The 54,588-nt window shown below is 71.1% G+C and carries 49 protein-coding genes and 1 tRNA gene (1 of these 50 cut by a window edge); 23 read left to right on the top strand and 27 right to left on the bottom strand.

Translation table 11 applies throughout. From position 1 onward, the window contains the following. Nucleotides 1-76, top strand: a tRNA-Phe gene (locus tag Q0599_RS26065). Between the two features lie 346 nt (nt 77-422). After that, complete coding sequence (locus Q0599_RS26060) at nt 423-1,853, top strand: MATE family efflux transporter (RefSeq protein ID WP_298835725.1); 1,431 nt, start codon at nt 423-425, stop codon at nt 1,851-1,853. Nucleotides 1,854-1,901: 48 nt separating this feature from the next. Here Q0599_RS26060 and Q0599_RS26055 read toward each other — a convergent pair whose 3' ends face one another. The 5 genes from Q0599_RS26055 to Q0599_RS26035 all read right to left on the bottom strand — a co-directional run bounded on the left by Q0599_RS26055 (nt 1,902) and on the right by Q0599_RS26035 (nt 9,743). Next, nucleotides 1,902-5,141 (bottom strand): hypothetical protein, encoded by a 3,240-nt coding sequence (locus tag Q0599_RS26055; protein WP_298835723.1) that lies wholly within the window; start codon nt 5,139-5,141, stop codon nt 1,902-1,904. 16 nt (nt 5,142-5,157) lie between these two features. Next, the gene (locus tag Q0599_RS26050) at nt 5,158-6,720 is read right to left on the bottom strand and encodes a DUF1501 domain-containing protein (RefSeq protein WP_298835721.1); all 1,563 of its coding nucleotides are present in this window, start codon (nt 6,718-6,720) and stop codon (nt 5,158-5,160) included. Between the two features lie 292 nt (nt 6,721-7,012). Continuing rightward, a complete protein-coding gene (locus Q0599_RS26045) occupies nt 7,013-7,993 on the bottom strand; it encodes a tripartite tricarboxylate transporter substrate binding protein (RefSeq protein ID WP_298835719.1) in 981 nt (326 codons plus the stop codon). Between the two features lie 44 nt (nt 7,994-8,037). Continuing rightward, nucleotides 8,038-8,397 (bottom strand): hypothetical protein, encoded by a 360-nt coding sequence (locus tag Q0599_RS26040; protein ID WP_298835717.1) that lies wholly within the window; start codon nt 8,395-8,397, stop codon nt 8,038-8,040. Beyond that, complete coding sequence (locus tag Q0599_RS26035) at nt 8,397-9,743, bottom strand: acyclic terpene utilization AtuA family protein (protein WP_298835715.1); 1,347 nt, start codon at nt 9,741-9,743, stop codon at nt 8,397-8,399. Before Q0599_RS26035 ends, Q0599_RS26040 begins: the two co-directional genes overlap by 1 nt. A gap of 117 nt (nt 9,744-9,860) precedes the next feature. Between Q0599_RS26035 and Q0599_RS26030 the strand changes: the two genes are divergently transcribed. Beyond that, complete coding sequence (locus tag Q0599_RS26030) at nt 9,861-10,802, top strand: LysR family transcriptional regulator (RefSeq protein WP_298835713.1); 942 nt, start codon at nt 9,861-9,863, stop codon at nt 10,800-10,802. Between the two features lie 85 nt (nt 10,803-10,887). Further along, on the top strand, nt 10,888-12,810 hold the full coding sequence (locus Q0599_RS26025) for an FAD-binding monooxygenase (protein ID WP_298835712.1): 1,923 nt from the start codon (nt 10,888-10,890) through the stop codon (nt 12,808-12,810). A gap of 12 nt (nt 12,811-12,822) precedes the next feature. Here the strand turns inward: Q0599_RS26025 and Q0599_RS26020 are convergent, their stop codons facing one another. The 6 genes from Q0599_RS26020 to Q0599_RS25995 all read right to left on the bottom strand — a co-directional run bounded on the left by Q0599_RS26020 (nt 12,823) and on the right by Q0599_RS25995 (nt 17,570). Then, nucleotides 12,823-13,143 carry a hypothetical protein gene (locus Q0599_RS26020; RefSeq protein WP_298835710.1) on the bottom strand — a complete coding sequence of 107 codons (321 nt, stop codon included), beginning with the start codon at nt 13,141-13,143 and terminating at the stop codon, nt 12,823-12,825. An 84-nt stretch (nt 13,144-13,227) separates the two neighbouring features. Next, entirely contained in the window at nt 13,228-13,485 is a 258-nt protein-coding gene (locus tag Q0599_RS26015) for a MoaD/ThiS family protein (protein ID WP_298835708.1), read from the bottom strand. Nucleotides 13,486-13,495: 10 nt separating this feature from the next. After that, nucleotides 13,496-14,635: a sialidase family protein gene (locus Q0599_RS26010; protein WP_298835706.1), complete on the bottom strand. Its 1,140-nt coding sequence runs from the start codon at nt 14,633-14,635 to the stop codon at nt 13,496-13,498. Between the two features lie 57 nt (nt 14,636-14,692). After that, entirely contained in the window at nt 14,693-15,538 is an 846-nt protein-coding gene (locus Q0599_RS26005; protein ID WP_298835704.1) for an ADP-ribosylglycohydrolase family protein, read from the bottom strand. Nucleotides 15,539-15,598: 60 nt separating this feature from the next. Beyond that, complete coding sequence (locus Q0599_RS26000; RefSeq protein WP_298835702.1) at nt 15,599-15,973, bottom strand: hypothetical protein; 375 nt, start codon at nt 15,971-15,973, stop codon at nt 15,599-15,601. Between the two features lie 103 nt (nt 15,974-16,076). After that, nucleotides 16,077-17,570 carry a Do family serine endopeptidase gene (locus tag Q0599_RS25995; protein ID WP_298835699.1) on the bottom strand — a complete coding sequence of 498 codons (1,494 nt, stop codon included), beginning with the start codon at nt 17,568-17,570 and terminating at the stop codon, nt 16,077-16,079. 732 nt (nt 17,571-18,302) lie between these two features. Here Q0599_RS25995 and Q0599_RS25990 point away from each other — a divergent pair. Both Q0599_RS25990 and Q0599_RS25985 read left to right on the top strand, forming a co-directional pair. Beyond that, the gene (locus tag Q0599_RS25990; protein ID WP_298835697.1) at nt 18,303-20,846 is read left to right on the top strand and encodes a M1 family aminopeptidase; all 2,544 of its coding nucleotides are present in this window, start codon (nt 18,303-18,305) and stop codon (nt 20,844-20,846) included. Between the two features lie 64 nt (nt 20,847-20,910). Next, nucleotides 20,911-22,617, top strand: a complete 1,707-nt coding sequence (locus tag Q0599_RS25985; protein ID WP_298835695.1) for a hypothetical protein — start codon at nt 20,911-20,913, stop codon at nt 22,615-22,617. 78 nt (nt 22,618-22,695) lie between these two features. On the opposite strand, the gene Q0599_RS25980 is transcribed toward Q0599_RS25985, so the two are convergent. From Q0599_RS25980 to Q0599_RS25965, 4 genes are all read right to left on the bottom strand, one after another. Next, nucleotides 22,696-23,001 (bottom strand): hypothetical protein, encoded by a 306-nt coding sequence (locus Q0599_RS25980; RefSeq protein WP_298835693.1) that lies wholly within the window; start codon nt 22,999-23,001, stop codon nt 22,696-22,698. A gap of 12 nt (nt 23,002-23,013) precedes the next feature. Continuing rightward, nucleotides 23,014-23,529 carry a hypothetical protein gene (locus Q0599_RS25975; protein ID WP_298835690.1) on the bottom strand — a complete coding sequence of 172 codons (516 nt, stop codon included), beginning with the start codon at nt 23,527-23,529 and terminating at the stop codon, nt 23,014-23,016. Nucleotides 23,530-23,660: 131 nt separating this feature from the next. Beyond that, nucleotides 23,661-24,986 carry an ATP-binding protein gene (locus tag Q0599_RS25970; protein ID WP_298835688.1) on the bottom strand — a complete coding sequence of 442 codons (1,326 nt, stop codon included), beginning with the start codon at nt 24,984-24,986 and terminating at the stop codon, nt 23,661-23,663. Continuing rightward, nucleotides 24,983-25,657: a response regulator transcription factor gene (locus tag Q0599_RS25965; protein ID WP_298835686.1), complete on the bottom strand. Its 675-nt coding sequence runs from the start codon at nt 25,655-25,657 to the stop codon at nt 24,983-24,985. Before Q0599_RS25965 ends, Q0599_RS25970 begins: the two co-directional genes overlap by 4 nt. Nucleotides 25,658-25,805: 148 nt before the next feature. Here Q0599_RS25965 and Q0599_RS25960 point away from each other — a divergent pair, with 148 nt between their 5' ends. The 4 genes from Q0599_RS25960 to Q0599_RS25945 all read left to right on the top strand — a co-directional run bounded on the left by Q0599_RS25960 (nt 25,806) and on the right by Q0599_RS25945 (nt 30,110). Further along, on the top strand, nt 25,806-26,666 hold the full coding sequence (locus tag Q0599_RS25960) for a DUF364 domain-containing protein (protein ID WP_298835684.1): 861 nt from the start codon (nt 25,806-25,808) through the stop codon (nt 26,664-26,666). Nucleotides 26,667-26,870: 204 nt separating this feature from the next. Next, a complete protein-coding gene (locus tag Q0599_RS25955; protein ID WP_298835683.1) occupies nt 26,871-27,353 on the top strand; it encodes a (2Fe-2S)-binding protein in 483 nt (160 codons plus the stop codon). Further along, nucleotides 27,350-29,695 (top strand): xanthine dehydrogenase family protein molybdopterin-binding subunit, encoded by a 2,346-nt coding sequence (locus Q0599_RS25950; RefSeq protein ID WP_298835681.1) that lies wholly within the window; start codon nt 27,350-27,352, stop codon nt 29,693-29,695. The genes Q0599_RS25955 and Q0599_RS25950 overlap by 4 nt, the downstream gene beginning before the upstream one ends. Next, the gene (locus Q0599_RS25945) at nt 29,676-30,110 is read left to right on the top strand and encodes a DUF1810 domain-containing protein (RefSeq protein ID WP_298835678.1); all 435 of its coding nucleotides are present in this window, start codon (nt 29,676-29,678) and stop codon (nt 30,108-30,110) included. The genes Q0599_RS25950 and Q0599_RS25945 overlap by 20 nt, the downstream gene beginning before the upstream one ends. A gap of 7 nt (nt 30,111-30,117) precedes the next feature. Here the strand turns inward: Q0599_RS25945 and Q0599_RS25940 are convergent, their stop codons facing one another. From Q0599_RS25940 to Q0599_RS25915, 6 genes are all read right to left on the bottom strand, one after another. Then, a complete protein-coding gene (locus tag Q0599_RS25940; RefSeq protein ID WP_298835676.1) occupies nt 30,118-30,420 on the bottom strand; it encodes an antibiotic biosynthesis monooxygenase in 303 nt (100 codons plus the stop codon). A 23-nt stretch (nt 30,421-30,443) separates the two neighbouring features. Then, on the bottom strand, nt 30,444-31,145 hold the full coding sequence (locus tag Q0599_RS25935; protein WP_298835674.1) for an ABC transporter ATP-binding protein: 702 nt from the start codon (nt 31,143-31,145) through the stop codon (nt 30,444-30,446). 1 nt (nt 31,146) lies between these two features. Continuing rightward, complete coding sequence (locus Q0599_RS25930) at nt 31,147-31,917, bottom strand: ABC transporter ATP-binding protein (RefSeq protein ID WP_298835673.1); 771 nt, start codon at nt 31,915-31,917, stop codon at nt 31,147-31,149. Continuing rightward, the gene (locus Q0599_RS25925) at nt 31,910-32,872 is read right to left on the bottom strand and encodes a branched-chain amino acid ABC transporter permease (RefSeq protein ID WP_298835671.1); all 963 of its coding nucleotides are present in this window, start codon (nt 32,870-32,872) and stop codon (nt 31,910-31,912) included. Before Q0599_RS25925 ends, Q0599_RS25930 begins: the two co-directional genes overlap by 8 nt. Next, a complete protein-coding gene (locus Q0599_RS25920; protein ID WP_298835669.1) occupies nt 32,873-33,745 on the bottom strand; it encodes a branched-chain amino acid ABC transporter permease in 873 nt (290 codons plus the stop codon). Nucleotides 33,746-33,806: 61 nt separating this feature from the next. Next, nucleotides 33,807-34,973, bottom strand: a complete 1,167-nt coding sequence (locus Q0599_RS25915) for an ABC transporter substrate-binding protein (RefSeq protein ID WP_298835667.1) — start codon at nt 34,971-34,973, stop codon at nt 33,807-33,809. Between the two features lie 152 nt (nt 34,974-35,125). Between Q0599_RS25915 and Q0599_RS25910 the strand changes: the two genes are divergently transcribed. Beyond that, complete coding sequence (locus Q0599_RS25910) at nt 35,126-35,557, top strand: universal stress protein (protein WP_298835665.1); 432 nt, start codon at nt 35,126-35,128, stop codon at nt 35,555-35,557. Here the strand turns inward: Q0599_RS25910 and Q0599_RS25905 are convergent. Both Q0599_RS25905 and Q0599_RS25900 read right to left on the bottom strand, forming a co-directional pair. Beyond that, nucleotides 35,549-36,370: a universal stress protein gene (locus tag Q0599_RS25905; RefSeq protein ID WP_298835663.1), complete on the bottom strand. Its 822-nt coding sequence runs from the start codon at nt 36,368-36,370 to the stop codon at nt 35,549-35,551. The two genes, Q0599_RS25910 and Q0599_RS25905, sit on opposite strands and share 9 nt — an antisense overlap. Before the next feature lie 67 nt (nt 36,371-36,437). Beyond that, a complete protein-coding gene (locus tag Q0599_RS25900; protein ID WP_298835660.1) occupies nt 36,438-37,055 on the bottom strand; it encodes a TetR/AcrR family transcriptional regulator in 618 nt (205 codons plus the stop codon). Between the two features lie 108 nt (nt 37,056-37,163). On the opposite strand from Q0599_RS25900, the gene Q0599_RS25895 reads away from it, so the two are divergent. Together Q0599_RS25895 and Q0599_RS25890 are read left to right on the top strand one after the other, a co-directional pair. Beyond that, on the top strand, nt 37,164-38,963 hold the full coding sequence (locus tag Q0599_RS25895) for a feruloyl-CoA synthase (protein ID WP_298835658.1): 1,800 nt from the start codon (nt 37,164-37,166) through the stop codon (nt 38,961-38,963). A 17-nt stretch (nt 38,964-38,980) separates the two neighbouring features. Further along, complete coding sequence (locus Q0599_RS25890; protein ID WP_298835656.1) at nt 38,981-40,231, top strand: thiolase family protein; 1,251 nt, start codon at nt 38,981-38,983, stop codon at nt 40,229-40,231. On the opposite strand, the gene Q0599_RS25885 is transcribed toward Q0599_RS25890, so the two are convergent. After that, nucleotides 40,216-41,097: an amidohydrolase family protein gene (locus tag Q0599_RS25885; protein WP_298835654.1), complete on the bottom strand. Its 882-nt coding sequence runs from the start codon at nt 41,095-41,097 to the stop codon at nt 40,216-40,218. The two genes, Q0599_RS25890 and Q0599_RS25885, sit on opposite strands and share 16 nt — an antisense overlap. A gap of 139 nt (nt 41,098-41,236) precedes the next feature. Here Q0599_RS25885 and Q0599_RS25880 point away from each other — a divergent pair, with 139 nt between their 5' ends. Genes Q0599_RS25880 through Q0599_RS25835 form a run of 10 tightly spaced genes read left to right on the top strand, consistent with a single transcriptional unit; the run spans nt 41,237 to nt 52,078 of the window. Then, complete coding sequence (locus Q0599_RS25880) at nt 41,237-42,049, top strand: crotonase/enoyl-CoA hydratase family protein (RefSeq protein ID WP_298835652.1); 813 nt, start codon at nt 41,237-41,239, stop codon at nt 42,047-42,049. Beyond that, nucleotides 42,046-43,899 (top strand): feruloyl-CoA synthase, encoded by a 1,854-nt coding sequence (locus Q0599_RS25875; RefSeq protein ID WP_298835650.1) that lies wholly within the window; start codon nt 42,046-42,048, stop codon nt 43,897-43,899. Before Q0599_RS25880 ends, Q0599_RS25875 begins: the two co-directional genes overlap by 4 nt. A 12-nt stretch (nt 43,900-43,911) precedes the next feature. Further along, on the top strand, nt 43,912-44,676 hold the full coding sequence (locus Q0599_RS25870) for an SDR family NAD(P)-dependent oxidoreductase (RefSeq protein WP_298835648.1): 765 nt from the start codon (nt 43,912-43,914) through the stop codon (nt 44,674-44,676). A gap of 5 nt (nt 44,677-44,681) precedes the next feature. Then, nucleotides 44,682-45,101 (top strand): thioesterase family protein, encoded by a 420-nt coding sequence (locus Q0599_RS25865; RefSeq protein WP_298835646.1) that lies wholly within the window; start codon nt 44,682-44,684, stop codon nt 45,099-45,101. 34 nt (nt 45,102-45,135) lie between these two features. After that, nucleotides 45,136-46,269, top strand: coding sequence for an ABC transporter substrate-binding protein (locus tag Q0599_RS25860; RefSeq protein ID WP_298835644.1), 1,134 nt, complete (start codon nt 45,136-45,138; stop codon nt 46,267-46,269). Between the two features lie 3 nt (nt 46,270-46,272). Next, on the top strand, nt 46,273-47,313 hold the full coding sequence (locus Q0599_RS25855) for a branched-chain amino acid ABC transporter permease (RefSeq protein ID WP_298835642.1): 1,041 nt from the start codon (nt 46,273-46,275) through the stop codon (nt 47,311-47,313). Nucleotides 47,314-47,317: 4 nt separating this feature from the next. Beyond that, complete coding sequence (locus tag Q0599_RS25850; protein WP_298835640.1) at nt 47,318-49,078, top strand: branched-chain amino acid ABC transporter ATP-binding protein/permease; 1,761 nt, start codon at nt 47,318-47,320, stop codon at nt 49,076-49,078. Nucleotide 49,079: 1 nt separating this feature from the next. Next, nucleotides 49,080-49,820 carry an ABC transporter ATP-binding protein gene (locus tag Q0599_RS25845; protein WP_298835638.1) on the top strand — a complete coding sequence of 247 codons (741 nt, stop codon included), beginning with the start codon at nt 49,080-49,082 and terminating at the stop codon, nt 49,818-49,820. 12 nt (nt 49,821-49,832) lie between these two features. Continuing rightward, the gene (locus Q0599_RS25840) at nt 49,833-51,581 is read left to right on the top strand and encodes an acyl-CoA dehydrogenase family protein (protein WP_298835636.1); all 1,749 of its coding nucleotides are present in this window, start codon (nt 49,833-49,835) and stop codon (nt 51,579-51,581) included. Continuing rightward, nucleotides 51,578-52,078 carry a MarR family winged helix-turn-helix transcriptional regulator gene (locus tag Q0599_RS25835; protein WP_298835634.1) on the top strand — a complete coding sequence of 167 codons (501 nt, stop codon included), beginning with the start codon at nt 51,578-51,580 and terminating at the stop codon, nt 52,076-52,078. Before Q0599_RS25840 ends, Q0599_RS25835 begins: the two co-directional genes overlap by 4 nt. Here the strand turns inward: Q0599_RS25835 and Q0599_RS25830 are convergent. From Q0599_RS25830 to Q0599_RS25820, 3 genes are all read right to left on the bottom strand, one after another. Continuing rightward, nucleotides 52,070-52,966, bottom strand: coding sequence for an alpha/beta fold hydrolase (locus tag Q0599_RS25830; RefSeq protein WP_298835632.1), 897 nt, complete (start codon nt 52,964-52,966; stop codon nt 52,070-52,072). The two genes, Q0599_RS25835 and Q0599_RS25830, sit on opposite strands and share 9 nt — an antisense overlap. 209 nt (nt 52,967-53,175) lie before the next feature. Further along, nucleotides 53,176-53,820, bottom strand: a complete 645-nt coding sequence (locus tag Q0599_RS25825; RefSeq protein WP_298835630.1) for a TetR/AcrR family transcriptional regulator — start codon at nt 53,818-53,820, stop codon at nt 53,176-53,178. Nucleotides 53,821-53,860: 40 nt separating this feature from the next. After that, nucleotides 53,861-54,588 carry the 3' portion of a 5-methyltetrahydropteroyltriglutamate--homocysteine S-methyltransferase gene (locus Q0599_RS25820; protein ID WP_298835628.1) on the bottom strand. It continues 391 nt past the right edge of the window, so 728 of the gene's 1,119 nt are visible here — the last part of the coding sequence; its start codon lies off the right edge, out of view — the gene reads right to left on this strand; it ends in the stop codon at nt 53,861-53,863.

Here is a 54,588-nt window from a genome sequence, read left to right as displayed (position 1 = left end):
GGCCAAGTAGCTCAGTTGGTAGAGCAGCGGATTGAAAATCCGCGTGTCGGTGGTTCGATTCCGCCCTTGGCCACCAACACCCACTTCCTCGTTCGACAAGCATTGGGACGAAGAGTCTGAGCAAGGGGCCCGTCCGTGGGCCCCTTGTCCATTGCAGACCCCGACGCCGCGACCCTCAGTCGCAGGGGGTGCGCCAGGGCAGGCGATGCCAGGCCGCGAACAGCGCGCGCTGGTCACGACATCCGGCTGCGCTAGAAGGACGGTGACATCGCGGCAGCCCCACTCGCGCCGCCTTCGCACCACCCACGCCGGCGATCTGGTGGGACACTTGCCGCCGTCGATTCCCGCCTGTTCCGTTCGTCGTCTCGGCGTGGTGCGCAAGCCAAGTGCGTCGCAGCCGCGTTGCCGCCAACGGAGTCCCGATGAACCCGACCGATTCCATCACTGTCGATGCTCCTGCCGCGTCTCCCCGCTCGCTGTGGCGCGAGCTCGGCGACGCGATCCGCGGCACCGGCGCGGACTACACGAAGATCCCGCTGGGGCGCGCCGTGTTCCTGCTCGCGGTGCCCATGGTGCTGGAACTGGTGCTCGAGTCGACGTTCGCGGTGGTCGACATCTGGTTCGTTGCCAAGCTCGGCGCCTCCGCCGTCGCGACGGTCGGGCTGACGGAGACCTTCCTGTTCCTGCTCTACGCCATCGGCATCGGCCTGGCGATGGCGGTGACGGCGGTCGTCGCGCGGCGCACCGGCGAGGGCGATCGCGAGGCCGCCGCCCTGAGCGCCGCGCAGGCGATCTGGATCGCCGTGCTGGCCTCGCTTCCGTTCGCGGGGGTCGGCATCGTCTTCGCGCGCGAGCTGCTGCAGCTGATGGGCGCCGATGCGTGGACGCTGACGCACGGCGTGGGCTACCTGCAGTGGATGCTGGGCACCAACGTCATCCTCATGCTGCTGTTCGTCTGCAACGCGATCTTCCGCGGCGCCGGCGACGCGGCGGTGGCGATGCGGGTGCTGTGGGTCGCCAATGGCGTGAACATCGTGCTCGATCCGATCCTGATCTTCGGGCTCGGGCCGATCCCGGCGCTGGGGGTCGAGGGCGCGGCGATCGCCACCGTCATCGGTCGCGGCACCGGTGTGGCGATGCAGCTGTGGATGCTGCTGCGCGGCAGCCAGCACATCCGCGTCGCCAAGGCGCACTTCGCCTTGCAGGCCGAGGCCCTGTGGCACATCGTGCGCACCTCGCTCGGCGGCATCGGCCAGATGATCGTCGCGATGACGGCATGGATCTTCCTCATGCGCATCCTCGCCGCCGTCGGCAGCGAGGCAGTGGCCGGCGCCACGATCGCCATCCGCCTGATGATGTTCACCCTGATGCCGGCCTGGGGCATGTCCAACGCCGCCGCCACCCTGGTGGGTCAGAACCTCGGCGCCGGCGAGCCCGGCCGCGCCGAGACGTCGGTGTGGCGCATCGGCTGGTACAACATGGTCTTCACCCTCGCGGTGTCGGTGGTGTTCTTCCTCGTCCCGCGCGAGCTGATGGGCCTGTTCACCAGCGAGCAGGCGGTGGTCGACATCGGTGCCGAGTGGCTGCGCATCCTGTCGTACTCCTACTTCGTCTACGGCTGGTGGATGGTCTCGGTGCAGGCCTTCAACGGCGCGGGAGACACGGTCACGCCGACGAAGATCAACCTCGTGTTCTTCTGGCTGATCCAGATCCCGCTGGCCTGGCTGCTGGCCTTGCAGCTCGACCTGCAGGCCACCGGCGTGTTCTGGGCCGTGTTCGTCTCCGAGACCTCGGTGGGCCTGTTCACGCTGTGGCTGTTCACCCGCGGGAGGTGGAAGGCCGTGAAAGTCTGAAGCGGCGGCGGGCGCGGGCGTCGATCCCCCGCGCGCGCCCAGCCCGCGTTACGGCTTCTTCTCCTGCGGGGCCTCGTCCACCCGCGAGGCATCGCGCACCGCCTCGTCGTAGACGCCGCGCTTCGCGCGCCGCTCCTGCGGCCCCATGCCCATCACGCGTTCGCGCTGCGCGCGGATGAAGGCCTCGTCCTGCACCGAGAAGCCCCAGCGCAGCTCCGGCACGGCCTGGTGGCGGCCCTGCACGACGCTCGGGCCGGTCACCATCAGGTACCAGGCGCGCTGCCCGTTTTCCATCGGCAGCCCGTCCTTCGGCGTCTTGAAGCCGCCGCGCGCGGTGTCCACCGCAAGCGTCGCCCCGCGCGGGATCTCGATCAGGTCGCCCACCGCCAGGGTCTGCCCGCGCTCGAGCGGCCTAGGCGGCGACTTGCTGCCGGGCTCGCCGAGCACGCGCACACCGCGGGCCGCGTCGACCTTCGCGCCTTCGAACCAGCCGAGCAGCAGCGCCGGGGCGAAGCGGCCGGTGCGATCCAGCGGCGGCAGCGGGCCGCCACCGCAATCGATGCGCTGGCAGCCGATGTCGAAGCGTGGCGGCTGACGCGGCAGACATGCCTGCGGATCGCCCTGGCGCAGGCAGGCATCGAGCGCGATCGGCAATCGCCAGAAGCCGCAGCGGCCACCCGTGCAGAGCTGCTGCCAGTCGCGCCAGGGCCGCAGCTGCGGCCGCTCGGTCACGGTCACGCTGCCGGCCGAGCAGTTCAGCTGCAGTGCCGAGCCCGCGCGTGTCATGCCGCCGGCGAGCTGCTGGCACATCTCCTGGTAGGTGCAGGGCGTGCCGTTGCACACGCGCAGGCGTGGCGCCGGCCCGAGGCTGCCGGCCGCGGCGATGCCTGCCAGCCAGTACTGCGGCGATTGCACGAGCACACCGCAGTACTCACGCAGCTGGCCCTCGAGCGTGTTGCGCGCGGCAGGGCTGGAGACGTCGGCCAGCGCGGTGTCGAGATCGGGCACGCCGAAGAAGTCGTTGAGCAGGGCCTTCTCGAGCAGCCCGCCGTCGTGTGGCAGCGCGTCGACGCGGATCTGCGGGTCGTTGATGAACCAGTCCTTCATCGTCAGCACCGCGTCGCGCATCCGGATCGGCGCGCCCGGGTTGGCGGCGTTGAAGGGGCCCACCGCGTCGACCAAGCGGTTGATCCAGTCGGCCCCGGCCACCGGCTTGGTACAGGTCTTGTGCTGCGCCTCCCAGGTCAGCAGGCCCTGGAAGTCGGTGTCGCGGAAGCCCGGCTCGGCATCGCGCACGAACTGGCCGATCGACTTGGTCAGCTCCGAGCCCGGGTAGCTCGCGTCGGCGAAGCGCTTGGGCGCCGGCCAGCCGAGCGCGGCGTGCATCGAGTAGGTGAGCGAGCGTGCGCTGTAGCGATGGATGCCCTCGGCCATCGAGTTCTTGTGGTTGGCCGGCTGCGCGGCCGCGCTGTAGACGGGGTCGGGCACCGGTGCAGCCATCGAGGCGGCCGTCCAGCCCGGCTGCGCCACCGGCGGGAAGCGTGGGTCGATCTCGGCCCAGGGGTCGAGCACCAGCGGCTCGTCGTAGGGCGAGGCGGCGCCCGTGCTCTGGGGTGACTTGCGGTTGAAGTAGTCGCTCAGCATGATGCGCTGGAGCAGCGAGCGCAGCGACCAGTCGTTCGGCACCAGCGTGTACTCGGAGAGATACCAGAGCACGTTCGATTGCGACTGCGTGCGCGGGAAGTAGTTGGCAATGGTCAGCGGCGCACCCATGGTCTCGGTCCAGACCTGGTCGGTGATGTTCATCGCCAGCAGGAAGGCCAGCGCCGGCGGGCCGTCGACTTCGCTGGGGGTTGCGGTGCACACGTCGGTCGTGCACGCGGCGCAGGCCATGGGCGCGCCGGCGGGCGGCAGGCTGGCGATCCAGTTGTCGATCTGCGTCATCTCGGCGGCGCTGAGGTAGGGCCCGCCCGGCGGCATGCGCGTGCCCGAGCCGGCCGTGCCGCGCACCTTGCGCGAGAGCATGCTGGCCGCGGCGTTCCCGCGTGCCACGCGCAGCACGGTCGCGTCGCGCTGGCTGGGCTGGTCGAGCAGGTTGTCGGTCCAGTTGGCGGCGGCCAGGTTCAAGCCGCCGGCCGGGCTCGCACCGCCGTGGCACTCCGTGCAGCCCTTGCTGGTCAGCAGCGTCTTCACGTCGCCCGTGGCCGGCTCGGGCAGCGGCGCCGGGCCGACCCCGCCAGCGCAGGCGGGCGTGCCGCAGGCGCTGCAGGCCGCGGGCTTGTGGCGCACCAGGCCATTCAGCGCCAGGCTGCGCCGGCCCTCGTCGAGCAGGCTCTGCACCGTCCAGATCGAGCTGCCCACGGGCAGCGGCTGCGTCAGGTGAGGCGCCGGTCCGTGCGTGTCGACCGAGGCGGCCGCGCTGCGGAACGAGCCGCAGTTGGTCAGCGAGCTCCAGGGCGTGCGCGGCGGCGCGCTGCTCGGGTCGTCGAAGACGCCGCCCGACGCGCCGGTGCGGAACAGCGACGAGATCTGGCCCGGGTCGCCACCCTGTTCGTTGGCGAACACCGCCTTCTCGAACTTGCCGAACACGGGCCACGCGCGCTTCCAGTAGGTCTGCGGCCCGGTGGTGGAGAACGAACTGTTGTGGCACTGCATGCACTCGCTCTTGCGGTGCAGGTAGGCGTGCATGAAGGTCTCCGCCATGTCGGTGCGCTGGTTCTCCTCGTTGGCCTCGGCGCCCTGCAGCGGTTTGCTCTGCATCGCGAAGAGGTGCGCCGAGTAGGCCGCAAACACGTTGTCGGTGGCGAACGAGGAGGCGAGCACGTCGCTCATGTTGAAGGCCGCCGGCGGTGTGCCGCCAAAGCCGGACAGATCGGCCCGGCGCGCCAGCAGGAAGTCGGCCAGCGCGGCATCGCTGCTCGCGCGCAGCGGCGCGCCGTAGCAGCTGGTCTGCGCCTTGTGGCCGCTGCGGTTGACGCGCAGCATGTCCACCAGGTTCTCCTGCCAGTGGGTGCTGAACTCGGCGTCCTGCATCAGTGCGCCCAGCAGTTCCTCGCGGCCGCGGCCGTTGGGCGTGGCGGCGATCACGTCCACCAGCAGGCGGGTCTCTTCGGTGCCGCGCACCTTGCGGCCGAGCAGCTTGGGCACCGCCTGGCGCACGAACGAGGCGTCACCGGCGTCGTCGGAGGGGATGGTGGTGAACAGGGAGCAGCTCGGGCTGCAGCCGCCCACCAGGGCCACGAGCAGCAGCGCGAACCAGCGCAGAACGCGGATGGACGGTGTCTTCATGGTGCGGCTCCCTGGGCTACGCGCCGAGCACTTGGGTCTTCAGGCCGCGCATCAGGTCGCCGTGGCTGGAGCCGGCGGTCGAGAAGCTGATGTCGGGCACCGCGTAGGCGTCGTTCTCGAAGGGCATGATCCCGCACGCGGTGAGGATCGCGGCGCGCAGGTCGGCGGGCTTGAAGTGGTGCGCCGGGTCGGCACGGCCGTCGTCGCCCGCGGCCACGCCGGAGGCGTTGCTGTCGAGCAGGGCGCCCGACACACCGCGCGTGACCGGCCCGCCGATCAGCACCTGGCAGAAGCCCTCCGGCCAGTGATCGCGGCCGCTGCCCGCGCGCGTCGGCGTGCGGCCGAACTCGGTGGTCAGCACCACCATCGTCTTGCTCAGGTCGAGCGTGCCGGCGTCGACCAGTTCGCGCAGCGTCTTGCAGATGTTGAACAGGTTGCCCGTCGTCACGCTGGCGTGCGGGCCGCCGTGGGTGTCGTAGGCGCCGCCGCCGGAGGCGGTCTGCATGCCCTTGTCGATCACGCAGGCGTAGCGCGGCGCGTTGGCGCCGGTCTGCGCAAGCAGGTAGGCGGCCAGGCGGATGCCGTGCCCCGGCATGTTCTCGAAGGTGCCGGCGCTGGGGCAGGCCGCGTCGCTCGGCAGCGCCAGCGGGGCGGGCGAGCCCGGCGCGGTGAGCAGGCCGTGCAGCGAGGCCGCGCCGAACACCATCGCGCTGCTCGATTCGAAGGCGGCGAAGCCCTTCGAGCGCGTGCGGCCCGCCGGCGTGCTGGAGAGCATCGAGCCATGGCGCAGGCTGGCGCTGTACTGGTCGACGTACTGGCGCAGCAGCGCATCGCGCTCGCTGCGGATGCCGCTGCGCGTGAGCGAGCCCAGGAAGCCCGGCAGGCCGGCACCCACCTTCAGCACCAGCGGCCGCGCGTAGGCCGGGTGCATGCCGATGGCGGCCGAGGCCTGCAGGTTGTCGGTGGGGAAGCTGAAGGTCTCCGGCCACAGCACGTACGAGTAGGGGCGCGGCGGCGGCGGGCCGGCCTCGATGTCGCGCGAGACGAAGTGGTGCTGGATGGCCGCGCCGAGCCCCGCGAGCTTCGGGTTGCCCAGGCGCTGGCCGGTCATCGTCAGCGGGATCGCGGCCTCGTGCGGCTGGAACTCGTGCGCCAGCACGACGACGCGCATCTTGTTCAGGATGGCCGGCTTCCACAGCGGCCGCGTGGCCGGCCCGAGGTGCACAGGCCGGCCGTTGGCATCGTTGGCGAAGGGCGAGGGGGCCGGGTCGGTGAAGGCGGCGTCGCAGCCCGCGAAGGGCAGCGCGGCGACCTCGGCATCGAAGCCACGGAAGCGATTGGCGGCGCCGGGCGCGCGGACGTAGAAGGTCTCCCACGGCGACAGGCCGCCGTAGAGATGGATCTCCAGGATGCGCAGGTCGGGCGGTGTGGGCCACACGGTGCCGGCGGTGGCCGGGATGCTGCCCCACACCGAGGCCCGGCCGACCGAGGGCAGCCAGAGGCCGGCGGCTCCGATCGCAGCGGCGGCCAGCGTGCGCCGCCGGCCGGGGTCGATGACGCTCCTCGCACGACGGGCCATGGCATCACCTCCGCATCGTCATTCCTGTCCTCGCACTGGAGCACAGTCTGCGCGGATGCGGATCGCACGATCTAGGGAAGGCAGCGAGCGGCGCTAGGGGGGCACCGGCTGAGGGACTCGTCGACCTCCGATCCGACCGGAGCTGACTTGAGGAGGGCGCTCCGGCCGGTGGCCCCAGGGCCCCATGCTCACCCCGGAGCCCTCGAACGAGTCGGGCATGCCTGCACCTGCGCCGGCCGCGCGGGACCGGCGGCAGCTCGGTTCAAGAAGGCGTGGCGGCACCTGGCCGGGTTCACTCCGGCTCGATGCCGGCCGCCTTGATGACCTTGCCCCACTTGGTCGTCTCGGCGGCCTGGAACTTTGTGAGTTCCTCCGGCGTGGTGGACCACCCGGCCACGCCGCCGTTCTCGAAGAAGGCCTTGGCCGAGGCGCTCCTCACGGCCGCGCCGAGCAGCTCGTTGAGCTTCGTGACCACCGGCGCGGGCGTGCCTGCCGGCACGTAGGCGGCGAACCAGTAGCCCATGTCGTAGCCTTTCACGCCGGCTTCGTCGATCGTGGGCACGTCGGGCAGCTGCGGGCTGCGCGTCTGCGTCGAGAAGCCGAGCGCGCGCAGCTTGCCGGCCTTGACCTGCGGCACGCCGGTCGAGGTGTCGGTGATCATCAGGTCGATCTGGCCGCCGAGCAGGTCGGTGATGGCCAGCGGATTGCTCTTGTAGGGCACGTGCAGGACGTCGACGCCCGCCAGCTGCTTGAGCATCTCGCCGGCCACGCGGCTGGAGGAACTGCCGCTGCCGAAGCTCAGCTTGCCCGGCGACTGGCGTGCCGCGGCGAGCAGCTCGGCGACGCTCTTGTACGGCGAAGCTGCATTGACGACCAGCACCTGCCCGCCCTTGCCGAGGCCGGTCACGGGGGCGAAGTCCTTCACTGGGTCGTACGGCAGCTTCTTGTAGAGATGCTCGTTGGCGGCGTGCGTGGTGTTGGTGGTGATCAGCACGGTGTAGCCGTCCGCCGGCGCGCGCGCCGCCTGCTGCGCCGCCAGCATGCCGCTCGCGCCCGCCTTGTTGTCGACCACCACGGGCTGCTTGGTCTGCTCGGTGAGCGACTGGCCGAGCGCGCGTGCGAGCTGGTCGGTGGCGCTGCCGGCCGCGAAAGGCACGACGAAGTTGATGGGCTTGGCCGGGTAGGCCTGCGCCGCGGCGAGGCCGGGCAGGGCAAGGGCCGCGCCGAGCGCGGCCGAGAGGATGCGTCGTCGCAGGCAGAAGCTGGGGGTCATGGCGTGTGTCTCCTGGGTGATGGGGTCGTTGGCGGTGGAAATCGTCAGTCCGGCCCGACGAGGTGCCGTGCCAGGTCGGGCGGTACCTCGACGGGCAGGTCGAGCAGCAGGAACGACAGCGCCTTGCCGTGGCTGTCGAGGTTCAGGGAGTCGTTGACGCCGCCGTCGAGCACGTCGTCGATGACGAAGTTCATGGCCTGCAGCGATGGCAGCAGGTAGCGCGTCACCGACGCGGGACGGCGATGCGCGAACTGGCGCGCCACCGCCTCTTCGGTGACCTGGGCCACGAGCAGCGGCCAGAACGCCGGATGCCAGGCGATCACGCTGATGTTCGAGCGGTTGCCCTTGTCGCCGGTGCGGCCGTGGGCGAGCCGGTGCAGCGGCGCGACGATGGCGGCGGCCATCACGTCAAGGCCTCGACGAAGCGGTGCGACGACGGCACCTGCGCGCGCGGCACGCTGCACGACACCGTGCCGAGCCGTGCGCGCAGTGCCGTGCGCACGCCGCCCCCGCCGGCCGGGCCGCAGGTGTAGAGCGCGGTCACTTCGCGCAGCAGCCGTTCGGCGCGGCCCCGGTCGGCATGGCTGAGCGCGACGCGCAGCCGCACGTCGCGCGCCTCGCCGGCCGGCAGCGCGGCGAGCCAGCGGCCGCCGTCGTCGCCGAACACACTGGCCACGCCGATCAGGTCGGCGCGCAACGGGCCGAGGCCCTTCAAGCGCTCGCGCAGCACCTCGGCGGCCAGGCGCGCGCGCGCCTCGGCGCGTGCGCCGGCATAGGAGATCTCGCCCTCGGCGAGCCAGCCGGTCTCGTGGCAGATGTTGACCTTCAGGCCCTCGGGGCGCGGGTGGCCGCGCACCCCCGTGAGGCGAACCCGATCCGTGCCCTGCTGCGTGACCGCGGCCGCACCGACGTCCGCCACCACGTCGGGCGTCAGGTAGGCGCAGGGATCATGCACCTCGTAGAGCAACTGCTCCTTGACGGTGTGCTCGTCGATGCGACCGCCCGTGCCCGCGGGCTTGGTGATGGTGCAGTGCCCCTCGGCATCGATCTCCGCGATCGGGTAGCCCAGATGCGCCAGGTCGGGCACGTCCTTCAGCCCCGGGTCGGCGTAATAGCCGCCGCTGACCTGTGCGCCGCACTCGAGCAGGTGGCCGGCCATGGTCGCGCGGGCGATGCGGTCCCAGTCGTCGCGGCGCCAGCCGAAGTGGGCCAGCGCCGGGCCGACGGCCAGCGAGGGATCGGCGACGCGGCCGCACACCACGATGTCCGCGCCGTCGAGCAGCGCGTCGGCAATCGAGCCGGCACCGAGGTAGGCATTGGCCGACACGACGTTCAGGCCTTCGGCTGCGTGTTGCCAGAGCGCTCGCTGCGCCCCGCCGCCGAGATCGTCGCCGACGACGACGGCGACACGGGGTGGGCGCAGGCCGAGTTCGCGCGCCAGTGCGTGAATGCGGCGCGCGGCGCCCTCCGGGTTGGCCGCGCCGAAGTTGCTGACGATGCGTACCCCGGCGCCCAGACAGCGCGCCAGCACCGGGCGCAGCAGTTCGTCGAGCAGCGGCTCGTAGCCGAGCGTCGGATCCTGGCGGCGCGCGAGCTGGGCGAGGGCCAGCGTGCGTTCCGCGAGCGTCTCGAAGATCAGCACAGCCGCGCCGCCGCTGGCGACCAGCGCGTCCACGACCGGGCCGGCGGCGTCGGTGCGGTCGCCGGAGAAGCCGGCTGCGCAGCCGATGCGCAATAGGGGTTGAGTCATCGTCTCCTGCGGTCGCCGCGTGTCCGGCGGCGACTCGGTGCTTGTTCGGGGGCGACTCTAGGCAGGCCGCGCTAATCTGTGAAATCGAAACTCGCGATCGATTGATCTGCTTCACAGATGAATATCTCCACACGCCAACTGCGCGCCTTCATGGCACTGGCTGCCGAGCGCAACTTCACGCGCGCGGCGGCGGCCTGTCACCTCTCGCAGCCGGCCTTCAGCGCGTTGATCCGCCAGCTCGAGGAGTCGCTGGGCGTGCGCCTGTTCGAGCGCAGCACGCGCCATGTCGAACTGAGCCCCGAGGGCGATGAGTTCGACCGCTCGGCGCGACGCGTGCTGGCGGAGTTCGAAGCTGCGCTGTCAGGCATGCGCGAGCGCGCCGCCCGCGAGCGCGGCCGCGTGTCGATCGCGCTGCTGCCTTCGCTGGCAGCCGATTGGCTGCCGCGGGTGCTGGCCGCCTTCCATGCCGAGTACCCCGGCATCGAGCTCGAGGTGGCCGACGTGCTCTCCGAGCCCTGCATCGAACTCGTGCGCAGCGGCCGCGCCGACTTCGCGCTCGCCGCGACGCGCGCCGAAACCCCCGAGCTGCGCGCGGAGCTGTTCTGCAGCGACGACTTCCACCTCGTCTGCCCGGCGACACACGCGCTGGCGACGCAGCGCGACCCGCGCCCGCGCGACCTGGCGCCCTGGCCCTTCATCCATCTCTCGCGCACATCGAGCGTGCGCCAGTACATCGACGCGGCCACGCACCCTCAGCGGCTGCCCGCGGTGCTCGAGGTCGACCAGCTCGCCACCGTCGCCGGCATGGTGCGTGCCGGCCTGGGCATCAGTGTCGTCCCGGCGCTGACGCTCTACCAGTTTCGCGCGCCTGATCTCGTGACGCGGCCGCTCCGCTGGCCCGGATTGACGCGCCGCATCTACCTCGTGCGGCGGCGCGACCGAGGGATGTCCGTCGCGGCGCAAGGCTTCTACGACTGGGTGATGGCACGTCGGCCCGAGCCTGCACGCGGCGGCACCCGACGTGCCGCGGGGGCCCTGCGACGCCGTCGAGCCAGCTAGTGCGACGACCGTGGCCCGGCGTTCCTCTCGGCAGGAACGCGCGCCGCGTCACACTCTGGTCTCCGCAACCCACAGAGCACGCGCGATGCAGTTCCACCTGAACGGCTTCAGGCCCGGCGATCCCCACGTCTTCGACGCGTCTCCCCGGGCGGCGCCGCACCAGGACGCCGCGCCGTCGCAGGTCGACGTGCTGATCGTCGGCTGCGGCCCTGCGGGCCTCACGCTGGCGGCGCAGCTCGCTGCCTTCCCCGACATCCGCACCTGCATCGTCGAGCAGAAGGACGGTCCGCTGCAACTCGGCCAGGCCGACGGCATTGCCTGCCGCACGATGGAGATGTTCGAGGCCTTCGACTTCGCCGAGCGGGTGGTGAAGGAGGCCTGCTGGATCAACGAGGTGACCTTCTGGAGGCCCGACGAGCAGCAACCCGGCCGCATCGTGCGCCACGGCCGCGTGCAGGACACCGAAGACGGCCTGTCGGAATTCCCGCACGTGGTGCTGAACCAGGCGCGGGTGCACGACTTCTACCTCGAGACGATGCGCCGGTCGCCGAGCCGGCTCGAGCCGCACTATGCGCGCCGGGTGCTCGACGTGTCGGTCGAGCGCGCCGCTGCCGACCACCCGGTGACCGTGCGGTTGGAGCGCACCGATGCCGCCCATGCGGGCCAGGCCGAGACGGTGCGCGCGCGTTACGTGGTCGGCTGCGACGGCGCGCGCAGCCAGGTGCGCAGGTCCATCGGCCGGCAGCTGGTGGGCGACTCGGCCAACCACGCCTGGGGCGTGATGGACGTGCTGGCGGTGACCGACTTCCCGGACATCCGCTACAAGTCGGCGGTGCAGTCGGCGCACGGCAACCTGCTGGTGATTCCGCGCGAGGGCGGCTACCTGGTGCGCCTGTACGTCGAGATGGACAAGCTCGGCGAGGAAGAGCGTGTGGCCAGCCGCCACATCACGCTCGAGCAGCTCGTCGGCGCCGCGCAGCGCATCCTCGCGCCCTACACGCTGGAGGTGAAGGAGGTGCCCTGGTGGTCGGTCTACGAGATCGGCCAGCGCATCTGCGACCAGTACGACGACGTGCCGGCCGGGGGCCTCGCCACGCAGCAGCCGCGCGTCTTCATCGCCGGCGACGCCTGCCACACCCACAGCCCGAAGGCCGGGCAGGGCATGAACTTCTCGATGCAGGACACCTTCAACCTCGGTTGGAAGCTCGCCGCGGTGCTGCGCGGGCAGTGCACGCCGCAGCTGCTGCACACCTACTCGGCCGAGCGCCAGCCGGCGGCGCAGGAGCTGATCGACTTCGACCGCGAGTGGGCGAAGATGTTCAGCGACCGGGCCAGGCAAGGCGCCGGCGGCAACGCCGAGGGCGTCGACCCGAAGGCGTTCCAGCAGTACTTCGAGCGCCACGGCCGCTTCACGGCCGGCATGGGCACGCACTACCGACCGTCGATCATCTGCGGTGAGGCGACGCACCAGCACCTGGCCACCGGCTTCGTGATCGGCACGCGCTTCCACTCGGCGCCGGTGCTGCGCATCGCCGACGCGCGGCCGATGCAGCTCGGCCATGTCGGCAAGGCCGACGGCCGCTGGCGCCTGTATGCCTTCGCCGGCGCCAACGATCACGCGGACCCGGCCGCGGGCGTGCGCGGCCTGTGCCGCTTCCTGGAGGAGTCGAGCGAGTCGCCGCTGCGCCGCTTCACGCGGGCGGGCCAGGACGTCGACGCGGTGTTCGACCTGCGCGCCGTCTTCCCGCAGGGCCACCGTGAGCTGGCGATCGAATCGATGCCGGCGCTGTTGCTGCCACGCAAGGGGCGACTCGGCCTGCGCGACTACGAGAAGGTGTTCAGCCCCGACCTGAAGAGCGGGCCGGACATCTTCGACCTGCGCGGCATCGACCGCCGCCGCGGTGCGCTGGTGGTGGTGCGTCCCGACCAATACATCGCCCACGTGCTGCCGCTGGACGCGCACCGGTCGCTGGCCGACTTCTTCGCCGGCTTCATGCTGCCGGCCTGAGGCCGGCGGGCCTCAGTGCAGGTTCGACGGCGGCTGGCTGAACAGCTTGGCTGCCCGGCCCTTGAGCTCCAGCAGCTCGCTGGGCGCCACCGAGTAGCGGCCGCCCAGGGCGTCGGCCTCGATGCGGAACTCGACCTCGCGCTGGCCGTTGCGCAGGACGCCGACGCTGAACTCGTAGTCCTTGCGCGAGGCGGGCAGGCCCTGCGCGGCGGCGTCGTAGTCCTCGTAGCGCACGTTGCGGATCTCGCCGCTGGCCAAGTCCAGCTCGCCCTGGGCGCGGACTTCGTCCTCGCTCAGTTCGTCGATGATGGTGATGGGTAGCTTCAGGTCCATGGCCGGTTCCGCGGAGAGGTGGGGCCCGGGACGGGCAGGCGCCAATTGTCCCTTGAACCGGCGCCGGGCCCGCGCCGCCCCGGCTCAGCCGCCGCTGAGCGCCAGCACGATGGCGACGTCGTCCTGCGGCTGCAGGGCGTGGCCGAGGTCGCGCACGCAGCGGCCGTTGACGAACACGCGCATGTTCGGCCGCAGCTGCTGCTGCTCGTCGACGACGCGGAAGCGAAGGCCGGGGTAGCGGCGGTCCAGGTCGGCGAACAGCGCGGACAGCGTCTCGCCGGCCGCCTCGACGCGCGACTCGCCGGTGTAGGAGCGCAGCGCGCCGGGGACGAGCACCTTCATCGCGGTGCGCTCAGGCCGTCTGCGCCACTTCGACCGCGTAGATCTCCGGCAGGTGGCGTGCCAGGTTGACCCAGCGCGCGCCGCCGTCGTGGCCGATCCACAGTTCGCCGCTCGTGGTGCCCAGGTACAGCGCCGGCTCCGGCAGCGCATCGACCGTCATCGCCTGGCGCTTCAGGGTCCACCAGGCCTGGACCTGCGGCAGGCCCTGGTCGAGCCGCTGCCACGACTGGCCCGCATCGCGCGTCACGTAGGCCGCCGGGCGGCCAGCCGGGCTGGTGCGCGGCCACACCTCGGTGCCGTCCATCGGGAACACCCAGGCGGTGTCGGGATCGCGCGGATGCACGACCATCGGAAAGCCGATGTCGCCGACCTCGGCCGGCATCGCGCGACCGATGCGCTGCCAGCGTCTGGCGGGCCGGTCGAGCCGGTAGATGCCGCAGTGGTTCTGCTGGTAGAGCCGGTCGGGGTTGCCGGGGCACAGGCGCACGCAGTGCGGGTCGTGGAAGGTCACCGTGCCGACGTCGAAGCCCTCGACCACCTCGAGCCCCTCGATCAGCGTCGACCAGCTGCGCCCCGCGTCGTGCGACTCGTGCACGCCGCCGCCGGACATCGCGAAGTACAGGTGCGCCGGGTCACGCGGATCGACGATGATGGAATGCAGCTTCGGGCCGTCGGGCGTGCCGTCCTGCACCGTGCCCATCCACTCGCGGAACTGCGCGTCGTCGTTGACGGCCGGCAGCGGCTTCCAGCTGACGCCGCCGTCCTCGGAGCGGAACAGGCCCTGCGGCGAGGTGCCGGCGTACCAGCTGTCCCGCTCGCCGGCGTGGCCCGGCGTCAGCCAGAAGGTGTGGTCCACGGAGCGCGCCGCCAAGCCGTTGGCGGGCTTGTCGAAAGCCGGCGGCTGGCGCGCCTCCTTCCAGCTGCGGCCGAGGTCGGTGGAGCGGAACACCGTCGGCCCGAGGTGGCCGGTCCTGGCCGCGGCCAGAAGGGTGCGTCCGTCGCGCGGATCGAGCCGGACGTGGCTGATGGTGTGGCCCAGGAAGTGCGGGCCGTCGACCGTCCAGGCGTCGCGCTGCGCATCGCCATGGAACAGCCAGGCGCCCTTGCGCGTGGCCACCATCAGCACGAGGCGGGTCGACGATGAGTTCATGAGGATCCCTCCTTGAAGGCTGCCAGCGTGCAGCGCGCCGAAGCGACAGGCTTCGCTTCACCGCCGCGACGAACGGGCGGGTGGCGTCTCGACATGCTCGCACGCCGGCGCGGCAGGATCGACCGCCACCTTGATGCCATGGCGGTCGCAGAAGCGCTGCGTGACCTCGCGCAGCGACGGATCGAGCGCTTGCCAGACCGGCACGGCGATGTGCGGTGGCACGCCGCCGAAGTGCGCCTCGGCGACGGCCCCGGCGATGCAGGCCAGCGTGTCGGAGTCGCCGCCGATCGAGATGGCGTTGCGCAGCGCATCCTCGAAGTCCTCGGCCTCGAGGAAGGCGCGAATCGCGTGCGGTACCGTGCCGGCGCAGGACAGGTCGAAGGCGTAGGCCGGCCGCACGCGGTCCAGCGGCACCGCGAGGTCGTAGCCGAATGCCGCTTCGACGTGACGGCGGATGTCTGCCTTGGTCGCGCCTTGCCGCGCCAGGAACACGGCAGCAGCCACGGCCTGCGCGCCTTTCACGCCGTCCGGATGGTCGTGCGTGACCACCGTGAAGCGCTCGGCCGCGGCGAGCACCTCGTCCAGCGTGTCGAAGGCCCAGGCCGCCGGACTGATGCGCATTGCCGCGCCGTTGCTCGAACTGCGCGGCGCGCTCGCGCCTTCGCCGGCGTTCACCCAGGCGAGGAAGGTGGGGCCGAAGCCCGCCTGCGGATAGCGGCCGTGGAAGTCGCGCATCACGGCGCCGACCGCGTCGCCGCTGAGCAGGCAGTGCGCGAGCGCCACCGTCAGCACGGTGTCGTCGGTGAACCGGCTCGCCGCATCGAACAGCGGGAAGGACTTGGTCTTGACGTTGTTCCGCTCGTAGACGGAACCGATGACATCGCCGGCGATGGCTCCGAGCACGGGACGACTCCTTCAGGATGGCGCCAGGCGGGCCGACATGCGGTCCGCCGAAGCCGCAGGCTACCCGGGCGCGTCGCGCCGGCCCAGGGCGGCGAACGCGCTGTCGTCGATGATGTCGACGAAGCCGGAGGCGGCGAAGGGGGCCGGCGCGCCGTGGCGCTCGCGATGCTGCTTGCGGGCGAAGAGCTTCGCCTGCGCGGCCGGGGGCAGGTCGGTGACGCGCAGCAGCCCCTTGGCGAGCATCACCTCCAGCAGGTCCTCGAGCACGCGCACGACGTCGGCATCGAGGCGCGCGTAGGCGTCGGCCGAGTCCTCCCGCCCGAGGAAGCGCTGCACCTCCTGCGCGGACTGCGGCAGGTACTCGACGGCGTCCAGCGTCGGCGAGCGATGCAGGCTCTCGATCTCACCCCTGGCGTTGCGATGGACGTAGGGCACGATGAATCTCCATGGCCGCGCTCGGCGCTTCCGTGCAGCCGGACGCGCCAGCATGTTGGCGGTCATGCTACGCGCGCGCGGACCGCTTGTCGCGCCCGCTGATTCAGCCCAGGTTCACCGGCAGGAAGATCTGCTGCCCCCCGCGGCTGACGAGCAGCGCCACCGAGGCCGGCTTGGTGCGCAGTGCCTCGCGCACCTGCTCGATGCGCTGCACCGGCTTGCCGTTGAGTGCCAGCAGCACGTCGCCCGGCCGCACGCCAGCGAGCTGCGCGGGGCCCGACACCTGCTCGATCAGCAGGCCGTGGTCCAGCCCGGTGCGGCGCAGCTCGTCGCGCTCCAGCGGCCGCACCGCCAGGCCGAGCGTGCCGCCTTCGGCCTCCGCCGAGGCCTGCTGGCGCGGCGGCTCGGCGCGGCCGAGGGTCACCGCCAGCTCGCTGCGCGACTTGTCGCGCCACACCGAGAGCTTCATCTGCTCGCCCGGCTTGGCCAGGCCGATGCGGCTGGAGACGTCGCCGGCCACCTGCACGCTCTGGCCGTCGACCGCGGTGATCACGTCGCCCACCTTCAGGCCGGCTTTCTCCGCCGCGCTGCCCGGCGCCACGGCGGACACCAGCGCGCCATTCGGCGCGGACAGGCCGAACGAGGCCGCCAGCGGCGCCGACAGGTCCTGCACGGTGACGCCCAGTCGCGCATGGTCGACGCGGCCGTGGGCGACGATCTGGTCCTTCACGTGCAACGCCACGTCCACGGGAATCGCGAAGGCCAGGCCCTGGAAGCCGCCGCTTTGCGAGTAGATCTGCGCGTTGATGCCGACCACGCGGCCGGCCGAATCGAACAGCGGGCCGCCGGAGTTGCCGGGGTTCACGGCGGCGTCGGTCTGGATGAAGGGCACGACGCTGTCGCCGGGCAGCGAGCGGCCCTTGGCGCTGACGATGCCCTGCGTGGCCGTCTGCTCGAATCCGTAGGGCGCGCCGATGGCCAGCACCCAGTCGCCCACCTGCACGGCGTGCGCGTCGCCCAGCGTGACGGTGGGCAGGCCCTTGGCGTCGACCTTCAGCACGGCGATGTCGGTGGTGGCGTCGCTGCCCAGCACCTTGGCGGCGAACTCGCGCCGGTCGGACAGCTTCACCGTCACCTGCTTGGCGCCGCGCACCACGTGCGCGTTGGTGAGGATCAGGCCATCGGCGCTGACGATGAAGCCCGAGCCCTGGCCGCGGAAGGGCTGTGCGTCCAGCGGCGGCAGGCGCAGGCCGGGGATACCGCGGAAGAAGCGGAAGAACGGCTCGCTGTCGGCATCGGGGCCGCCGTCGTCGTCGCCCGGGTCGGACGCGTTGCGCAGGCCGGCCACCGTGACGCCCACCACCGCCGGACCTTGCGACTGCACGATGGCGCGATAGTTGGGCAGATGGCCGGTGGCCAGCGTGCTCGCGGCGAGTGGCGCCGCGGTGGCGGGCGCGGTGACGGTGGAGGTGGCGGCGGCCGCGGCCTCGCCGCGATGCAGCCAGGACGGCAGTGTCCAGGCATCGGCCGCCGTGGCGGCCAGGGAGAGCACCAGCAGCGCCGAGGCGGCAGCGGTGGCGGTGAGCTTGCGGGACATGTGAGGCTCCTTTCGTCGGGAACGCTGCGTGGCGGCAGCGGATGAGGAGCACTCTAGAAAGTGGGGGTGAGGGGGCGGTGAGGCGAAGGTGAGGTGAAAGTGAAGACCGCTACCGCTACGGTGCGCAAGACGGACCTCGGCGGAGCATCACCGGCGCGGCCGGATCACGGCCACCACGTCCCGGTGGCACGCCTCATCCGGTGCGGCAGGACGCGCCACCAGATCGAGAGCATGAGGCGTATCGTCGCCGCCGGCCGGGGAAAGGGGACATCGCGTGGCGTCGCGCGTGCGCCGGGCGGCTTGAGTCGCCTCAATCTCCGAGGGCCGGCAGTGGCCTTCGATGCTTCGGGCGTGCGGCACGCGGTCGGCGGCGGGCAGCACCGCACGATGCGTGACGGCGCGTGGTCAGCGCCGCAACCCGGTCCCCCGTGCAACCGCCTCGAGGGTGCGCGCCGTACTGCTGCGCCCATGTCGGCGCGGGCTCGCGCATCGGGCATCCCTCGGTGATGCCATCGCGGGTGACGACGCGGGTGCTCTGCCGCTCCGGTACGCCCGCAGCGACCACGTTCCGTTCCAGTCCGGCGACGCCGCGAGCGTGACACCCGATACGCACGCACCCATAATTCCTCGGTCGGCGTGGCCACCTGTCCGCACGCCCTTGCGTCAACCGAGGGGGCGCGAAAAGAAATGGTCCGGCAGGCGACGTGGTGTGGCTGGGCGCTGGCGGCTGTCATGACCCTGCTCGCGCCGGCCGATGCGGGGGCGCAGACCGGCGAACCGGCTGCAGGCGTTGCGCTGGATCTGGCCAGGGCGCGGGCACGCCAGATCAGCCACCTGCGCTACGAACTGACGATGTCGATTCCGGCGGCCCAGGCGCAACCGGTGTCGGGCACCAACGTGCTGCGGTTTCGACTGGCAGACCGGACGAAGCCGCTGGTGATCGACTTCGACGCCGAAGGCGCAGCCGAGGCGACCGTCACTGCCAACGGCGTCGTGGTGCCCACCCGCGCGGTCAACGGCCATCTGGTGATTCCCGCGTCGCGGCTGCGTCGCGGCGAGAACACGGTGCGCATCGACTTTCGTGCCGGCGACGCACCACTCAACCGCAGCGGCAACTTGCTCTACACCTGGTTCGTGCCGGCCAATGCGCGGCGGGCGCTGCCTTGCTTCGACCAGCCCGATCTCAAGGGCCGCTGGACCGTCTCGCTGGAACACCCGGCCCCGTGGCAGTCGGTGGCCAACGGCGCCGAGCGCGACCGGCGGACGATCGGCGACCGTGTGCGTGTGCGTTTCCACGCCACCCGGCCGCTGCCGACCTACGTGCTGGCCTTCGTCGTCGGCGACATGAAGGTCGAGACCGCGACGCGCGCCGGCCGCACGATGCGCATGTTCCACCGCGAGAACGATGTCGCCAAGCTGGCGCGCAACCGCGACGTGCTGTTCGATCTGCACGCGCAGTCCCTGGCGTCCCTGGAGCGCTACACCGGCATCCCCTATCCGTTCGCCAAGTTCGACTTCGTCCTGATCCCGGCGTTCCAGCCCGGTGCCATGGAGCACGCGGGGAACGTCGCCTACAGGGCCGAGTCCTTGCTGCTCGACGAGTCGGCGACGCAGGACGCACTTCTCGCGCGCGCCCACGTGATCGCGCACGAGACGGCCCACATGTGGTTCGGCAACCTGGTCACGATGCGCTGGTTCGACGACGTCTGGACCAAGGAGGTCTTCGCCAATTTCATTGCCGACAAGGTGATCGAGCCGCAGTTCCCGCAGGTGCGGCACGACCTGCAGTTCTTCCTGGCGCACCACGGCAGCGCGTACGCCGTCGACCGCTCGGCGGGCGCGAACCCGATCCGCCAGCCCTTGGACAACCTCGGCGACGCAGGCAGCCTGTACGGCCCCATCGTCTACGACAAGTCGCCGGTGGTGATGCGCCAGCTCGAAGCGCTGCTGGGCGAGAAGGCCTTTCGCGACGGCGTGCGCAGCTACCTGCGCCGGCACGCCTTCGGCAACGCCACCTGGGACGACCTGATCGCCGCCCTTGCCGGGCGCACGAAGCGGGACCTGAGACAGTGGAGCCGCATGTGGGTCGACGAGCCGGGACGCCCGGTGATCCGCACCGAGCTCGACGTGCACGAGGGCCGCGTGCGACGGCTGGCGCTGCAGCAGCGCGACCCGCAGGGGCGGAACCGCCTGTGGCCGCAGCAGCTGCGCGTCACGGCGGGCTGCGGCGCGCAGCCGCGTCGCATCGTGGCCGGGCTGGTGGGCCGCGAGGTCGACCTGACGGGATTGCTCGCAGGCTGCGTGCCCGACTACGTGCTGGCGGGCGGCGACGGCTGGGGCTATGGTGAATTCGAGCTCGATGCCCGTTCGCAGGACCATCTGCAAACCCGCATCCCCGAGATCGGCGACCCGCTGACGCGGAGCGTGGCGTGGTCCGCGCTGTGGGACGCGCTGCTCGGCGGCCGCATGGCGCCGGGCCGCTGGTTCGAGATGGCCACGTTGAACCTGCGCAGCGAGCGCGACGCTCAGCTCATCGGCGATTGGCTCGGCGACCTGAACGTCGTGTGGTGGCGGTTCCTGACCCCGGTGCAACGGGCCGAACGAGCCCCGGCGCTGGAGTCGCTGCTGCGCGGTCGCCTCGACGCTGCGCCCGAGCCGGGCCTGAAATCGACCTGGTTCGCCGGGCTGCGAAGAGTCGCCACCACGCCTCAGACGGTCGCCTGGTTGCGCGCGCTGTGGCAGCGCGAAGCAAGCCTCCCAGGCCTTCCCCTGGTCGAAGCCGACGAGACGGCGCTTGCCTTCGCGCTGGCCCTGCGTGACGTGGACGGCGAGCAGGCTCTGCTCGATGCGCAGCGCGACCGCATCACCAACCCGGACCGCAGGGCACGCTTCGAGTTCGTCCGCGGGGCTGTCTCGGCCGACGCAGGCGTGCGCGAGCGCTGGTTCCGGGCATTGCGGGACCCCGCCAACCGCGGCCGCGAGATCTGGGTCGTGCAGGGCTTGAGTCTGCTGAACGGTCCGCAGCGGGCCGAAGCCTCCGCGGCGCTGGTGCCCGAGGCGCTGGACATGCTGCTGGAGGTCCACCGGACCGGCGCGCTGTTCTTCGATGAATCCTGGCTGGCTGCCACGTTGGGAGGGCATTCCTCGCCCCAGGTCGCTTCGGCGGTGACGCGCTTCATCGACGCCTTGCCGGCGGACTATCCCCCGCGGCTGCGCGCCAAGGTCCTGCAGGCCTCGGACTTGCTGATGCGGGCAGCGCGGGTGGGGGGGCCCTGAGCCGAGCTCGAGATTGACACCTGCGGGGCGCCTCAGTACAAGGGGCGGCCACGAAGGAGTGCCGATGAACAAGCGCCCGCACGCCGTTCTGCGCGGCATGAGTCTGGTCGTGCTGGGTGTCCTCGCTGCCTGCGCCCTCGTGCCGCTGCAGCCCGACCGCGGCGCCACGGCGCCGCAGCTCGAGGGCTTCGGCCGCATCGACGCGCCGGTCACCACACGCAGCGACGCCGCACGCCGGCTCTACCACGCAGGCGTCCTGCAGGCCTACGCCTTCAACGAAAAGGAGGCCGTGCGCCAGTTCAAGGCCGCGCTGGCGATCGACCCGACCTGCGCGATGTGCGCCTGGGGCGTGGCCTGGCAGCTCGGTCCGAACATCAATGCCCGGGAGCGCGGTGATCTCACCGAGGCACGGCGGTACATCGACCATGCCTCGCGCCATGGGCAGGACGCCAGCGCGCGCGAGCGTGCGCTGATCGACGCGATGGCCACGCGCTACGACGTGGCCGCGCGCACCGGTCCGGCCTTCACGCCGTCGGACGCCGATGTGTGCCGGGGGGCACGGGGCGACAAGGCCGCCCATCCGCTGGACATCGCCTATGCGGAGCGCCTGCACGCGCTCGTCATGGCCTATCCCGACGACGCCGACATCCTCTCGCTGTGGTCCGAGGCGGCCATGATCGTCGCCAAGGACGACTGGTACGACAAGACCACCGGCAAGCCATTGCCGCGCATCGCCGAGATGGTCGAACGGCTCGAGGCCCTGCTCGAGGCACAGCCCGGCCACACCGGCTTGAACCACTACCTGATCCACGCCGCGGATGCTCCCTCGAATGCCGCCCGCGCCGTGGCCGCGGCCGACCGCCTGGCCACGCTGGCACCGGGTGCGCCGCACCTGGTGCACATGCCGGCCCACATCTACATCCGCGTGGGCCGCTATGCCGATGCGGCCGCGCGCAACGAGAGCGCCCTGGCGGCAGAGGATGCGCAGGACGAGGCGCAGAAGGCGCAGGGCTTTGGGGTCAGCAAGGACTGGCGCGGCCACAACACGCATTTCCTCTGGTATGCCGCACTGATGCAAGGGCGTGGCGAGGCCGCGCTGGCCGCAGCGCGCAGCGTCGCCGGGCGCGCCAAGCGCGACACGGTATGGAGCGAGTACTTCCGCAGCGTTCCGCAGCTGACCTTGCTGCGCCTGGAACGCTGGGAGGCGCTGCTGGACGAGCCGCCGGCGACGGGCGCGCGCGGCATGGCCGCGGCCGTCGGTCAGTCGGCGCGCGGCGTCGCCCTGGTGCGACTCGGGCGCCTGCCCGAAGCGCAAGCGGCGCTGCAGGCCGCCGATGCGGGCGCGGCGACGCTGCGCGCGACGCACGCGTCGGCCAGCGACGAGGACCTCGGCATCCGCAACATCGCCGACGCGATGCTCGCGCGTCTGCGCGCCGAACTGGCCGCCGCCGACGGCCGCGGTGACGAGGCGCTGGCGCAGCAAGCCCGCGCGGTGGCGGCAGCGAGGGATGCCGACGACAAGGAGCCGCCCCTGCTGGCCGCCGGCGCGCGGCTGGCGCTGGGTGACCTGCAGCTGCAGTTCGGCCGCGCGGCCGACGCCGAGGCGACCTTCCGCGCCGACCTGGCGGTGCTGCCCGACAGCGGCTGGGCCTTGCGCGGCCTGGCGCGCGCGCTCGCGGCGCAGGGCAATGCGGCCGAGGCGGCCGCGGTGCGCGCCCGCGGCGAACGCGTCTGGCCGCAGGCCGATGCGGCCCTCAAGAGCCGCGGCTGAGGGCGCCCCATCTCGTGTCTTCGGCAGGACCGCCGGCGTCGTGGCGCCGGATGGATGGGCAGGCTGGAAGCCGACGCCTCAGTCGTGCGGCTCGCCGAAGGCCGCGAGGAACTCGGCCACGAAGTGCAGCGAGCCGGTCAACGACAGGTTGACGGCACACCAGCCACCGTCCTCCATCGCAACCTGGAGGTCGTGATCCCAGTCGTTGCCGTCGTCGGCCGGTCCATGGCTGTGCGGGAAATGGCGCCACGCCCAATCCAGGATCTGCTGCACTTCGGCCATCACGGCGGCATGCTGGTCCCGCGGCGTCGACGCCATCGCCTCCAGCGTGGCCACGCCGTCGCCGGCCTCGCCGAGATCGAACATCAGATAGTGCAAGGGCAAGGCGCGAAGCGGCTAGCGCGGCGCGCGCAGCGCGAGCGGCTCGGCGATCTGCGACGCGAAGCGCGCATGGCAAGCCTGGCAGCTGGCCCGCAGCTGCAGGCCCGCCGCATACAGGCCGCGCGCGTCGCGACGCCGCGCCGCCGCACCCGCGGCGGCAGCGCCGTCGCGCATCGCATCGGTCCATTGCAGCCAATCGGCCCGGCCCCTGGCCAGCGCCGGATCGGCCAGCGTGTCGCTGGTCCGCGCCAGTTGGGACGCCGCGTCGACCACGGCCTGCCAGGCTTCGGCGGCCGTGGGTTCGGGGTCGGCCCGGGCATGACGGTCGGCTGCGGCGAACAGCACGCCGGCCGCCGGATCGACGAGCAGGTCCATCAGGTCGGGCAGGATCAGCGCGAGCTCATCCTCCAGCGACGCCGCCAGGTGCGCCACCGGCAGCGCGGGCACCGGGGTCGCAGCGTCGTTGCGTGAACAACCGGCCAGTGCGAGCACGAGCAGCATGCCGCAGGCGCGCCGTGAGCTTGGCCGCATCGTCGTCTCCTTGCGAGGCAGCGCGCAGGCCACGAAGGCGCCGCGACGCACCGCATCCTTGTTGTGAACGCGAGGGTAGCGCCGATCGACCCGCGGCGCGACCCCTGCGGCCGGGGGCCGGACGTCCGGGGTCAGGTGATCGGACCCCGGCGCATGTCGACGCGCAGTCCGCCCTGCGCCGCCGTGCCGAACGTGAGCGTCGCCCCGTGCCGCCGTGCCACCGCCTGCACGATGGCGAGGCCCAGGCCGCTGCCTTCCACCTCGCGCGTCTCGCCGCGCTGGAAGCGGTCGACCAGGCGCTCGCGCTGCCCGGGCGGGATGCCCGGGCCGTCGTCGTCCACGCGCACGAGCCATCCCTCGCCCTCGGTGGCCTGCACCGTCAGCGCCACGCGCCTGCCGCCGAACTTCACCGCGTTGTCCAGCAGGTTGCGGATGGCGCTGCGCAGGGCCTGTGGATCGCCGCGCATGCGCACGGGCATGGTGGCGTCCAGCGTGATCGCCGCACCACGGCGGGCGGCCAGCGGCTCGGCGTCGGCGATCGCCTGGCGGGCCACCTCGGCGAGGTCGACCTGGCTCATCGGCGCGGCGGTGGCGCCGGGTTCGGCGCGGGCCAGCGCGAGCAATTGCTCCACCAGGTGCGTCGCGCGATCCACGCCGGCGCGCAGCTGGGCGATCGCCTCGTCCTGCGAAGCGCCCGCGGGCGTGCCCTGCAGCAGGCCGACCTGCAGCTTCAGCGCCGTCAGCGGCGTGCGCAGTTCGTGCGCGGCGTCGGCCACGAAGTGGCGCTGCGTCTCGAAGGCTTCGGCCAGCCGCGCCAGCAGGCCGTTGAAGGCGCCCACCAGCGGCTGCAGTTCCTGCGGCAGGCCGGCTTCGGGCAGTGCCTGCAGGCTGTCGGCGCTGCGCGAGCGCGCGGCCTGCACCACGCGCTGCAGCGGCGCGAGCGACAGGCCGATGATCCACCACAACCCCATCGCCACCAGCGGCGCAGCGATGGCGATGGGCAGCACGCTGCGCAGCGCCGCCGTGGTGGCCAGCCTGCGCCGCACCGCCAGCGGTTGCGCCACCTGCACCACGCGCAGCGGCGTGGCGGCGGCGAACAGGCGCCACTCCTCGCCGGCCAGGCGCACCTGGCTGTAGCCGAGCACGGCGCGCGGCGGCAGCGCCTGCGTCAGACCGCGCGGCCGGCTGGTGTAGAGCGTCACGCCTTGTACCGACCACACCTGCACCACGTAGTCGAACTCGGGGTTGGCCAGCGCGTCGCGCTCGTCGTCGCCGATGCGGCCCTGGTCGCGCAGCGACAGCGCCATCTGGCGCAGGTGGTAGTCGAACAGTTCGTCGGCCTCGGCGCGCACGCTGACGTAGGTGGCGCCGCCCACCGCGAGGGCGGTGATGCCGGCCAGCGCGAGCAGGAAGGCGAACAGCCGCCCGCGCAGCGAGTGCAGTGCGCCCGACTTCAAGCGCTGCCGTCCTTGGGCGGGCCGGCGTAGTAGCCCAGGCCGCGCACAGTGTGCAGCAGGTCGTCGCCCAGCTTCTTGCGCAGCTGGTGCATGTAGACGCTGATGGCGTTGCTCTCCAGCTCCTCGCCCCAGCCGTAGAGCCGGTCTTCGAGCTGTGCGCGCGAGACGATGGCGCCGGGCCGCTCCAGCAGCGCCTGCAGCAGCGCGAACTCGCGCGCCGAGAGCAGCACGGGGCGACCGGCCCGCTTCACCTCGCGCGTGGCGGGGTCGAGCGTGAGGTCGGCCACCTGCAGCACGGGGCTCGCGCGGCCGTCGTGCCGGCGGCGCAGCGCGCGCAGGCGAGCGAGCAGTTCGTCGAGTTCGAAGGGCTTGACGAGGTAGTCGTCGGCGCCGCTGTCCAGACCCTTGACCTTGTCGGGCAGCGTGTCGCGCGCGGTGAGCACGATCACCGGCGTCGCGTCGCCACGGGCGCGCAGGCTGCGCAGCACGTCCAGCCCGTCGCGCTGCGGCAGGCCCAGGTCGAGCAGCACGGCGTCGAAACGTTCGCTGGCGAGCACGGCCTCGGCGGCGCGGCCGTCGCGCACCCAGTCGCAGGCCATGGCCTGGCGGCGCAGCGCCTCGCGCAGGCTTTCGCCGATCATGGCGTCGTCTTCCACCAGCAGCACGCGCATGGGCGGATGATGCCAGCCGGCGCCGCGCCGACATGAGGCGAAGGTGAAGGGGCCGCGCGGCATGCCGGAGTCCGCGCGGCCCGCTCCGGGACGTGTCGGCCTGTGAAAGATCAAGCCGGAAGCGGGCGGACTCGCCGATAGTGCGCCGATGAGCGACGTTGCCCACGACCTTCTCGTGCTGCTCGAGCGGTTTGCCGCGCGTTGCCCGCTGCCGCGCGTGCACGCGCTGCACCTGCCGCCGCCCGCCGCCGACGGCACGCGCGATGGCGAGTTCTGCGCCATCGAGCTCGACGACGGGTCGCTTGGCCTGAGCTTCGTGCTGCTCGGCGGCACGCTGGCGCAGCTGCGCGCGCCGGGCGATCGCACCGGCCTGCTGGGCATGGACTCACTGGCCTTGGCGCGGCGTTACGCCGAAGGCCATGGCGAGGAGCGTGCACTGGGCTTCGCCGCCGTCAACGCGCTGACGCGCCATCTGTTCGACCGCGCCGGCTACGTGCCACCGGCCGCGGGCGGTTCGATCGGCGACCTCGATCTCGCCGCGGGCGATCAGGTCGGCATGGTGGGGCTGTTCCCGCCGCTGGTGAAGCAGGTGCTGGCCACCGGCGCGCAGCTCACCGTGGTGGAGTTGCGCGAGGACCTGGCCGGGCCGCGCGAGGGCTGGCAGGTCACGCTCGACCCGGCTGCGCTGGCGCGCTGCAACAAGATCCTCTCCACCAGCACGGTGCTGCTCAACGACACGCTGGACGAGGTGCTCTCGCATTGCCGGCAGGCTCAGCGCGTGGCGCTGATCGGCCCCGGCGCGGGCTGCCTGCCCGACCCGCTGTTCGCACGCGGCGTGACGCTGCTCGGCGGCAGCTGGATCGTCGATGCCGCCGCCTTCAAGGCCGCACTGCGCAGCGGGGAGCCCTGGGGCGCGCACGTGCGCAAGGTCGCCATCCGCCGCGAAGCCTACCCGGGCTTCGAGCGCTTGCTCGCCGACGCGCTGGCCGGCGCGCCCAGCGGGCGCTGAGCGGCGCGATCCTCGGGGGCCGTCTCGCACGCTGGCAGGGGCAGGCGGGCGATCAGGCAGAGGGCCTGGCGTCGCATCGGATCCTTCTCCCTCCGAGGGCTGCGGTGAGGTTCGCGGCCGGCCGTGTTCCTTCGACCAGGCGGTGCTGCAGCCGGCGTCGATCGGCACTAGGATGGCAGCCGCACTGTCCCGAGGTACCTGCGCATGACGACCCTCCGCATCGAAGTCAACGGCCGGCCGGTCGAGACCGACGTCGCTCCCACCACCTTGCTGGTCGAACTGCTGCGCGGCCCGCTGGCGCTGACCGGCACGCACCAGGGGTGCGACACCGCGCAGTGCGGCGCCTGCACCGTGCTGCTCGATGGCCAGGCGGTGAAGAGCTGCAGCATCCTCGCCCTGCAGGCGCAGGGCCGCCGCGTCACCACCGTCGAGGGGCTGGCGAGCGGCGATCGGCCGCACCCGCTGCAGGAGGCCTTCATGGCCTGCCACGGCCTGCAGTGCGGCTTCTGCACGCCCGGCATGCTGATGGCGGCCTGCGGCCTGCTGCGCGAGCAGCCGCAGCCCAGCGAGGCGCAGATCGCCGAGGCGCTGGAAGGCAACCTGTGCCGCTGCACCGGCTACGTCAACATCGTCGCCGCCGTGCAGCAGGCGGCGCAGGCGATGGCCGCGTCGGGGGAGAAGGCATGAGCGCGACGGTGGAAGCAGGCCGCTACGGCAGCGGCAAGGCGGTGCGCCGCATCGAGGACCCGGCGCTGGTGCGCGGCGCCGGCCAGTTCACCGACGACCTGGCCCGTGCCGCGCAGACGCACCTGGTCTTCCTGCGCTCACCGCACGCGCATGCGCGCATTCGCGGCGTCGACACCGGCGCGGCGCGGGCCGTGCCGGGCGTGCTGGCGGTGTGGAGCGGCGCCGACCTCGCCACCGCCGGGGTCAAGCCGATCGGCCCGGCCGTGCCCTTCCCGCGGCCGGATGGCCAGCCCGGCGCCTCGGCGCCGCGCCATGCGCTGGCGCTGGACCGCGTGCGCTACGTCGGCGAGGCGGTTGCCGCTGTCGTGGCCGAGTCGCGCGAGGCGGCGATGAACGGAGCCGAGGCGGTGATGGTCGACTACGAGGACCTGCCGTCGGTGACCGATCCGCTGCAGGCCATCCGCCCCGGCGCGCCCGTGCTGTGCGATGCCGCACCCGACAACATCGCCGCCGAGATGCGCCATGGCGACGCGGCGGCGGCCGATGCGGCCTTCGAGACGGCGGCCCATGTGGTGGCGCTGGACCTCGTCAACCAGCGTCTCGCGCCGGCCTCGATGGAGCCGCGCGTGGTGCTGGCCGAGACCGAGGCCGGCAGCGGCCGGCTCGTCATCACGCTGTCCAGCCAGATGCCCACCGCGGTGCGCGACGGCGTGGCCGCTTCGCTCGGCCTGCCCAAGGAGCAGGTGCGCGTGCTCGTCGGCGATGTCGGCGGCGGCTTCGGCATGAAGACCGGCCTGTACCCGGAGGACATCGTCGTCGCCCATGCGGCGCGCGAACTGAGGCGGCCGGTGAAGTGGTGCGCGCAGCGGCTCGAGGAGTTCAGCGCCTCGGTGCACGGCCGCGACGTGGTCACGCGCGCCGAACTCGCGCTCGACGCGAACGGCAAGGTGCTGGCGCTGCGCACCCGGTCCTACGCCAACGTGGGCGGCTACGCGATGACGGTGGGCGTGGCCATCCAGCTGCTCATCGGGCCCTGGGTGTCGACCAGCATCTACGACATCCCGACGATCTCGTTGCGGCTCAGCGCGGTGATGACCAACACCACGCCGACCGGCGCCTATCGCGGCGCGGGCCGGCCTGAGGCGATCTACATCATCGAGCGGCTGATGGACGCCGCGGCGCGGGAGATGAAGCTCGACGGCGCCGAGCTGCGCCGCCGCAACATGATCCGCCCTGCGCAGATGCCCTACAAGAACCCGATGGGACAGACCTACGACGTCGGCCAGTTCGAGAAGATGCTCGACCAGGGCCTGGCGCTGGCCGACTGGCACGGCTTCGAGGCGCGCCGCGCGGCGTCGAAGACCCGGGGCCGGCTGCGCGGCCGTGGCATCGCCACCTTCCTCGAATGGACGGGCGGCAACGCGCTGTCCGAGCAGGTCACGGTGAACGTGCTTCCGCAGGGCCTGATCGAGCTGACCGTGGCCACGCTGCCGATGGGGCAGGGCATTGCCACCAGCTTCGCGCAACTCGCCGTCGACGTGTTCGGCGTGCCGATCGAGCAGATCCGCATCCTGCACGGCGACACCGACCGCGCCAACGGCTTCGGCAGCGCCGGCTCGCGCTCGCTGTTCACCGGCGGCTCGGCGGTGCAGGTGGCCTCCGAGCGCACGATCGAGCAGGCGAAGGAACTCGCCGGCGAGGCGCTGGAGGCCGCGCCCCGCGACATCGAATACCGTGCCGGCCATTTCGGCATCGTCGGCACCGACCGCGGCATCGGCCTGTTCGAGCTGGCCGCGAAGCAGCCTGCGGCGCGCATCACCGCCGAGGGCGGCGCCACCGCCGGCGCGCCGAGCTGGCCGAACGCCTGCCACGTCTGCGAGGTCGAGGTCGATCCCGACACCGGGGTGGTGGAGATCGCCGCCTACGCCTCGGTGAACGACATCGGCAGGGTCGTCAGCCCGACCATCGTGCGCGGCCAGGTCGAAGGCGGCGCGGTGCAGGGCATCGGCCAGGCGCTGTGCGAGCAGGTGGTCTATGAGCGTGACGGCGGCCAGCTGCTTACCGCCAGCTTCATGGACTACGCGCTGCCGCACGCCGACGGCTTCCGCGGCTTCAAGACGGTGTTCGACACCTCGGTGCCCTGCACGACCAACGTGCTGGGCGTGAAGGGCGTGGGCGAGCTCGGCACCATCGGCGCCACGCCGGCGGTGGTCAACGCGGTGGTCGATGCGCTGGCGGACGCCGGCCTCGGGCGCGACGCCGAGCGCGTGCAGATGCCGCTGACCGCGCCGACGGTGTGGCGCGCGCTGCAGCGCGACTTCGATGTCGTCGCCATCGGCTGAAGACCGCTTCGGGCTGCAGCGTTTCCTGCAGGCGCAGGACCCGGTCTACGCGCAGGTCGTGGCCGAGTTGCGCGACGGCCGCAAGGCGAGCCACTGGATGTGGTTCGTCTTCCCCCAGCTCCAGGGGCTGGGCAGGAGCGACATGGCGCGGCGCTACGCGATCTCGGGGTGCGCCGAGGCGGCGGCCTACCTGGCGCACCCGCTGCTCGGTGCGCGGCTGCGCGAGTGCACCGCCTTGGTCAACGCCGTGCAGGGGCGCGGCATCCAGCAGATCCTCGGCTCGCCCGACGACCTGAAGTTCCACTCCTGCATGACGCTGTTCGAGGCGGTGGCACCGCAGGAGCCGTTGTTCGGCGCGGCGATCGCCAGGTTCTTCGGCGGCCGCCGCGACGCGCAGACGCTGGCGCGCCTGTAGCGCCGGCTCAGTCGGACTTGCCGAGCAGCTCGAAGTGCTCGACCACCGGCGGCTGCGCGAAATACGGGCCGACGATGGCGCGCCACTGCGCGAACAGCGGGCCGCCGCGGAAGTGCACCGTGTGGTCCTCCAGGGTGTCCCAGAAGATCTGCAGGATGTAGCGCTCGGGCGACTCGATCCCCTTGTTGACCTTGAAGCCGCGGAAGCCCTTCGCCTGGCTGATCACGCTGCCGACGCCGCGCAGGATGGCTTCGTCGAAGGCGGCCTGCTGGCCGGGCTGGATGCGGATGTCGGCGAGTTCGAGGATCATGGTCGCTCCTTCTGCGGTGGGATTCAGACGCCGAGGTACTGCGACAGCGCGGCCGGGTCGGACGCCAGCGTGTCGCTCGCGCCGGCGAGCACGATGCGGCCCTTCTCCATCACCGCGGCGCGGTCGGTGTGGGCGAGCACGCGACGGTAGTCGCGGTCGACGATCAGCGTGCTGATGCCGGTGGCGCGGATCTCGCCGATGACGCGCCAGATCTCGGCGACGATCAACGGCGCAAGGCCCTCGGTCGCCTCGTCGAGGATCATCAGCTTCGGGTTGGTCATCAGCGCGCGGCCGATGGACAGCATCTGCTGCTCGCCGCCGGAGAGCTGCTGCCCACCGTGGCCGAGCCGTTCCGCCAGGCGCGGAAAGGTGGCGAGCACGCGCTCCTCGGTCCAGTCGCGCCGGCCGTCGACGCCGGCGCGTGCGCTCATCAGCAGGTTCTCGCGCACCGAGAGGTTCGGGAAGATGCCGCGCCCCTCGGGCACGTAGCCGATGCCCAGCTTCGCCATGCGCTCGGGCGCCCAGCCGGTGACCTCGCGGCCCTCCCAGGCCACGCGGCCGGAGGCCGGGCGCACGTAGCCCATCAGCGTGCGAATCAGCGTGGTCTTGCCCATGCCGTTGCGGCCGAGCAGGCCGAGCGCGGTGTGCGCCGGCAGTTCCAGGCTGGCCCCGCGCAGGATGTGGCTGTCGCCGTAATAGGTGTTGATCTCGCTGACCGAGAGCATCTCAATGCCCCTCGCCGAGGTAGGCCGTCTGCACTTCGCGGTTGGCGCGGATCGCCGCCGGCGCGTCGCTGGCGATGACCTCGCCGTTGACCATCACCGTGATGCGGTCGGCGATGCGGAACACCGCGTCCATGTCGTGCTCGACCAGCAGCACGGCGTGCGTCCGCTTCAGCGAGGCCAGCAGCGCGAGCATGCGGTCGGTCTCCTCGGCGCCCATGCCGGCCAGCGGCTCGTCGAGCAGCAGCACGCGCGGCCGTGTCGCCAGGCACATGGCGATCTCGAGCTGCCGCTTGCCACCATGGCTGAGCGTGCCGGCGCCGCGCGCCGCCTCGTCGGCGAGGCCGGCCGCCGCCAGCGCCTCGCGCGCCACCTGCAGGCTGCTGGCGCAGTGCTGCGCACTCTCCCACACCGCCCAGGCGCGCGGCCGCGCGGCCTGCGCGCACAGGCGGCAGTTCTCCAGCACGCTGAACTCCGGGAAGATCGTCGTGCGCTGGTAGCTGCGGCCGATGCCGGCGCTCGCGCGCCGCGGCTGCGACCAGTCGGTAATGTCGTGACCGTCGAAGTGGATGCTGCCGCTGGATGCCGGGATCTCGCCCGACAGCATGTTGATCAGCGTCGACTTGCCCGCGCCGTTGGTGCCGATCACCGCGTGGACCTGACCGACCTCGAAGGCCAGCGAGACGCCGTTCACCGCGGTAAGCCCGCCGAAGCGGCGCGTCAGCAGGTTGGAGCGCAGCAGCGGCGCGTTCGCATCGGTCCGCGGCTCAGCCATGCGAGGCTCCGGCGAGGCGTGCGTTCAGGCCGATCAGGCCCTTCGGCAGCAAGGCCACGAAGGCGATGATGGTCAGACCCAGCGTGAGCTGCCAGTGGCCGGCCAGCGGGCCGAGCAGCGCCTCGCTTTGGGTCAGTTCCTTGAGCAGCGTGAAGGCGAATGCGCCGATCACCGCGCCGCGCAGGCTGCCGATGCCGCCGAGGATGATCATCAGCAGCACCGCGCCCGACTCGTGCCAGGACAGCAGCTCGGGATTCACCGCGCCGTCCTTCACCGCGACGAGGAAGCCGGCGAGCCCGGCCAGGGCACCGGCGATGACGAAGGCGGCGAGCTTGTAGCCGTAGGTGCGAAAGCCCGCCGCGCGCATGCGCTGCTCGTTCACGCGGATGCCCGCCAGCGCATGGCCGAAGCGCGAGCGGTTGATCAGCGCGAGCAACGCATAGCTCGCCACCAGCGCCGCGAGCACGGTGTAGTAGAGGTGGTGCTTGCGTTCGAGGTCGAGCCACACCGTGCCGGCGATCTCGATCACCGGCTTGCTGTACAGGAAGATGCCGTCGCTGCCGCCGCCGACCTTGGTGTCGTGGAACACGAAGTAGGCCATCTGCGCGAAGGCCAGCGTGACCATGATGAAGTACACGCCCTTGGTGCGCAGGCTGAGCGCGCCGACGAACAGCGCGTACAGTGCCGCCGCGCCGATCGCCGCCGGCAGCAGCCGCAGCAGCGATGCCGGGCCGGCGTCGCCGGTGGCCAGTACCGTCACGTAGGCGCCGATGCCGAAGAAGGCGGCGTGGCCGAGGCTGACCAGTCCGGTGCTGCCCACCAGCAGCTCGAGGCTGAGCGCGAAGATCGCGAGCACGGCGATCTTCACGACCAGGTCCTGCGTGTAGGGCGTCAGCACGGCGGGCAGTGCGGCCAGCGCCAGCGCCACCAGCCAGGGAGCGAGCCACCTCGGCATCTAGAAGCTCCGCTTCATCAGGCCCTCGGGCCGCCAGACGAGGATGATCGCCATCAGCAGGTAGACGCCGATGCCGCTGTACTCGGCGAAGAACACCTTGCCGAAGGTGTCGACGAAGCCGACCAGCAGCGAGGCGATGAGCGCGCCGGTGATCGAGCCGATGCCGCCGATCACCACCACCACGAAGCAGATGATCAGCACGCTGCCGCCCATGCCCGGATAGACCGACGACAGCGGCGCGGCGATCATGCCGGCCAGTGCCGCCAGCGCCACGCCGCCGGCGAAGACGATGCGGTACAGGCGCTGGATGTCGATGCCCAGGCCGCGCACCATGTCGCGGTTGCTCGCGCCGGCGCGGATCATCATGCCCAGCCGGGTGCGGTTGACCACCCCGTACAGCGCTGCCGCGAGCACGATGCAGGCGAGCGAGGCGAACACCCGGTACCACGGATAGCTCATCAGCTCGCCGAGCTTGAAGCCGCCGGACAGCCACGACGGCGCCTGCACGCCGTGCACGTCGTTGCCCACGGTGAGCGAGCGCAGTTCCTCGAAGACGAGGATCAGCGCATAGGTCATCAGCACCTGCTGCAGGTGCTCGCGCTGGTAGAGGAAGCTGAAGAAGGCCCACTCGAGCAGGTAGCCGAACAGCGCGGCGAGGATCACGCCGGCGAGCAGCTTGCTCAGGTACCAGTCGCCGAACCACGGCGCCAGCACGAAGGCCATGTAGGCGCCGATCATGTAGAAGCTGCCGTGCGCCAGGTTGATCACGCCCATGATGCCGAAGATCAGCGTCAGCCCGCTGGCCACGAGGAACAGCAGCAGGCCGTACTGCACGGCGTTCAGGCACTGGACGAGGAAGGTGGCGAGGTCCACGGTGGCTGCCGGCAAAGAAGGAATCGGGCGGCTCGAGCCGCCCGTTTCATGCTGGCGAAGCTTACAGCTTGCAGCCGCGCGCCGGGTCGGCCAGCGCCTTCACCGCCACGGCGCGGTACTCGTTGTTGACGCCCTTGGCCTCGCGCAGGTACATGTCCTGCACCGGGTTGCCGGCCGGCGAGATGGTGAACTTGCCGCGCGGGCTGTCCACCGTCACCTTGCGCATCGCCGCAAGCATGGCGTCGCGCCTGCCCATGTCGCCCTTCACCGCGTTCAGGCCGGCGGCGAGGATCTGCGCCGCGTCGTAGCCCTGCACCGCGTAGACGTCGGCATTGGTCTTGTAGGCCAACGCGAAGTTCTTGCGGAAGGTGTTGTTCTTCGGGATGTTCAGGCTGTCGGCGTAGTGCAGCGTGGTCTGCAGGCCCTGTGCCGACGGGCCCTGGGCCTCCAGCGTGCCGTCGGTGAGGAAGCCCGAGCCGAACAGCGGGACGCTCTTCTTCAGACCGGCGGCGTCGTAGTCCTTGACGAACTTGACCGCACCGCCGCCGGCGAAGAAGGCGAACACCACGTCGGGCTTCTGTGCCGCGATCTCGGTCAGCAGCGCCTGGAACTCGACGTTGGGGAAGGGCAGGCTGAGGTCCTTGACGACCTTGCCGCCGCCCTTCTCGAACGCCTCGGTGAAGCCCTTCACCGTCTCGGTGCCGGCCGCGTAGTTCCAGGTGATCGTCATGGCGCGCTTGTAGCCCTTCTGCGCGGCGACCACGCCGGTGGAATAGCCCGGCTGCCAGTTGCTGAAGCTGCTGCGGATGATGTTGGCCGCGCACATCGGGCCGGTGATGGCGTCGGCGCCCGCATTGGGCACGATGAGCAGGGTGTTGCTCTCGCGCGCCGCCTTGGCCATGGCCAGCGCGACGCCCGAGTGGACCGTGCCGACCAGCACGTCGACCTGATCGCGCTTGATCAGCTTGTTGACGTTGTCGGTGGCCTTGGACGGATCGCTCTCGTCGTCGACCTTGAAGTACTGGATCTCGCGGCCGGCGAGCTTGCCGCCCTGTTCCTGGACGTGGAGCTTGAAGCCGTTCTCGATCATGTTGCCGAGGGCGGCATAGGTGCCGGTGTAGGGCAGCATCAGGCCGACCTTGATCGGGCCGCTGCCCTGTGCCAGGGCCGGCGAGGTGAGGGCAGCCGCGCAGGCGGCAGCGACGGCAAGACGGGTGGCGACAGGCATCATCAGGCTCCAGGACTCGGGAGCCGGCATGCTAGGGCCGCACATCGGAGCGGGCCATCGGGGTTTGACAGAAGTCAGCGGGGCCACGGCCGCCCCGCCGCAGCCTCGCGCCACTGCGCGATACTGGTCGCAATGGACTGTGGAGGCCCGTGATGAAGATTCTCGTTCCCGTCGACGGCTCGGCCGAGTCGCTCGCCGCCGTGAGCCATGCGCTGCAGCTCGTGCGCGACGGCCTGCGCGCGACCCTGCTGCTGGCCAACGTCCAGGAGCCGGCCAGCCTGTACGAACTGCTGCGCGTGCACGATGCCGACGCGATCGAGGCGATCGCCCGCGGTGCCGGCGAGCACCTGCTGCAGGAGGCTGCGGCGCTGTGCACGACCGCCGGCGTCGATTTCGAGCTGGAGGTGGCGCAGGGCGAGCCGGCCCACACGCTGATCGACATCGCCGAGGACGAAGGCTGCGCGCTGATCGTGCTGGGCGCGCACGGCAAGGGCGAGACAGTCGGCAGCCGCCTCGGCTCGGTGGCGCACGCGCTGCTGCACGACGCGCAGCTGCCGGTCACCGTGGTGCGCGCCTCAGTGTGACATCAGCACCGGCACGGTCATCGACTCGATGACGGTGCGCGTCGCGCCGCCGAGCACCCACTCGCGCGCGCGTCCGTGACCGTAGCAGCCCATCACCAGCAGGTCGGACTGCTCGTCGGCGGCGAGGGAGAGCAGTTGCTCGCCGACGTCGATCTCCGAGGCGACCTCGCGCTTGAACCGCGCCTGCACGCCATGCTGGCGCAGGTAGCCGACGATGCCGGACTCGGCCGCCGGCGACTCGCCCTCGTCGAAGGCCGCCACCGTCACGTCGCGTGCCTGCAGCAGGATGGGCAGCGCGGCGCTCACCGCGCGCGCCGCCTCGCGCGTCGGCTTCCAGGCCACCAGCACGCGCTCCAGCTTGGGCGGTGCAGCCGTGATGTGCGGCACCACGATGGCCGGCCGGCCGCTGTCGATCAGCACCGAGGAGACGAAGTCAGGCGGCACGTCGACGTCGCGCATCTCGTCGGTGCTGCGCTGGCCCATCACCAGCAGGTCGGCATAGAGAGCCTGCTGCGCGACGTCGACGATGGGACGGCCGGTGACCTCCAGCCAGTTCACGCGCTGCCGGTCGACGCTGGCGGCGAACAGCTTGCGCGCCGCCTCGAGCCGCTGCGCGTCGACCTCGGCGAGCATCGGCGCGACGTCGGCGCCGGCAGCCATCGCCATCGGGTAGCGCAGCAAGGCGGAGGTCACGGCGTAGATGGCCGTCGCCTGCGCCCCGTGCGCGAGCGCGAGCTGTTCGGCGAGCTGCAGCCGCACCGCCGCGCGTGGCGAGGCATCGACGTGGACGAGGAGGGCTTTCAGCGTGCTCATCGAGATCTCCGGCAGGGGACGATGCTGACACGCTAAGGCGACGGGGCGGTCGCGGCGTTGACGACCGTCAAGTCAGTGGTGTCGTCACCAGGCGCTGCAGCAGCGCGCTGCGGTCCTTCTTCTGCGCTGCCGTGCCCTGCGTGGCCAGCAGTGATTCGGCCACCTCGTAGGCATAGAGGATGAAGGCGCGCCCGCGCGCCTCGGCGATGGTGAATCCCAGCGCCGAGAAGCACTGCGAGATGTAGGACAGGCGCCGCGCATCGACCTCGTCGACCGCATGCCGCGCCAGCGCGTCGCGCCGGGCCCAGGCGCGGATGGCGAGCTCCACGCGTGCCGCCCGCTGCGCGGCTCGGCCGCGGAAGGGCAGCGAGATCAGCTCGCCGATCAGTGCCTGGGGGTCGCCCTGCTGGCCTTCGAAGCGCCGGATCACCTGCTCGGTGGCGCCGTCGCGCCAGCCGTTGAGCACGGCGACGAGCAGCGCCTCGCGGTCCTTGAAGTGCCAGTAGAAGCTGCCACGCGTGACTGCCAGCGCCTTGGCCAGCACGTCCACGCGCACCGCGTCGATGCCCTGGTCGATGAGCAGCTCCGTGGCGGCGGCGATCCAGGCCTCGGGAGTGAGCGTGCTGCGCGCCGGCTCGTCGGCGGCGCGGCGCGTGCGCGATCGGGTGGCGGGGCGTGCCGTCATGTGCCGATGATGCCATACACAAATGTACGGAACTTGGGGCAATCCCCGAGTGCAATATCGTGCAGGATGCCTACCATCCTTTCCATACATTAGTGTATGGAGCAAGACATGGCCCGCAGCTTCTTCGACGACCCGGCGATGCTGGCGCCGCCGCGCACCGTGCAGGTCCGGTTCGACGGCGGTGCCTTCGTGCTGCGTTCGCCCGAGCCGCTGAAGCCCTACGCGCGCTGCATCGGCGAATGGCTGGACCATTGGGCGCAGGCCACGCCCGAGGCCGTCTTTCTTGCCGAGCGCGATGCGGCGGGCGGCTGGCGCAGGCTGAGCTATGCGCAGGTGCGCAAGACCGTCGGCTCCATCGCGCAGAGCCTGATCGGCCTGCACCTGCCGCCGGGGCGGCCGGTGGTGGTGCTGTCGGACAACGCCGTCGACCACGCGCTGCTGATGCTCGCCGCCATGCACGTCGGCCGGCCGGTGTGCACGGTGTCCAGCGCCTACTGCCGCCTGACCCAGGACCACACGAAGATCCACGGCATCCTCAACACGCTCGGCCCGGCGCTGGTCTACGCGTCGGACGCCGCGGTGTACGGGCCGGCGATCGCCAGTGCGGCGCTTGGCGTGGTCACGGTGTTCAGCCAGGGCGCCGAGTCGCATCCCGGCGCGTTGAGCTTCGACAGCCTGACGCGCACCGCCGAGAGCCCGGCGGTGATGCAGGCCTTCGAGGCCATCCAGCCCGACGATCACGCCAAGTACCTGCTGACCTCGGGGTCGACCGGCCACCCCAAGGTGGTCATCAACACCCACCGCATGCTGTGCGCCAACCAGCAGATGATCGCCCAGGTCTGGCGCTTCCTCGAGCACGAGAAGCCGGTGGTGCTCGACTGGCTGCCCTGGAGCCACACCTTCGGCGGCAACCACAACTTCAACCTCGTGCTGCGCAACGGCGGTGCGCTCTACATCGACGAAGGCCGCCCGGCGCCGGGGCTGGTGGAGAAGTCGGTGAAGAACCTGCTGGAGGTGAAGCCGACGCTGTATTTCAACGTGCCGCGCGGCTTCGACATGCTGCTGCCCTTCCTCGAGAAGGACGAGGCGCTGGCGCGCGAATTCTTCGCGCGGCTGCGCATGGTGTTCTACGCCGGCGCGGCGCTGGCGCAGTCGAGCTGGGAGCGTCTGGAGGCGGTGGCGCGCAAGGTGCGCGACGAGCCGGTGTGGTTCACCACCTCGTGGGGCTCGACCGAGACCTCGCCGGCCATCACCTCGGCCCACTGGCGGCTCGAACGCGCCGGCTGCATCGGCGCGCCGCTGCCCGGCATGGAGCTGAAGTTCGTGCCGAACGGCGAGAAGCTGGAGATGCGCGTGCGCGGCGTGTCGGTGTTCCCCGGCTACCGCAATGCGCCGGCACTGACCACGCAGGCCTTCGACGAGGAGGGCTACTACCGCATCGGCGACGCCGGCTACCTGGTCGATGTCGAGCGCCCCGAGCGCGGCGTGGCGTTCAACGGCCGCGTCGCCGAGGACTTCAAGCTGTCGTCGGGCACCTGGGTGTCGGTGGGCACGCTGCGGCTGAGGGTGGTGTCGGCCCTGGCGCCGCTGGCGCAGGACGCGGTGATCGCCGGGCACGACCGCGGCGACGTGGGCGTGCTGCTGTTCCCGAGTCCGGCCGCCAAGGACGTGCCGGCCGCGGAGCTGGCCGAGCGCACCCGCGCCGCCCTCGCCGCGCTGCGCGCTGAAGGCGGAGGCTCGTCGCAGACCCCGGTGCGCGCGCTCTGGCTCGCCGAGCCGCCGAGCGCCGATGCCGGCGAGATCACCGACAAGGGCTACATCAACCAGGGCGCGGTGCTGCGCCGCCGCGCGGCGGAGGTCGAAGCCCTCTACGCCGCCATGCCCGACGCGCGGGTCGTCCGCGCCTGAACCGGAGTTCGAACACCATGTCCCGCGGCCTCTTCCAGTCCTTCGACGACACCTGGATCCTCGACGGCGTGCGCACGCCGATGGTCGACTACTGCGGCGCCTTTGCCGACGCCAACCCGATCGACCTGGGCATCAAGGTCGCGCGCGAGGTGCTGAGGCGCACCCGCATCGCCGCCGACCGGGTCGACTCGGTGCTCGCCGGCAACATGGCGCCGGGCGGCTTCGACCAGTTCTACGTGCCGCGGCACATCGGCCTGTACGCCGGCGTGCCTTGCGAGATCCCGTCGATCATGGTGCAGCGCATCTGCGGCACCGGCTTCGAGCTGTTCCGCCAGGCCGGCGAGCAGATCGCCACGGGCGCGGCGAGCCTGGCGCTGGTCGTCGGCACCGAGTCGATGACGCGCAACCCGATTGCCGCCTTCGAGCACCGCCAGGGCTTCAAGCTGGGCATGGCGCCGCAATTCCGCGACTACATGTGGGAGGCGCTGACCGATCCGGCACCGGCGATCTCGATGATCCAGACCGCCGAGAACCTCGCGAAGAAGTACGGCATCACGCGCGAGGCGGTGGATGCCTTTGCGAGCGAGTCGTTCGCACGGGCGGTGGCGGCGCAGGAGGCCGGCTACTTCGCCGGCGAGATCGTGCCGGTCACCAGCGAGGTGTTCGAGCTCGAAGGCTACAAGCCGCGTGGCCTGCGTCTCGCGGGCAAGGCGCCGACGGCCGACCGCGACACGCATCCGCGCCTGTCGCCGCCCGAGGTGCTGGCCAGGCTGCGACCGGTGTTCAAGGACGGCGTGCAGACCGGCGGCAACAGCTCGGCGCTGACCGACGCGGCGGTGGCGGCCCTGGTGGGCTCGGGGGCTGCGGCGCGCGACTGGGGCGGACGGCCGCTGGCGCGACTCGCTGCGGCTGCCGCGGTCGGGGTGCCGCCGGAGATCATGGGCATCGGCCCGGCGCCGGCAATCCGGCTGCTGCTCGAGCGCACCGGCCTGGCGCTCGACGACATCGCCCGCTTCGAGATCAACGAAGCGCAGGGCGCGCAGACGCTGGCGGTGCAGCGCGAGCTGGGGCTCGACCCGGCGAAGCTGAACGTGAAGGGCGGTGCGATCGCGCTCGGGCATCCGCTGGCCGCCACCGGGGTGCGCCTGACCGTGACGGTGGCGCGCCAGCTGCAGGAGATCGGCGCGCGCTGGGGTGTGGCCTCCGCGTGCGTGGGCGGCGGGCAAGGCATCGCCCTGCTCGTGGAGAACCCTCAGGCCGCCGGCTGAGGCTCGCCGAGTCCGAGCAGCCTCATCGCATTCGTCTTCAGGATCTTCTCGTGCACGGCCGGCTTGAATCCCGCCTCGGTGAAATCCTTCATCCAGCGCTCGGGCGTGATGAGCGGGTAGTCGCTGCCGAACAGCATGCGGTCCTTCAGCAGCGTGTTGGCGTACTGCACCAGCTGGGGCGGAAAGTATTTCGGGCTCCAGCCCGAAAGGTCGATCCACACGTTCGGCTTGTGCAGCGCCAGGCTCAGCGCCTCGTCCTGCCACGGCCAGCTCGGGTGCGCCACCACGATCTGGATGTCGGGAAATTCGATCGCCACGTCCTCCAGCAGCATCGGGTTGCTGTTCTGCAGCCGCAGGCCGCCGCCGCAGCGCATGCCCGAGCCGATGCCGGAGTGGCCGCTGTGGAAGATCGCCGGCAGCTTGTACTCGGCGATCACCTCGTAGATCGGCCAGGCCATCTTGTCGTAGGGCAGGAAGCCCTGCACCGTCGGGTGGAACTTGAAGCCCTTGACGCCGTGCTCCTGGACGAGGCGGCGCGCCTCGCGCGCGCCCATCTTGCCCTTGTGCGGGTCGATGGAGGCGAAGGCGATCATCATGTCGCTGTTCTTCGCGGCCGCCTCGCAGATCTCCTCGTTGGGGATGCGGCGCCGGCCCAACTGGGCCTCGCTGTCGACGGTGAACATCACCAGGCCGATCTTCTTCTCGCGGTAGTAGGCGACGGTCTCGTCGATGGTTGGCCGGCGGTTCGAGCCGAAGTACTTGTCGGCGGCGCGGTCGTACTCCTCCCCGTAGTTGTCGAAGGGGTTCCAGCAGGACACCTCGGCGTGCGTGTGCACGTCGATGGCGATCAGGTCGGCGGTGTTCATGACGTCTCCGGCAGTCGGCGCAATTGCTTCCGAACGATAACTAAAACGCCAAGGCGGCACAAGACAAAGAGCGGGTTTACCCGGTGGATGTGGCGCGCAAACTAGTTAAGACTTCTAACTAAATTCGCGAGACCCCACCATGAGCCTCCACTTCGTTCCCGCCACTGGCGTGCTGGCGTCCCTGGACCTTCTGCGCATCGAGGTCGCCGATGCCGTCGCCCACATCCGGCTGAACCGGCCGGCCAAGCGCAATGCCATCAACGACGCGCTGGTGGCCCAGCTGCACAGCGCCTTCGTCTCGCTGCCCGAGGGCGTGCGCGCCGCGGTGCTGACCGGCGAGGGCGACCACTTCTGCGCCGGCCTCGATCTCTCCGAGCTCAGCGAGCGCAGCGTCGCCGAAGGCGTGATCCACTCGCGCACCTGGCATGCGGCGATGGACGCCATCCAGTTCGGCCGCGTGCCGGTGGTGGCCGTGCTGCATGGCGCGGTGGTCGGAGGCGGTCTGGAGATCGCCAGCAGCTGCCACATCCGCGTTGCTGAGGAGAGCGCGTACTACGGCCTGCCCGAAGGCCAGCGCGGCATCTTCGTCGGCGGCGGCGGCTCGGCGCGCGTGCCGCGACTGGCCGGCGTGCAGACCATGACCGACATGATGCTCACCGGCCGTGTGCTCGACGCACACGAGGGCGAGCGTCGCGGCCTGTCGCAGTACGTCGTCGCCGACGGTGCCGGCTTCGCCAAGGGCTGCGAGTTGGCGGCGAAGATCGCGGGCAATGCGCCGCTGTCCAATTTCGCGGTGATGCAGGCGCTGCCGCGCATCGCCGACCTGTCGCAGAGCGACGGCCTGTTCGTCGAGTCGCTGATGGCCGCCATCGCGCAAGGCGACGACGCGGCCAAGCAGCGCGTGCGAGCCTTCCTGGAGAAGCGCGCGGGCAAGGTGGGCAAGTCCTCATGAGCGCGGTGGCGGCGAAATATCGTCCGTTGCCCGTCGGTGGCTCGCTGGCGGCGCACTTCGACAGGCGTGCCGACGGCACGACGCTGGTCACGTCGAAGGAGGCGCTCGGCGAGTACCCCGGGCGGCTCACCGACCGGCTGCTGCATTGGGCGCAGCTGTCGCCCGGGCACACGCTGGCCGCCAAGCGCGTGCACGGCGGCGACTGGCGCCGCATCGGCTACGCCGAGGCCGTCGACGCCGCGAAGCGCATCGCCCAGTCGCTGCTCGACATGGGCCTGTCCGCCCAGCATCCGGTGGCCATCCTGTCGGACAACGACCTCGAGCACCTGCTGCTCGGCCTGGGCGCGATGTTTGCCGGCGTGCCCTTCGCGCCGATCTCCCCGGCCTACTCGACCGTCTCGCAGGACTACGGCAAGCTGCGCCACATCCTCGGCGTGCTGACCCCGGGGCTGGTGTTCGCCTCCAGCGCGAGCGGCTACGGCCGTGCCATTGCCGCCACGGTGCCGGCCGATACGCCGGTGGTGCTGACGACGGGCGGCATCGAAGGGCGCAAGACGCTGTGCTTCGACGACCTGCTCGCCGCCCCGGCCACCGCCGCGGTCGACGCTGCGCACGAACGCGTCGGGCCGGACACCATCGCCAAGTTCCTCTTCACCTCGGGCTCGACGAAGCTGCCCAAGGGCGTGATCAACACGCAGCGCATGATCTGCGCCAACCAGCAGCAGATCCTGCAGTGCTTCCCCGGCCTCGGCCAAGTGCGGCCGGTGCTGGTCGACTGGCTGCCGTGGAACCACACGTTCGGCGGCAACCACAACGTCGGCCTGACGATCTACAACGGCGGCACGCTCTACATCGACGAAGGCAAGCCGACGCCGGCGCTGATTCACGAGACTCTGCGCAACCTGCGCGAGATCTCGCCCACGGTGTACTTCAACGTGCCCAAGGGCTTCGAGGAGATCGCCAACGCGATGGAGGACGATGCGACGCTGCGCGACTCGCTGTTCGCACGCGTCAGCATGTTCTTCTTCGCCGGCGCCGGCCTGTCGCAGCCGGTGTGGGACAAGCTCGACCGCCTCGCCGAGGCGAGCTGCGGCGAGCGCATCCGCATGCTCACCGGCCTGGGCATGACCGAGACCGCGCCGTTCGCGATGTGCGCCAATGCCGAAGAGGTGAAGTCCGGCCACATCGGCTTGCCGGCTCCCGGCATGGAGCTCAAGCTGGTGCCGACCGGCGACAAGACCGAGGTGCGTTACCGCGGCCCCAACGTCACGCCGGGCTTCTGGCGTGCGCCGGAGCAGACTGCCGAATCCTTCGACGACGAGGGCTTCTACTGCAGCGGCGATGCCGTCAAGCCGATCGATCCCGCCGAGCCCGGCCGCGGTTTCCTGTTTGACGGCCGCACCGCCGAGGACTTCAAGCTCTCCACCGGCACCTTCGTCTCCGTCGGGCCGCTGCGCGCGCGCATGATCGCCGCCGGCGACCCCTGCGTGCAGGACGTGGTGGTGGCCGGCCTGAACCGCGACGAGATCGGTGTGCTGATCTTCCCGCGCCTGGACGCCTGCCGCGCGTTCGCCAACCTGAGCGCCTCGGCGCCTGTACTCGACGTGCTCGGCGCGCCGGACGTGCGTGCCTTCTTCCAGCGCCTGATCGACGGCCAGTGGAGCGCCGGCACCGGCAGCGCGACCCGCGTGGCCCGCGCGATCGTGCTGGCCGACCCGCCGAGCATCGACCGTGGCGAAGTCACTGACAAGGGCTCGATCAACCAGCGCGCCGTGCTCACGCACCGCGATTCGCTGGTCGAGCATCTCTACGCGGGCGGCGAGGGCGTGATCCTGCCGTCCCGGCACTGAGGACGGACACCCATGGACATCTCCGGACAAGCCGCCATCGTCACCGGCGGGGCCTCGGGCCTCGGCGCCGCCACCGCGCGCGAGCTCGCGCGCCAGGGCGCGAAGGTCGCGGTGCTCGATCGCAACGCCGAGGGTGCGGCGGCAGTGGCCGCCGAGATCGGCGGCATCGGGGTCGGCTGCGACATCTGCGACACCGACAGCGTGCTCGCGGCGCTGGAGTCCGCCCGTGCCCTGCACGGCCCGGCACGGATGCTGATGAACGTGGCCGGCATCGGCACGGCCCGCCGCATCGTCGGCAAGGACGGCTCGCCCGCGCCGCTGGAGGACTTCGAGCGCGTGGTGCGCGTCAACCTGATCGGCACCTACAACATCACGCGGCTCGCGGTGGCCGAGATGGTCGGGCTCGAGCCGCTGGCTGACGGCGAGCGCGGCGTGATCGTCAACACCGCCTCGGTGGCGGCATTCGACGGCCAGGTCGGCCAGGAGGCCTATTCGGCGTCCAAGGGCGGCATCGTCGGCATGACGTTGCCGCTGGCGCGCGACCTTGCCCAGTTCGGCGTGCGCGTGTGCACCATCGCACCGGGCCTGTTCCTCACGCCGCTGATGGCCGAACTGCCGCAGGCGGTGCAGGACTCGCTGGCGGCGAGCATTCCCTTCCCGAAGCGTCTGGGCAAACCCGAAGAGTTCGCGCATCTCGCCGCGGGCATCATCCGCAATCTTTCGCTCAACGGCGAAGTGATCCGCCTCGACGGTGCCTTGCGCATGGCGCCGCGCTGAACAACATGGCCAAGACCACCCTTCACCGCGTCGAGGTGCACTTCGGCGATTGCGACCCGGCCGGCATCGTGTTCTTCCCCAATTTCTCGCGCTGGATGGATGCTGCCTCGCTGAAGTTCTTCATGGACTGCGGACTGCCGCCCTGGCGCGAACTGGTGAAGACGCGCGGCATCGTCGGCACGCCGCTGCTCGAGATCAACACCAGGTTCATCAAGTCCGTGACCTATGGCGAGACGATCACCATCGCCACCTGGATCGAGGAGTGGCGCGACAAGGTGTTCGTGCAAATGCACCGTGTGACGCGCGGCGACGAGCTCATCTGCGAAGGCCGCGAGGTGCGTGCCTTCGTGAAGCGCGACCCGGACAACCCCGAGCGCCTGCGCGCCATTCCCGTTCCCGACGACATCAAGGCCATGTGCTCTTGATCACCCTTCCCCTCTCAACTCCGGAGACATGACGATGAAAGCTCTGAAGACAATGGTCGCCGTCGCGGCAGCCTTGCTGGCCGGCGCCGCGCAGGCCGACATCACCATCGGCATCAGCCTGCCGCTGACCGGCCCGGCCTCCGGCCTGGGCATCCCGATGGCCAACTACATCAAGCTGTGGCCGACCGAGATCGCCGGCGAGAAGCTCAAGGTCACCGTGCTCGACGACGGCACCGACCCGACCAAGGGCGTGACCAACGCGAAGAAGTTCATCACCGAGGACAAGGCCGACATCGTCATGGGCTCGGCGGCCACGCCGGTGGCCATCGCGATGGCCGACACCATCGCCGAGTCGGGCACGGTGCAGTTCATGTTCTCGCCGGCCGTGCTGCCCGCGGGCAAGGACCACTGGGCCTTCCGCCTGCCGCAGGGCAACGCGGTGATGGCGCACGCGATGATCGAGCACATGAAGAAGAACGGCGTGAAGACCGTCGGCTTCCTCGGCTATACCGATGCCTACGGCGAGAGCTGGCTGAACGACTTCAAGGCGCAGTCGCAACTGCTCGGCGGGCCGCAGATCATCGCCGTCGAGCGCTTCGCGCGCGCCGACACCAGCGTGACCGGGCAGGCCCTCAAGCTGGTGGCCGCCAACCCCGACGCGATGCTGATCGTCGCCTCCGGCTCGGGTGCCGCGATGCCGCACAAGGGCATCGTCGAGCGCGGCTTCAAGGGCAAGATCTACCAGACGCATGCCGCGGCTTCGCGCGACCTGGTGCGCGTGGGCGGCAAGGATGTCGAGGGCGCCTTCGTGTCCTCCGGCCCGGCCGTGATTCCCGAGCAACTGCCGGCCAACCATCCTTCCAAGGCGATCGCGGCTGACTTCGTCGCCAAGTACGAGAAAGCCTACGGAGCGGGCAGCCGCAACCAGTTTGCCGGCCATGCCTACGATGCCATCATCGTGCTCGAGAAGACCGTGCCTGTGGCATTGAAGAAGGGCAAGCCCGGCACCAAGGAGTTCCGCGCCGCGCTGCGCGACGCGGTGGAGAACATGGGCCGCACCGTCGTCTCGCATGGCGTGCTGAACTACACCAAGGACAACCACTGGGGCTTCACGACGGAGACCGGCGTCATCCTCAAGGTGGTGAACGGCGACTGGAAGGTCGAGTAAACGATGGACTTCACGATCGCCAGCATCCTGACGCTGGACGGCGTCACCAACGGCGCGGTCTACGCGCTGCTGGCCCTGGCCACGGTGCTGGTGTTCGCCGTCACGCGGGTGATCTTCATCCCGCAGGGCGAGTTCGTCGCCTACGGCGCGCTCACGCTCGCGCTGCTGCAGCTCGGGCAGGTGCCGGGCACGGTGTGGCTGCTGCTGGTGATGGCGGTGGTCGCGGCCGTGCTCGACGCCGTGGCCGCGCTGCGGCGCGGGCTGCCGGCGGCGTCGGTGGCCACGGGCGCGCTGAAGGCGCTCGCATTCCCGGTGGCGGTCACGGCCTTCGCCTGGTGGGCGGCGCCGAGGCAGCTGCCGCTGCTGCTGCAGAGCCTGCTGACGCTGGCGATCGTGACCCCGCTCGGCCCCTTGCTCTACCGCCTGGCCTACGAGAAGCTCGCCGACGCCACCGTGCTGGTGCTGCTGATCGTCTCGGTCGGCGCGCATTTCGCGCTCACGGGCCTGGGCCTGGTGTTCTTCGGCGCCGAGGGATTCCGCAACCCGAGCTTCTGGGATGCGCGCTTTTCGGCCGGGCCGCTGACGCTGTCGGGCCAGACGCTGATCATCTTCATGGTCTCGATCGCGCTGATCGTCGCGCTCTTCCTGTTCTTCGAGCGCACGCTGCGCGGCAAGGCACTGCGCGCGACGGCGGTGAACCGCCTCGGCGCGCGGCTGATGGGCATCTCGACGTCGGGGGCTGGCCGGCTGAGCTTCGGCCTGGCCGCCTTCATGGGCGCGCTGTCGGGACTGTTGATCGGGCCGACGACGACGATGTTCTACGACTCCGGCTTCCTCATCGGCCTGAAGGGCTTCGTCGCCGCCATCTTCGGCGCGCTGGCCAGCTACCCGGCCGCCGCGCTCGGCGCCATCTTCGTCGGCCTGATCGAGAGCTTCGGCTCGTTCTGGGCCAGTGCCTTCAAGGAGGTCATCGTCTTCACGCTGATCATCCCCGTGCTGCTGTGGCGTTCGTTCCAGCACGGCCATCACGATGAAGAAGAGTGACGCCATGCGCCGCAACGTCCTGATTGCCTTCGTCCTGCTCGTCGCCGCGCTGCCGTTGCTGCCGGTGCCCGAGTTCTGGATTACCCAGGCCAACTACATCGGCCTGTACTCGCTGGTGGCCATCGGCCTCGTGCTCCTCACCGGCGTGGCCGGCCTCACCAGCTTCGGCCAGGCGGCCTTCGTCGGCATGGGCGCCTACACCGCGGCCTACCTGACGCTGACGCACGGCGTGTCGCCCTGGATCACGGTGTGGTTCGGCCTGGCCTTCACCTTTGTCGCAGCGCTCATCCTCGGATGGGTGACGCTGCGCATGTCGGGACATTACCTGCCGCTGGCCACCATCGCCTGGGGCCTGAGCCTGTACTACCTGCTCGGCAACATCGACGCCTTGGGCAAGTACGACGGCCTGCTCGGCATCCCGGCCATCGAGTTCTTCGGCATCGTGCTCAACACCGGACGCCACTTCTATTACCTGCTGTGGCTGCTGGTGCTGCTGGCGGCCTTCGGTGCGATTCGCCTGCTCGATTCGCGCACTGGCCGCGCGCTGCGCGCCGTCAAGGGCGGCACGACCATGGCCGAGGCGATGGGCGTGAACACCTTCCGGCTCAAGGTGACGGCCTTCGTGCTCGCCGCGCTGCTGGCCAGCGTGTCGGGCTGGCTGTTCGCGCATTTCCAGCGCACCGTCAACCCGTCGCCGTTCGGGCTGAACAAGGGCATCGAGTACCTGTTCATGGCGGTGATCGGCGGCGTCGGCCACGTCTGGGGCGCGGTCGTCGGCTCCACCGTGGTCAAGGTGATGGAGGAGCAGCTGCAGGACTGGCTGCCCAGGCTGTTCGGCACCAGCGGCAACTACGAGGTCATCGTCTTCGGCATCCTGCTGATCCTCGTGCTGCAGTACGCTCGCGACGGCATCTGGGCCTTCGTCGAGGCGCGCTTTCCCAAGCCGGCGCGCACGGTCGACTGGGCCGAGGCGCAGCCGCTGCCGCACCGGGAGCAGCCACCGCGCGGCGAGGTGGTGCTCGACGTGAAGGACGCGCGCAAGGAGTTCGGCGGCCTGGTGGCCGTCAATGACGTCAGCTTCCAGGTGTGCGCGGGCCAGATCCTCGGCCTGATCGGGCCGAATGGGGCGGGCAAGTCGACCACGTTCAACCTCGTCACCGGCGTGCTGCCGGCGACGCGCGGCAAGGTGATGCTGCGCGGCCAGGAGATCCAGACCCTGCCCTCGCGCGAGATCGCGGCGCGCGGCGTGGCACGCACCTTCCAGCACGTGAAGATGATCCCGACGATGACCGTGCTGGAGAACGTCGCGCTCGGCGCCCACCTGCGCGGCTCCGCCGGTGTGGCCTCCGCCGTGCTGCGGCTGGACCGCACGGAAGAGAAGCGCCTGCTGCGCGAGGCGCAGCGCCAGCTCGAGCGCATCGGCATGGCCGACCGCATGCACGAGCTCGCCGGCAACCTCGCGCTGGGTCCGCAGCGGCTGATGGAGATCGCCCGCGCGCTGTGCGCCGACCCGATGCTGCTGCTGCTCGACGAGCCGGCCGCCGGACTGCGCCTGAAGGAGAAGCAGGCGTTGGCGGACGTGCTGCGCCAGCTGCGCGACGAAGGCATGGCCATCCTGCTCGTCGAGCACGACATGGACCTGGTCATGGGCCTGGTCGACCGCGTGGTGGTCATGGAGTTCGGCACCCGGCTGATCGAGGGCACACCGGAGGAAGTCCAGGCCAGTCCGGCGGTCCGTGCGGCCTACCTCGGCACGGAGCACTGAGATGTCTGAACTCATTCTCGACGTCAAGGACCTGCACGCTGGCTACGGCCGCGCCGAAGTGCTGCACGGCCTGAACATCCAGGCCGGGAAGGGCAGCGTGGTCACCGTGATCGGCCCGAACGGCGCCGGCAAGTCGACGCTGCTCAACGCGCTGATGGGCGTGCTGCCTTCGCGCGGCACGATCGCCTACCGCGGGCAGCCCATGGGCCTGAAGACGCTGGAAGAGCGAGTGATGCAGGGCATCGCGCTGGTGCCCGAGACGCGTGCCCTGTTTGGCACCATGCCGGTGGAGGACAACCTTCTGCTCGGGGGCTACCGCCAGGTGCTGCTCGGCCGGAAGAATGGCGGCGAGGTGCTGGAGCAGGTCTACACGCTGTTCCCGCGCCTGAAGGAACGCCGCACGCAGCTTGCGGGCACGCTCTCCGGCGGCGAGCGCCAGATGCTCGCGGTCGGCCGTGCGCTGATGAGCCAGCCGGAGCTGCTGATGCTCGACGAGCCCAGCCTGGGTCTCGCGCCGCTGGTGGTGAAGGAGATCTTCCGCACCATCGAAAAGCTTCGCGCCACCGGCGTGACCATCCTGCTCGTCGAGCAGAACGCACGCGCCGCGCTGGAGGTGGCCGACCACGGCTACGTGCTCGAGATGGGCGAGATCGCGCTGGAGGGACCGGCCGAGGAACTGGCCCGCGACCCGCGCGTGATCGACACCTATCTCGGTGCCGCGCGGCAGAAGAGCAACGCCTGAGGGAACGCCGCGATGTGGCAGTACGAAGCGCCGCTGCGCGACATGCGCTACGTGATCGAGGAGGTGCTGAGCCTGCCGGCGCACTGGGCGGGCATGCCAGCCTTCGCCGAGCTCGATGCCGACACCGCGCGCCAGGTGCTCGCGGAGGCGGCACGCTTCGCCACCGAGGTGCTGGCGCCGACGAATGGGCCCGGCGACCTCGAAGGCTGCACGCTCGCCGACGGCGATGTGCGCACGCCGAAGGGATTCAAGGCGGCCTACCGTGCGTTCGTCGAGGCCGGCTGGCCGGCGCTGGCCTGCGATCCCGCCTTGGGCGGCCAGGGCCTGCCGCAGGTGCTCAATGCCGCGCTCTACGAGATGCTGGCCGCGGCGAACCATGCCTGGACCATGTACCCGGGGCTGCTGCACGGTGCTTACGAGTGCCTGCACCTGCACGCCAGCGCCGAGCTGAAGCAGCGCTACCTCGCCAAGTTGGTCAGCGGCGAATGGCTGTCGACGATGTGCCTCACCGAGGCTCATGCCGGCTCGGACCTCGGGCTGCTGTCCACCAAGGCAACGCCGGCGGCCGACGGCAGCTATGCGCTGCGGGGCACGAAGATCTTCATCTCCGGCGGAGATCACGACCTCACCGACAACATCGTGCATCTGGTGCTGGCGCGGCTGCCCGATGCGCCCGCGGGCACCAAGGGCATCTCGCTCTTCCTCGCGCCGAAGATCCTGCCTGACGGTGCGCGCAATGCGCTGCGCTGCGACGGCCTCGAGAAGAAGATGGGCATCAAGGGCAGCGCCACCTGCGTGATGGCCTTCGACGGCGCCACGGGCTGGCTGGTCGGTGAGCCGAATCGCGGCCTGGCGGCGATGTTCGCGATGATGAATGCGGCGCGGCTGCATGTCGCGCTGCAGGGCCTGGCCCACGCGCAGAACGCGCACCGCAATGCGCTCGTCTACGCGCACGAACGCTTGCAGTCGAGGGCGCCGGTGCGTGACGGTGGCGGGGCGGCCGACCCCATCGTGCTGCACCCGGCGATGCGCCGCACGCTGCTGCGCCAGCGCGTGCTGGTCGAAGGCTCGCGCCTGATCGCCTACGAAGCCGCGCACCTGCTCGACCTCGCCGAGCACGCGCAGGATGCCGCGCTGCGCGAGCGCGCCCAGGACCACGCCGCGCTGCTCACGCCGGTGCTGAAGTCCTTCCTCACCGACAACGGCTTCGCGCTCGCCAGCGACGCGCTGCAGGTGTTCGGCGGGCACGGCTACACGCATGACTGGGGCATCGAACAATGCGTGCGCGACGCACGCATCGCGATGATCTACGAGGGCACCAACCAGATCCAGGCGATCGACCTCGTCGTGCGCAAGCTGGTGGCCGACGGCGGGCGCAGGTTCTGCGACTGGCTGGAGGTGCTGGCGGCAGCCTTGCCGCGCGAGGCGCGTTACAGCGCCGCGGCGGCCGAGCAGCTGATGTGCCTGTGCAAGCTGGCGCGCGACGTGGCCACTGCGTCGCGCGGCGATGCCGAACTGCCGTTCCGCGTCGCCGACGACCTGCTGCGAGCCACCGGCCTGGCGCTGATCGCACACGCCTGGGCGCGCGCCGAGGCGGTGTCGGCGCGGACCGTCCATGACGGCGATGCCTTCCACGCCACCAAGCGAGAGAGTGCCGCGCACTGCTTCACACACTTGCGGCCCGAATTCGACCATGCGCTCGCGCAGGCGCGCGCCGGCTGGCAGCCGTTCGCGAGGCTGGACCTGCCGCGGACGGCATGACGAGCGGACACGGCAGCCCGACCGGGCTCGATCACTCCCGCCTGACGAGCCTGGTGGGATACGTTGCCAGTCGCGCGGCGATCGAGCTGCGCAAGGACTTCGCGCGCGAGCTCGGACCGCTCGGGCTGAAGGTGCTGGACTACTCCATCCTCGTGCTCGTCGCGGCCAACGCCGAGGTCAACCAGAAGCAGCTCGGCGAGGCGCTGGACGTGTCGGCGCCGAACATGGCGATCACGCTCGACCGCCTGGTCGAGCGTGGCTGGGTCGAGCGTGTGCGCAGCACGCAGGATCGCCGCGCGATGATCATCCACCTCACGCCGGCCGGCCGCGAGCTGGTCGACCGCGCGGAGAAGATCGCCGCCACCATGGAACGAGACACGCTGGCCGTGCTCTCGCAGGCGGAGCGCGCCCTGCTCGTCGAGCTGCTGCTCAAGGTGGGCCTGCGCGCGCCGCCGCGCCGGCGCGGCGTGCGCGAAGGGACCACCGTCTCAGGCTGAAGCCTGGCCGCGCAGGTGCGCGGCCACGCTCAGCGCCACGCCTTCGTCGTCCAGGATGCGCCGGTGGCCGAGCCCCTGCCGCGGCTCCAGCCGCAGCGAGGGCATCGCCTGGGCCAGCCGGCGGCTCGCCGCGAAGGGGGCGACGCGGTCGCCCTCGTCGTGCAGCAAGAGCACCGGCTGCGCCACGCGCGGTCCCAGCCAACCGGGCTCGTACTCGGCCAGCGGCACGCCTTCGCGATGCTCGATCTGCTGCCGCATGCGCTCGCCGAGGGCGGGCGGCAGCCCGAAGCTGCCGGCGAACCAGTCGATGAACTGCGCTGGCGGCGCCGAAGGCGCGATCAGCGCGAGGCGTTGCGCCGGCAGGCCGCGGGCGCTGGCATGCAGCGTGGCCAGCGCACCGAGCGAGTGGGCCACCACGCCGTGCAGGGGGCCGAGCCGCGCGGACGCCGCATGGACGGCGCGCGCGAACTGCGGCAGCGTGGCGCGCCAGCCGCCGCTGCGGCCGTGCGCGGGCAGGTCCAGCAGCACCGGGTCGAAGCCGTCCGCGGCGAGCGTGTCGGCCAGGCGCCGCATCTGCCCCGCGCTGCCGGCCCAGCCGTGCACCAGCAGCACGACCGGCCGGCCGGGGTCGATGTCGCCGCGCCGGTGCACGGCGAGCTGAACGCCCTCGAAGGGCCAATGCGTCACCGTCCAGGGCGCGGGCAGCGGCCGGCGTGCGGCGAGCTTCCACGGCAGCGGGGTGAAGAACAGGCGCAGCGCGCCGCGCGTGGTCCAGGTCGGCGCGAGCCGGTCGGCCACGCGCAGCGCCGCGCCGATGGCGCGCGCAGAAGGGCTGGCGGCGTAGAAGGCGGCGGCCGGGTTGGCGCCGGGAGAGGAGGGGGCGGCCATGGTCAGAAGAGCACCAGGTCGGCGTTGCGGCGCGGCACTGCGCGCCACAGGCGCGACGCAGCCCCGACGGTGCAGACGACGGCGGCCACCGCGGCGGCCCCGAGAACGACGATCAGCATGGTGAGCTTCCTTTCTTCGCACGAGCGTGCGAAATGTGGGCGCGGCGGATGACCGCGGAGTGGGGTGGGTGAATCATGTCGGTCGGCGGCTCAGCGCGCCGCGCGGTGCTCGGGCTGCACCTGAAGCGATGCGACCAGCCGTACATAGGCCGCCCAGGCGCGGTCGGCCGCTTTCGGGTCGCGCAGGAAGCGCGCCTCGCGCATCAGCGCGACGAACAGTCCGTCAAGTTCGTAGACGAGCTGTTCGGCATCGGTGTCGGGTTTCAGGTGACCGGCGTCGATGGCCTGGATGACGGTGCGCTTGAGTGCCGTGCGCCAGCGCCGCGTGCCATCGAGCAGCAGCTCGCGCAGCGGGCCCTCGCGGTCGTCGAATTCGAAGGCGCCGGCGCAGTAGATGCAGCCGGTGCGGATTTCCACGTCGCGGGCGCGCTGCAGCCACAGCCGCATGATCGCGTTCAGGCGCGGCAGGCCGCGCGGCTCGCGCATCGCGGGCACGAACACGTCCTGCAGGAAGCGGCGGTCGTACTCCTCGATCACCGCCTTCTGCAGGGCCTCGCGCGAGCCGATGCGCGAGAACACGCCGCTCTTGGACAGGCCCAGGCGCTTGGCCACCTCGCCGATGGTCAGGCTCTCCAGGCCATCCGCCGCCGCCATCTCGAGCGCGGTGTCGAGGATGGCGGCGAGCGTCAGCCCGCTGCGCTGCGTCTTCGCCTCGACCGTGATCGATCCGTCCATGGACGAGAATTTAGCACGGTCGTGCGCAAATGCAAGCGCCTCACCCCCACACTTCCTTCGCGGTCTCCACCACCAGTGCCAGCTTCCTGCGCTGGTCCTCTACCGCGATGTTGTTGCCGTGCACGGTGCTCGAGAAGCCGCACTGCGGCGACAGGCACAGCTGCTCCAGCGGCGCATACTGGGTCGCCTCGTCGATGCGGCGCTTGAGGTCGTCCTTTCTTTCCAGCTGGCCGAACTTGGTGGTCACCAGGCCGAGCACGACGATCTTGCCCTTGGGCAGGTAGCGCAGCGGGCGGAAGTCGCCCGAGCGCTCGTCGTCGTACTCGAGGAAGAAGGCGTCGAGATTCATCTCGGCCAGCAGCGCTTCGGCCACCGGCTCGTAGTTGCCGGCCGCGGCGTGGGTGCTCTTGAAGTTGCCGCGGCACAGGTGCATGGCCAGCGTCATGCCCGCGGGCTTGCGCGCCACCACCTTGTTGATGAACTTGGCGTAGCGGTGCGGCAGCTCGTTCGGGTCGTCACCACGCTGCCGGGCGGCCTCGCGCATCCGCTCGTCGCACAGGTAGGCGAGGTTCGTGTCGTCCATCTGCACGTAGCGGCAGCCTGCGTCGTGGAGCGACTGCAGTTCCTCGCCGTAGGCCTGCGCCACGTCGTCGTAGAACACCGGCTCCAGCTCGGGATAGGCCTCGCGGCTGATGCCGGCGCGGCCGCCGCGGAAGTGCAGCATGGTCGGGCTGGGGATCGTCACCTTGGGCGTCATGCCCGCCGCGA

It is taken from the genome of uncultured Piscinibacter sp. (assembly GCF_937952055.1).
GTDB lineage: Bacteria > Pseudomonadota > Gammaproteobacteria > Burkholderiales > Burkholderiaceae_C > Piscinibacter.
Note: the sequence above shows the minus strand (reverse complement) of the source record. Positions and strands in the feature narration are given on the sequence as shown.

What these genes read in the sequence shown, in the direction of transcription:
- Q0599_RS26060 (WP_298835725.1), top strand. Translation starts at nt 423, where the DNA reads ATGAACCCGACCGATTCCATCACTGTCGATGCTCCTGCCGCGTCTCCC.
- Q0599_RS26055 (WP_298835723.1), bottom strand. Translation starts at nt 5,141, where the DNA reads ATGAAGACACCGTCCATCCGCGTTCTGCGCTGGTTCGCGCTGCTGCTC.
- Q0599_RS26050 (WP_298835721.1), bottom strand. Translation starts at nt 6,720, where the DNA reads ATGGCCCGTCGTGCGAGGAGCGTCATCGACCCCGGCCGGCGGCGCACG.
- Q0599_RS26045 (WP_298835719.1), bottom strand. Translation starts at nt 7,993, where the DNA reads ATGACCCCCAGCTTCTGCCTGCGACGACGCATCCTCTCGGCCGCGCTC.
- Q0599_RS26040 (WP_298835717.1), bottom strand. Translation starts at nt 8,397, where the DNA reads ATGGCCGCCGCCATCGTCGCGCCGCTGCACCGGCTCGCCCACGGCCGC.
- Q0599_RS26035 (WP_298835715.1), bottom strand. Translation starts at nt 9,743, where the DNA reads ATGACTCAACCCCTATTGCGCATCGGCTGCGCAGCCGGCTTCTCCGGC.
- Q0599_RS26030 (WP_298835713.1), top strand. Translation starts at nt 9,861, where the DNA reads ATGAATATCTCCACACGCCAACTGCGCGCCTTCATGGCACTGGCTGCC.
- Q0599_RS26025 (WP_298835712.1), top strand. Translation starts at nt 10,888, where the DNA reads ATGCAGTTCCACCTGAACGGCTTCAGGCCCGGCGATCCCCACGTCTTC.
- Q0599_RS26020 (WP_298835710.1), bottom strand. Translation starts at nt 13,143, where the DNA reads ATGGACCTGAAGCTACCCATCACCATCATCGACGAACTGAGCGAGGAC.
- Q0599_RS26015 (WP_298835708.1), bottom strand. Translation starts at nt 13,485, where the DNA reads ATGAAGGTGCTCGTCCCCGGCGCGCTGCGCTCCTACACCGGCGAGTCG.
- Q0599_RS26010 (WP_298835706.1), bottom strand. Translation starts at nt 14,635, where the DNA reads ATGAACTCATCGTCGACCCGCCTCGTGCTGATGGTGGCCACGCGCAAG.
- Q0599_RS25995 (WP_298835699.1), bottom strand. Translation starts at nt 17,570, where the DNA reads ATGTCCCGCAAGCTCACCGCCACCGCTGCCGCCTCGGCGCTGCTGGTG.
- Q0599_RS25990 (WP_298835697.1), top strand. Translation starts at nt 18,303, where the DNA reads ATGACCCTGCTCGCGCCGGCCGATGCGGGGGCGCAGACCGGCGAACCG.
- Q0599_RS25985 (WP_298835695.1), top strand. Translation starts at nt 20,911, where the DNA reads ATGAACAAGCGCCCGCACGCCGTTCTGCGCGGCATGAGTCTGGTCGTG.
- Q0599_RS25975 (WP_298835690.1), bottom strand. Translation starts at nt 23,529, where the DNA reads ATGCGGCCAAGCTCACGGCGCGCCTGCGGCATGCTGCTCGTGCTCGCA.
- Q0599_RS25965 (WP_298835686.1), bottom strand. Translation starts at nt 25,657, where the DNA reads ATGCGCGTGCTGCTGGTGGAAGACGACGCCATGATCGGCGAAAGCCTG.
- Q0599_RS25960 (WP_298835684.1), top strand. Translation starts at nt 25,806, where the DNA reads ATGAGCGACGTTGCCCACGACCTTCTCGTGCTGCTCGAGCGGTTTGCC.
- Q0599_RS25955 (WP_298835683.1), top strand. Translation starts at nt 26,871, where the DNA reads ATGACGACCCTCCGCATCGAAGTCAACGGCCGGCCGGTCGAGACCGAC.
- Q0599_RS25950 (WP_298835681.1), top strand. Translation starts at nt 27,350, where the DNA reads ATGAGCGCGACGGTGGAAGCAGGCCGCTACGGCAGCGGCAAGGCGGTG.
- Q0599_RS25945 (WP_298835678.1), top strand. Translation starts at nt 29,676, where the DNA reads ATGTCGTCGCCATCGGCTGAAGACCGCTTCGGGCTGCAGCGTTTCCTG.
- Q0599_RS25940 (WP_298835676.1), bottom strand. Translation starts at nt 30,420, where the DNA reads ATGATCCTCGAACTCGCCGACATCCGCATCCAGCCCGGCCAGCAGGCC.
- Q0599_RS25935 (WP_298835674.1), bottom strand. Translation starts at nt 31,145, where the DNA reads ATGCTCTCGGTCAGCGAGATCAACACCTATTACGGCGACAGCCACATC.
- Q0599_RS25930 (WP_298835673.1), bottom strand. Translation starts at nt 31,917, where the DNA reads ATGGCTGAGCCGCGGACCGATGCGAACGCGCCGCTGCTGCGCTCCAAC.
- Q0599_RS25925 (WP_298835671.1), bottom strand. Translation starts at nt 32,872, where the DNA reads ATGCCGAGGTGGCTCGCTCCCTGGCTGGTGGCGCTGGCGCTGGCCGCA.
- Q0599_RS25915 (WP_298835667.1), bottom strand. Translation starts at nt 34,973, where the DNA reads ATGCCTGTCGCCACCCGTCTTGCCGTCGCTGCCGCCTGCGCGGCTGCC.
- Q0599_RS25910 (WP_298835665.1), top strand. Translation starts at nt 35,126, where the DNA reads ATGAAGATTCTCGTTCCCGTCGACGGCTCGGCCGAGTCGCTCGCCGCC.
- Q0599_RS25905 (WP_298835663.1), bottom strand. Translation starts at nt 36,370, where the DNA reads ATGAGCACGCTGAAAGCCCTCCTCGTCCACGTCGATGCCTCGCCACGC.
- Q0599_RS25900 (WP_298835660.1), bottom strand. Translation starts at nt 37,055, where the DNA reads ATGACGGCACGCCCCGCCACCCGATCGCGCACGCGCCGCGCCGCCGAC.
- Q0599_RS25895 (WP_298835658.1), top strand. Translation starts at nt 37,164, where the DNA reads ATGGCCCGCAGCTTCTTCGACGACCCGGCGATGCTGGCGCCGCCGCGC.
- Q0599_RS25890 (WP_298835656.1), top strand. Translation starts at nt 38,981, where the DNA reads ATGTCCCGCGGCCTCTTCCAGTCCTTCGACGACACCTGGATCCTCGAC.
- Q0599_RS25885 (WP_298835654.1), bottom strand. Translation starts at nt 41,097, where the DNA reads ATGAACACCGCCGACCTGATCGCCATCGACGTGCACACGCACGCCGAG.
- Q0599_RS25880 (WP_298835652.1), top strand. Translation starts at nt 41,237, where the DNA reads ATGAGCCTCCACTTCGTTCCCGCCACTGGCGTGCTGGCGTCCCTGGAC.
- Q0599_RS25875 (WP_298835650.1), top strand. Translation starts at nt 42,046, where the DNA reads ATGAGCGCGGTGGCGGCGAAATATCGTCCGTTGCCCGTCGGTGGCTCG.
- Q0599_RS25870 (WP_298835648.1), top strand. Translation starts at nt 43,912, where the DNA reads ATGGACATCTCCGGACAAGCCGCCATCGTCACCGGCGGGGCCTCGGGC.
- Q0599_RS25865 (WP_298835646.1), top strand. Translation starts at nt 44,682, where the DNA reads ATGGCCAAGACCACCCTTCACCGCGTCGAGGTGCACTTCGGCGATTGC.
- Q0599_RS25860 (WP_298835644.1), top strand. Translation starts at nt 45,136, where the DNA reads ATGAAAGCTCTGAAGACAATGGTCGCCGTCGCGGCAGCCTTGCTGGCC.
- Q0599_RS25855 (WP_298835642.1), top strand. Translation starts at nt 46,273, where the DNA reads ATGGACTTCACGATCGCCAGCATCCTGACGCTGGACGGCGTCACCAAC.
- Q0599_RS25850 (WP_298835640.1), top strand. Translation starts at nt 47,318, where the DNA reads ATGCGCCGCAACGTCCTGATTGCCTTCGTCCTGCTCGTCGCCGCGCTG.
- Q0599_RS25845 (WP_298835638.1), top strand. Translation starts at nt 49,080, where the DNA reads ATGTCTGAACTCATTCTCGACGTCAAGGACCTGCACGCTGGCTACGGC.
- Q0599_RS25840 (WP_298835636.1), top strand. Translation starts at nt 49,833, where the DNA reads ATGTGGCAGTACGAAGCGCCGCTGCGCGACATGCGCTACGTGATCGAG.
- Q0599_RS25835 (WP_298835634.1), top strand. Translation starts at nt 51,578, where the DNA reads ATGACGAGCGGACACGGCAGCCCGACCGGGCTCGATCACTCCCGCCTG.
- Q0599_RS25830 (WP_298835632.1), bottom strand. Translation starts at nt 52,966, where the DNA reads ATGGCCGCCCCCTCCTCTCCCGGCGCCAACCCGGCCGCCGCCTTCTAC.
- Q0599_RS25825 (WP_298835630.1), bottom strand. Translation starts at nt 53,820, where the DNA reads ATGGACGGATCGATCACGGTCGAGGCGAAGACGCAGCGCAGCGGGCTG.